The organism is Prevotella lacticifex (assembly GCF_019973375.1).
In the GTDB taxonomy this organism is placed as follows: Bacteria; Bacteroidota; Bacteroidia; order Bacteroidales; family Bacteroidaceae; genus Prevotella; species Prevotella lacticifex.
In genome coordinates this window covers 576,714-634,384 of sequence record NZ_BPTV01000001.1, presented here as the reverse complement: position 1 = coordinate 634,384, position 57,671 = coordinate 576,714, and the positions used below count along the sequence as shown (strand labels likewise).

General features: G+C 55.4%; 26 protein-coding genes and 1 pseudogene (2 of these 27 cut by a window edge). 4 read left to right on the top strand and 23 right to left on the bottom strand.

The features are described 5' to 3' along the window. A protein-coding gene (locus tag LDN30_RS02260) for a glycoside hydrolase family 88/105 protein (protein ID WP_223928615.1) crosses the window boundary here: on the bottom strand, positions 1-390 show its 5' portion. 720 nt of this gene lie to the left of the window's left edge; 390 of the gene's 1,110 nt are visible here — the first part of the coding sequence; the start codon lies at positions 388-390; its stop codon lies off the left edge, out of view. A gap of 295 nt (positions 391-685) precedes the next feature. On the opposite strand from LDN30_RS02260, the gene LDN30_RS02255 reads away from it, so the two are divergent. Together LDN30_RS02255 and rhaM are read left to right on the top strand one after the other, a co-directional pair. Next, entirely contained in the window at positions 686-2,008 is a 1,323-nt protein-coding gene (locus LDN30_RS02255; protein WP_438804762.1) for a rhamnogalacturonidase, read from the top strand. Between the two features lie 74 nt (positions 2,009-2,082). Further along, positions 2,083-2,403 carry an L-rhamnose mutarotase gene (gene rhaM / locus LDN30_RS02250; protein ID WP_223924990.1) on the top strand — a complete coding sequence of 107 codons (321 nt, stop codon included), beginning with the start codon at positions 2,083-2,085 and terminating at the stop codon, positions 2,401-2,403. Positions 2,404-2,511: 108 nt separating this feature from the next. Here rhaM and LDN30_RS02245 read toward each other — a convergent pair whose 3' ends face one another. Together LDN30_RS02245 and LDN30_RS02240 are read right to left on the bottom strand one after the other, a co-directional pair. Next, the gene (locus LDN30_RS02245; protein WP_223924989.1) at positions 2,512-2,664 is read right to left on the bottom strand and encodes a hypothetical protein; all 153 of its coding nucleotides are present in this window, start codon (positions 2,662-2,664) and stop codon (positions 2,512-2,514) included. A 51-nt stretch (positions 2,665-2,715) separates the two neighbouring features. Further along, positions 2,716-3,402, bottom strand: a complete 687-nt coding sequence (locus LDN30_RS02240; RefSeq protein WP_223928614.1) for a hypothetical protein — start codon at positions 3,400-3,402, stop codon at positions 2,716-2,718. A gap of 242 nt (positions 3,403-3,644) precedes the next feature. Here LDN30_RS02240 and LDN30_RS02235 point away from each other — a divergent pair, with 242 nt between their 5' ends. Continuing rightward, the gene (locus tag LDN30_RS02235) at positions 3,645-4,517 is read left to right on the top strand and encodes an Rpn family recombination-promoting nuclease/putative transposase (protein ID WP_223928613.1); all 873 of its coding nucleotides are present in this window, start codon (positions 3,645-3,647) and stop codon (positions 4,515-4,517) included. A 332-nt stretch (positions 4,518-4,849) separates the two neighbouring features. Here the strand turns inward: LDN30_RS02235 and LDN30_RS02230 are convergent, their stop codons facing one another. The 20 genes and pseudogenes from LDN30_RS02230 to LDN30_RS16605 form a co-directional block, all read right to left on the bottom strand. After that, a complete protein-coding gene (locus LDN30_RS02230; protein WP_223928612.1) occupies positions 4,850-8,086 on the bottom strand; it encodes a glycoside hydrolase family 2 TIM barrel-domain containing protein in 3,237 nt (1,078 codons plus the stop codon). Between the two features lie 74 nt (positions 8,087-8,160). Next, positions 8,161-12,102 carry a malectin domain-containing carbohydrate-binding protein gene (locus LDN30_RS02225; RefSeq protein WP_223929420.1) on the bottom strand — a complete coding sequence of 1,314 codons (3,942 nt, stop codon included), beginning with the start codon at positions 12,100-12,102 and terminating at the stop codon, positions 8,161-8,163. Positions 12,103-12,376: 274 nt separating this feature from the next. Then, a complete protein-coding gene (locus LDN30_RS02220) occupies positions 12,377-15,115 on the bottom strand; it encodes an alpha-d-galacturonidase (protein WP_223929419.1) in 2,739 nt (912 codons plus the stop codon). Further along, the gene (locus LDN30_RS02215) at positions 15,115-18,888 is read right to left on the bottom strand and encodes a family 78 glycoside hydrolase catalytic domain (protein ID WP_223928611.1); all 3,774 of its coding nucleotides are present in this window, start codon (positions 18,886-18,888) and stop codon (positions 15,115-15,117) included. Before LDN30_RS02215 ends, LDN30_RS02220 begins: the two co-directional genes overlap by 1 nt. 41 nt (positions 18,889-18,929) lie before the next feature. Beyond that, the gene (locus LDN30_RS02210; RefSeq protein WP_373316474.1) at positions 18,930-20,420 is read right to left on the bottom strand and encodes a glycoside hydrolase family 140 protein; all 1,491 of its coding nucleotides are present in this window, start codon (positions 20,418-20,420) and stop codon (positions 18,930-18,932) included. A gap of 43 nt (positions 20,421-20,463) precedes the next feature. Next, the gene (locus LDN30_RS02205; RefSeq protein WP_223928610.1) at positions 20,464-22,926 is read right to left on the bottom strand and encodes a glycoside hydrolase family 95 protein; all 2,463 of its coding nucleotides are present in this window, start codon (positions 22,924-22,926) and stop codon (positions 20,464-20,466) included. Positions 22,927-23,396: 470 nt separating this feature from the next. Further along, positions 23,397-24,953 carry a PD-(D/E)XK nuclease domain-containing ATP-binding protein gene (locus LDN30_RS02200; RefSeq protein ID WP_223924980.1) on the bottom strand — a complete coding sequence of 519 codons (1,557 nt, stop codon included), beginning with the start codon at positions 24,951-24,953 and terminating at the stop codon, positions 23,397-23,399. Between the two features lie 562 nt (positions 24,954-25,515). After that, positions 25,516-27,705, bottom strand: coding sequence for a RagB/SusD family nutrient uptake outer membrane protein (locus tag LDN30_RS02195; RefSeq protein ID WP_223928609.1), 2,190 nt, complete (start codon positions 27,703-27,705; stop codon positions 25,516-25,518). Between the two features lie 49 nt (positions 27,706-27,754). Beyond that, entirely contained in the window at positions 27,755-31,084 is a 3,330-nt protein-coding gene (locus LDN30_RS02190) for a SusC/RagA family TonB-linked outer membrane protein (RefSeq protein ID WP_223928608.1), read from the bottom strand. Positions 31,085-31,107: 23 nt separating this feature from the next. After that, a complete protein-coding gene (locus LDN30_RS02185) occupies positions 31,108-32,604 on the bottom strand; it encodes a DUF4992 family lipoprotein (RefSeq protein ID WP_223928607.1) in 1,497 nt (498 codons plus the stop codon). 60 nt (positions 32,605-32,664) lie between these two features. Further along, positions 32,665-33,549 carry a sugar phosphate isomerase/epimerase family protein gene (locus LDN30_RS02180; RefSeq protein WP_223924972.1) on the bottom strand — a complete coding sequence of 295 codons (885 nt, stop codon included), beginning with the start codon at positions 33,547-33,549 and terminating at the stop codon, positions 32,665-32,667. A 92-nt stretch (positions 33,550-33,641) separates the two neighbouring features. Continuing rightward, positions 33,642-36,617, bottom strand: coding sequence for a two-component regulator propeller domain-containing protein (locus LDN30_RS02175; protein WP_223924971.1), 2,976 nt, complete (start codon positions 36,615-36,617; stop codon positions 33,642-33,644). Positions 36,618-36,658: 41 nt separating this feature from the next. Further along, a complete protein-coding gene (locus LDN30_RS02170; protein WP_223924969.1) occupies positions 36,659-39,328 on the bottom strand; it encodes a glycoside hydrolase family 2 protein in 2,670 nt (889 codons plus the stop codon). Positions 39,329-39,779: 451 nt separating this feature from the next. Beyond that, complete coding sequence (locus tag LDN30_RS02165) at positions 39,780-41,204, bottom strand: sialate O-acetylesterase (protein WP_223924968.1); 1,425 nt, start codon at positions 41,202-41,204, stop codon at positions 39,780-39,782. Further along, a complete protein-coding gene (locus LDN30_RS02160; protein WP_223924966.1) occupies positions 41,191-44,508 on the bottom strand; it encodes a glycosyl hydrolase in 3,318 nt (1,105 codons plus the stop codon). The genes LDN30_RS02165 and LDN30_RS02160 overlap by 14 nt, the downstream gene beginning before the upstream one ends. Further along, positions 44,505-47,348, bottom strand: coding sequence for a glycoside hydrolase family 2 protein (locus LDN30_RS02155; protein ID WP_223924964.1), 2,844 nt, complete (start codon positions 47,346-47,348; stop codon positions 44,505-44,507). The genes LDN30_RS02160 and LDN30_RS02155 overlap by 4 nt, the downstream gene beginning before the upstream one ends. A gap of 540 nt (positions 47,349-47,888) precedes the next feature. Then, on the bottom strand, positions 47,889-49,253 hold the full coding sequence (locus LDN30_RS02150) for an acetylxylan esterase (RefSeq protein ID WP_223924962.1): 1,365 nt from the start codon (positions 49,251-49,253) through the stop codon (positions 47,889-47,891). Continuing rightward, positions 49,183-51,489 (bottom strand): alpha-L-rhamnosidase, encoded by a 2,307-nt coding sequence (locus LDN30_RS02145; protein ID WP_223928606.1) that lies wholly within the window; start codon positions 51,487-51,489, stop codon positions 49,183-49,185. The genes LDN30_RS02150 and LDN30_RS02145 overlap by 71 nt, the downstream gene beginning before the upstream one ends. 50 nt (positions 51,490-51,539) lie before the next feature. Next, positions 51,540-54,893 carry an MGH1-like glycoside hydrolase domain-containing protein gene (locus LDN30_RS02140; protein WP_223929417.1) on the bottom strand — a complete coding sequence of 1,118 codons (3,354 nt, stop codon included), beginning with the start codon at positions 54,891-54,893 and terminating at the stop codon, positions 51,540-51,542. Positions 54,894-54,926: 33 nt separating this feature from the next. Next, a pseudogene (locus LDN30_RS16605) lies at positions 54,927-55,841 on the bottom strand (glycoside hydrolase family 43 protein); the annotation flags it as partial. Between the two features lie 516 nt (positions 55,842-56,357). Here LDN30_RS16605 and LDN30_RS02135 point away from each other — a divergent pair. Then, positions 56,358-57,671: the 5' portion of a glycoside hydrolase family 28 protein gene (locus tag LDN30_RS02135; protein ID WP_223928605.1), read on the top strand. 57 nt of this gene lie beyond the right edge of the window; the window shows 1,314 of its 1,371 coding nt (coding positions 1-1,314); the start codon lies at positions 56,358-56,360; the stop codon falls past the right edge of the window.

Genomic DNA, 57,671 nt, shown 5'->3' with positions numbered 1-57,671 from the left:
TTCCGTCGTTGGAGCTATCATCACACTATCACCGGTAGCCGCAAAACGATCTATATAGGTCTGCTCGCAGCACTGATTGTCGGCATTGGTGTCATCGACGGAGCCGCGGGCGGTCCACTTATGGTATGTCGCCCAGCGGTCGGTATATTCAAGATACCTCTTATCGGGATCGACGGAGTAGAGGTCCATAAGACCTTCATAGTAGACGGCGCGCGTCCAGAGATTGCTTGTGCGTTTCTTCTTGACGAAAGTCGGTTGCGTAGGGTCGGGATTCTGAGCTACGAAATAGTCGTTCACACGGCGGGCAAGACTAAGAACACCAGCAGCATCCTGAGCCTGAATGGCCACTGCGACGGCAACAAAAAGAAGGGATAGTAGGATTCGTTTCATATCATTTAAGTTGTTTGTTGCCGCAAAGGTACTGCAATGATCCTTTCCAGCACTTCAATTTTTGCTTTTTCTTCTGCAAAAAATATGTCATCAGGAATTTTCGGTGTAAAAGGACAGTACTTAGCGACAGCGCTGTGAGGTCAGACAGAATTCTTGCCGAAAAGGAACGGTGTCCGGCGGAAAACCAAATTATAAAGTAATAAAATCATTTTACTAAGCCCGGACAACGAACTAATGCTTATCTTTGCATTCCGAAAACTAATGTAACGAAACAAAATCACTACCACTTTCTATCATGCACAATAACTTTTTCATCCGCACGCTCTTCGCGGCAGCAGTCTTTTTCTTCTCCATCAACGCCATGGCCGACAAATGGCCCGACGGCACAAAGATGGACTCCTGGTTCAGCAACACCACGAAAGTCGACCCAGCATCTCTCGGCCGCAGGTATGTCATCACCGATTATGGCGTTAAGAACGATTCCACCATTGTCCAGACCGATGCCATTCAGGCCGTCATCGACAGGGCAGCTGCCGATGGTGGCGGTGTGATTGTGGTACCGCAGGGCACATTCCTCAGCGGTTCGCTGTTCTTCAAGCCCGCCACCCATCTGCACATCGAGGAGGGCGGCAAGCTTAAAGGGTCGGACCGCATAGCCAATTTCAAGATTGTCGAGACACGCATCGAGGGCGAGACGTGCAAATACTTCGCCGCTCTCGTCAACGCCGACCACGTCGACGGCTTCACCATCACCGGAAAGGGGACTATCGACGGCAACGGATTCCACTACTGGAACGAGTTCTGGATAAGACGGCAGTGGAACCGCCAGTGCACCAACAAGGATGCTCAGCGCCCACGGCTGGTCTATATCTCCAATTCCAGCAACGTCACCGTGCAGGATGTCCGACTTATGAACAGTCCGTTCTGGACCAACCACATCTATAATAGCGACCACGTGCGCTACCTCGGCTGCTACATCTACGCTCCCACCTCCGGTGTCAAGGCACCGAGTTCCGATGCCATAGATATTGACAAATGCCATGACGTCCTCATCGACGGATGCTTTATGAATGTCAACGACGATGCCGTGGTCCTCAAGGGCGGCAAGGGCACCTACGCCGACACTATGGCCGTGAATGGTCCTGTCGAACGGGTGCTGATTCAGAACTGCACCTACGACACCGTCCACGGCATGCTCACCCTTGGCTCGGAGAGCCTCCACGACCGGAACATCATCCTCCGCAACTGCACAAGCCGCAACGCCAACCGCGTGCTGTGGCTGAAGATGCGTCCCGACACGCCACAGCAGTACGAGTATGTCACCGTGGAGAATGTTACCGGAAAGACCCGCAGTTTCCTCGTCGTGCGCCCATGGACACAGTTCTTCAAGCCGCAACAGCGCATGGATATGCCACAGTCGTTCTGCCGGAATATCACCGTGAAGAACATAACCATGGACTGCGAAAACTTCTTCGACGTGGGAACGAGTGACAAATATGAGCTTTGCGACTTCACTTTCGACCACATCAGGGTCAGCGACGTGAAGGATGCTTTCAGTGCAACGATGATTCCAGGAACAAAGGTCAACGACGTGATTATCAACGGGAAAAAGAGATAGACAGCGCGACAGCCGCAACCGGCTGCCGTCCGTCATGAGAACGATAACTTCAAACTTAAAAATACCATACAACTATGAAACGATTTGCTTTTAAAATGTATCTGAAACCGGGTTGCGAAAAGGAGTATGCCAAGCGGCATGCAGCCATCTGGCCCGAGCTGAAGAAGATGATTAGCGAGGACCAGGGCGTAAGCAACTACAGCATCTTCTGGGACAAGGAGACGAATCTTCTATTCGCCTATCAGGAGTGTTCCAAGGATACCAACAGCCAAGACACCACCGATGTAGACCCGATAACGCAGAAATGGTGGGACATGATGGCCGACATCATGGATACGAACAAGGACAACTCCCCCGTCAGCATACCGCTCGAGGAGCTCTTCCACATGGACTGAGCGGTTCCCTACGAATAATAATACAAGACCCAAAGGCACGGTGCGGCAACGCATCGTGCCTTTTTTCGTCCGTGGTCACGTGGTAACAATGCTCTATATCGTATTGCCTCACATTTCAGGATAAGGCTCATAGGGAACCGCGTGACCATTAACCTCATGGAGCCGTTGCGCATATGCAAACTCCTGCTTGTAACCTTTACCATGCGACGACACGAAGTAAACATTGTCATATTCCTTGTCGTCACTTGGTATAAACAACATAATCGGACCGGTCACTGAATTGCCCTTCACCTCCAGATGCGACTCTTTAAGTCATCCCCGCAAAGTGTAGTCAGGAACAGCCATCTTTCGGTATACCAACCAGTTGAACAGAAAGCAAAAATCGCTATAGTCTATATCGTATAAGACCAGCAAGGAATGGAATTCACGCCGGACAATTCTTGGTTTCAGAAGCTTTTTCTGACTATTTTGGAAATCGAATTTGTCGAACATCTCCATAATTTCCGTCTCATCGTTAGTATTGAAGCGGATAACGCCGTCTGTAATTGTCTCAACCTCACCAGCTTCATCTATCTCGTTTCTGCGTTCACGGTGAAATCTCAAATCCTTGTATAATGCAAACAAGCCGGCGGCACCACTCAACAAAGCACCGACAACACCCACAAATCTTACCGTCTCGGCACTATGGCGATAATCATCACGAGGCTCGATAGCCATCCATATACTCCCAACGGTGAAAACCAGACAGGCCGAATAGATTTTTACCCTTACCGGAATCCTGCGTCTGAAATAGACACACAGTCCGAAGGCTATCCCAAAAAGGGTTATGGCAACAGCTGCGAGCAAACGGCCCGTATCAATAGGAATATCACCTGCCTGATTATATACGCAGAAAAGTCCTGCTACAGTGATGAAAGCACTTGCAGCATATAATCCCAAGAGCGTCTTCTTGGTCAAAGGAGGAAAGTTGGATTCTATTCCAGAAAACGGATCTTTCATTATTCTTTGCGAGGTCAATTAGCAAGTGCAAATTTACGAAGTCTTTTTGATAACAACCCAACCCAGTGTAAGAAATTTCTATTTCCCTATTAGATTTGAGTCTATCTTCCGTGTCTCAACATACTTTTCCGGCAGACTCACACACCATAGTCAAGTAGCATGTTACCATTCTTAAAATTCTTCATCATTTTATTTCGATTCTCATTTATTTTTTGTAAGTTTGCCACAAAAAGCGAAACGATATGGACGACGACAACAATTTCATCCGTTTTGATTGGGCAGCTAAACGAATGCTGCGCGACAAAGCCAACTTTGGTGTCTTTGAGGGATTGATTACCGTTCTGCTCAATGAGCCAGTTCACATCATCGAGATTCTGGAAAGCGAGAGCAATCAAATAAAGGGTGATAGCACTTACGGATGCGTTGTCTTGATGGCTATTAATGACAGGAATGACAAAATCATCGTTGAACTACAAACAATTCGAGAGCTCCACTATCTTTGGAATTTAGTAACAAATGGCTATAAACCATTTCCTGAGCACATCTCCTTGGGTGACAAGTATGACAATGTAAAGAAAGTGTACTCTATTAGCATCCTCTATTTCGACTTGGGGCAGGGAGCCGACTATCTGTACCATGGTCAGACATCGCTTATTGGCGTGCACACCAAGGACAAACTAAAGATAAACAGCCGCGACAAGGGAATAATAACGATCAAAACTCCAGAGGAAATATTCCCCGAATACTTCATTATCCGCGTCAATGAATTCAACAAGGTAGCCAAGACTCCGTTAGAAGAATGGCTCGACTATCTCAAGAGTGGTCATATCAAGGAAGATACCAAAGCCCCAGGACTCCAGGAAGCCCGCGAGAAACTGCAATACCTGAAGATGAGCAAGGCCGAGCGTAAAGCCTACGACCGTCACATCGACAACATCATGGTACAGAACGACGTACTCGATACAGCCAAGATGGAAGGACGAGAAGAAGAACGAGAGGAAGGACGAAAGGAAGCTACAAGAGCGACCGCCAAGAACCTTAAAGCAATGGGGCTGGACGCAGAGATCATTTCCAAGGCGACAGGCCTCAGCAAAGAGGAGATTGCCGAGCTGTAGTTTCGGTGAGGGAGAACGGATATGAGCGGGAGATAATTCAGAAATATCTTTACAGCATTTCAATACATACCATTTTAGACTCTAAAAAGGGCCATTTCAGCTTGCAAAACCTATCCTTTTGCAAGCTGAAATGGCCCTTTTTGCAATGCAAAACGGCATGTATTGCTAAGTCGCACGTTATCAATCGGTTACAAAGCTGGTTAAAACGGCCACAATGTTTGAATTATTTTTACACTCAATATAGTCTTTTCCTGCCATCAACAAATATCCGAAGCGATGCCCAACCCGGGATTATTATGCTACGCAATAAGGTGCATCGCCTATCAAGAATGCTATCTGACAATGGTAACCTTCAGCCGCATGACCTGCGGTTTCGACGTATCGACAGTGTATTTCTTCAATACTCCCGGTCCGCAGGAGCTGTTGCCCAATCCCATCACTGCCGCGTCGATGTGCAAGTCGATGGCAACCGATGGCTTTAACTCATAGTCGTGGCGCGCCGCCCTAATATCCTCAACACTATAGGGGAGCGCACTGAAACTGAAAGGCTTACCGTCGGCGGTTGCAAAGGTCACACTCTGTCCTACGGCATTAGCCAACCGGACATACGAGCAGTCCTCATGGTTGCCGCAGTCCTGCGGACGCGGATAGTGAGTGTACTCCTCAGCCACGGTCGAAGTGTACCTGCCCACGAGAGCACTGGTCTTTCTGTCGGGATAGTTGTCCCACGGCCCGCGACCATAGTATTCCACCTTCGAGAACTCCCGTGGCATACTCAGCCGGATGCCGAGCCGCGGCAGTGGTGGCAGAGAGCCACGGCACTTGATGGCAACGGTCAGACTGTGCGTCGTCGTCCATGCATTCTCACTTACGGCCGGTCCTTTTGTCACGGTCAGGACGATGCTGCCATGTGCAAAATCGTACCGCGTCGAATCGGTCTCAGAGCCGTCAGCATTCGTCATGGTGCCCAATGGCGTTATCCTCGGCGAGTAAAGACTGTCGTTGTTCCATTCCTTTGCGAGCCAGTTGCCGAATCCCTTGTCGTTATCGGTGGCCGCGCGCGAGCACGAGAGGACAATAGATGGCAGACTGACAGGAGCCGACGACCGGCTGCGGGAAGGTTTATCCTTTGGTCCGACAAACATCAGCGCACTGCGGGAGGCGTTGACCTGCTGGGTCACCACAGTGTCGCCGGCAGGAGTGATGGCCGTGAGATTTATCCGGATGTCCCGGTCAGCAAGGCCTTTCCGACAGTCGTTCAGTGCCATCAGCGGCTGACGGTGACCAGGGAGGACGGCACCGAGGGTCAACTCCTTGCGGTCTTTCCTGCTGCCGTCGGCAAGTCGCTCCACAATCACCTTATACCCGCTCAGTGAGACATGCGAGTTGCGGTTGACAACAATAACCGAATCGGCGACCGTCTGGAACTGCACAGGCGACAGTACACTGCGCACCTCCCAGAATTTCGGTGTCAGCGAACGGTCGGCCATCACTATTCCGTTGATGCAGAAGGCTCCCGAATTAGGCTTGTCGCCGTAGTCGCCACCGAAATGATAGCGCACAGCTGCCGACAATGCGTGCCCTTTACCTGTTGCAGAGCTGCCGGTCGGCTCGCCAATGGCCTGGTCGACCCAGTCCCAGATGAATCCTCCGGCAAGTCGGCGATGGGCATAGAACTCATCCCAGTAGTCCTTGAAGTTGCCCAAGGCGTTGCCCATGCAGTGAGCATATTCGGCTGCGACGATGGGACGGTCGTCGTTCTGCCGGTTAGCGAGGTCGACGAGATGCTCCCAACGGGCATTCTCTGGCCGTTCCTCACCCCCATCGCCCTTCACGCCGAAGTTCAGATATTCCTGCTTTACGCGCGGATAGAAACGCTCCATAATATCGACACATGCAGGATCGGTATAGGGAAAATGGCTCTCGTCAGCCCCATCGGCGTTCCTGACGTAAGGAGTCTGGACACCCTCGTAGGCCACAGGACGCGTCGGGTCGAACGTATGAAGCCATCCTGCCATGGCCCCGTGGCTCGCGCCGAACCCGCTCTCGTTGCCCAAACTCCAGAATATCACCGCCGGATGGTTCTTGTGGCGCTCAGCCATGCGCTGCGTGCGCTCCAAGAACGCTGCCGTCCAGTCAGGCCATGTGGCGATGGTGCCACGCAGGCCGTGGGTCTCGGCGTTCGTCTCATCCATAACATAGATGCCGGCCGAGTCGCAGAGTTCGTACCACCGCGCACAATTGGGGTAGTGACTCGTCCTAACGGCATTGATATTGGCCTTTTTCATCAGTCGGATATCCTGCTGCATGCGGTTCTCCGTCATCACACGGCCCGTGAAGGGGTCGAACTCGTTGCGGTTGACGCCACGGATTTTTATCGGCTTACCATTGACAAGAATCTGTCCTCCGACAATTTTTATCCATCTGAACCCCACATGCTGCTGTGCCTGACAGACAATGCGGCCCGCCGGGTCGGCGACAGCCAGTCGGAGGGTATATAGATATGGTGTCTCGGCGGTCCACTCCCGTGGCGACGCTACGTTCATGACGATGCGTCCGAACTTCGTTATTCCGCGCTGCGGGAACCACTCGTTCATATTCCGGGCCTTATGGTTGAGGTCGAGAATGGTAGCGGCATCGGCCGTGGCTGTGGCCACCTGCCGTCCGTCGACATCGAGGAGGGTGGCCGTAACGCTACATCCGTCGCCGTTCTCCCGCCCATAGACGCTCAGCTTGGGGTTTATGAGCAGCCGGTAGTCGGGCGATTCAGTCACCGTCGACACCGGCTCCGTGCGTATGGCGATATCCGAGAGGGTGATGTCGGGGGTGTGGAAGAGGGTCACATCGCGCTGTATGCCACCGAAGCGCCAGAAGTCCTGGTCCTCGAGATAGCTGCCGTCGCTGTATTTATACACCTCTACGGCAACGAGATTTTTACCCGGTTTGAGATATGGGGTGATGTTGAATTCGGCTGCGTCGAACGAACTCTGACTGTAGCCGACGGTCTGACCGTTGACCCAGACGTGGAATGCCGACATCACACCGTCGAAGCGGAGGAAGGTCTGGCCCTTGGTCCACGTGGCTGGGAGGGTGAACCACCGGCGGTACTGACCCGTCGGCGACCGCTCAACGTATGTCGTCCAGGCCGATTTCGGCTCTGATGTCACCCGCGGCGGGTCGATCCGGAACGGGTATCCAGCCGAGATATATAATGGTGTTCCGTAGCCGTTGACCTCCCAGTTGGCAGGAACGGGGAACTCTTTCCACCTCCGGTCGTCGAAGGTCGTGGTGTAGAAGTCGGGTACGCGTTCCTCAAAGGTCTTAGTCCACGAGAACTTCCACTGTCCGTCGAGGGTCATCTGGCTGTCGCCGGGGTGTGCCGTGAAGGTGAAAAAATCACTGCGTGCCGGTTCACGATTGACGCAGAGGACATGCTCGTCCTCCCAGTCACGGTGCTCAGCAGCGGTATTCGCCGCAGCCGTACCGTTAAAGCGGAAGTCCGCCGGACCACCCGCGAGAGCCGCGAGAGGCAGCAGCGCAAAGACTGATATAATGAGAAAATTCTTCATTCTGTATTGTTGACGATTCTGCCGGCGACGGCTGCACGAGGCTTAGAGGCCGCCGGCGACGGAAGAAATTGTTTTTATTGAACTTCGAGATAGTCGAAAACGACATCTGACGCACCCTTTACCGCCACCTTGTAGTGGCCGGCATTAATCTGCGTGGCGGTGGTGGTGGCAATGGTCTTGAACTTATTCGGTGTCGGCGGGAACGTGATGTCGCGGTCGACGACGAGCGTTCCTTTACTGTCGGCAACCTGCAAACGTCCGGCTATGGCCGCAGCGGTAGTGTTCTTATAGCGGAACCGCAGCGCATACTCGCGGGCAACGCCGGGCGTGATGGTCCACAGCGCGGGACCGGAGGCCTTGTATCTCACGGCGGGAAAGGCCTCGCTGTCTTTCGGCAGCAGGGCTTTGGGATAGCGCGAAAGGGTGTCCGTGTCGAGATTCCGCCAATAATCGGCCGTCAGTGGCGACGATGGCAGAACCGCAGGAGCACCGCCGCTGCCTTTACGGGCTATGGCAATGGCACTGATGACGGCCTCACCGGCTTTCGCTTCGGGGAACCGTATGTCGATGGCTCCATTCCGGCCTCTGACGAAGAAGGTCTTCTTCAGGGCTCCGGCCCATCCCGCTTCGGCCCAAATGTCGAGGTCGCTGACAACCACGCTGTCGTTGATGGCTACGGAGAAGAGGCGCTCTCCCTCGCTGTCGTCGCCGACAAGATTGTCACGACCCAGCCAAGGCTCAGTGAAATAGAGTTCCACACGGTACACGCTGTCGCCGCCGACGCGGAACGAATAAGTCAGTCGGTCGCGCCCCCAACGGAAATAACGGAACAAGTCGGGGTCGGTAGTGCCGTGAATATTGTCGCTGATGTGGCCCTGCGAGGCCGTAAACGGACTTATCATCGCCGTTGCGGAGTCGGTGCTATGGCGGTCGGCGAAGGGCTCTGCCCACGAGTGCGACCACAGACGGGAGTCCTGCGCCCACACGTTGCCGTACTTATCGCGGTATGCGTCGCCCCCACAGTTGACACGATATATATAGGTGTAGCCGGCGGCGGGCTCCGTCGAGACTGGGTTCATGTCGGCGGCAGTACGCAGGAGCGTGTCTCCGTGGCATCCGTCGTGGCCGGAATGCGGTCCATAGAGGCGTTGGTACATATAGAATCCTTCCGTAGGCTGTTCCCACGGCGACAGAAGGCCTTTATAGTTGAACGGTCCCACCTTGTCAATCCGGCGCAAAGCCTCATCGGGTTGCACACGGCCGGGATTGTCGTGCGACACGAATATCCACTGGAAATGACCGCAGACGCTGTCGCGGGATGCATAGGCCAGCGTCGCTTTCTTATGCAGCAGTGACGCGAAGGCATCCTCCGAATACTTGGGAACGGTGGCCGTGGAGGCCACGCAGCCTCCGTCAGCCGTTGCCGCACGAAGTCCCAACGTGCGCCAAGCGCCGTATTCGCCGTTCAGCAGTTGGTCGTCGTGTTTCAGCTCCTGGCCGTAGTTGTCGGCCGACCCGCCGTAGGTGCCGCTCCAGTTCTGCACCACGTTCCAGTCGGTGCCATTTCCCCCATTGCATGTCGTGACCATCCGCTGGTCGCGGGAGGTAGGGTCGAGGTCACGGATGATGGCTGTGCACTCCTCAGCAAAGTCCTTAGGCAGCACGCTCTCGTTCTGCAATCCCCAGAGAATGATGCTCGGCGAGTTGCGGCGTTCCTTTATCCACTGACGCAGGAAAGCCTTGAAATTCTCACGAAACTGGGGAGTATCATACCATATATGTGCCGAGAACTGACTCCAGAAGAGCATTCCCTGCTCGTCGAGAAGTCGCTGATAGTAAAGGTTATGGGGCTGATGGGCTTCTCTGAAGGCATTGAATCCGGCCTTGCGCATCATCTTCACGCGTGACGCTATCTGCTCGTGGCTCCACGAATGGCTGTTGCCGAAGAGATGCTCGTAGTCGCACGTGCCGTTGATGAATACTGGATGACCGTTGAGGAGGAACTGGCCGTGGTGGTCGGAGGGTGACCGTCGCGCGGGCCAGGAGATGCTCCGGTAGCCGAATTCGGTCTCGGTAGCGTCGGTGGTGCGGCCGTCGCGCTTAATCATCGAGGCCAAGGTGTAGAGGTAAGGGTCGCCGATGTCCCAGCGATGGGCTCCTGACGTGGCCACCGACTGCCGGATGATGATGGACTGTCCCGCCCCGACGAGGGTGTCGACGGGCAGACGGAAGAAGGTTTTTCCGTCGCTCTGGTTCATCTTACTGACAAGTTGGATGGGTGCATCTGAGGTGCCATAATTGTGTATTTCGGTCTCTATGAAGGTACTGTCGCAGGCTGCGTTGCTCCACACGTGGACGCCGAAGGGCTCTATTCTCACCTCATCGGTCGCGACGAGGGTTACCGGACGGAAGATGCCAAAGGGCTGACTGCCCTCGGAGAAGCCCCATTCCGATGAGCATCCGCCGCACACCCACGGCATGTCGGTAATCATCTCGGGATGCTCGACAGTGATTTTCAGCCTGTTTTCGGTCTTCAGATAGGGTGTAATATCGAGAGTCAGCGTCGTCCGCCCCACCCCACGACGGTCGAAAGTGTGGCCGTTGACGGTCACGGTGGCATAGGTTCCGATGCCTTCAAAGTTCAGGAAATAGCGTTTCCCGGCCTTCGGCGCAGCGGTGAAAGTCTTTTCATATTCGGCTGTACCATGCAGATTGCCGTGGCGCAGCTGCCGGTAGCCATAGTAGCTGTCGAAGTTATGCGGTACCGCCACGTCGTGCCATTGGTCCTCGTGGTACGCAAGTGGCTGATTGGACGATGTCACCCGTGCTCTCCAGCCATTGTCGAGGTCGGTCGTCAGGCGCGGACCATGCTTTTCCAAGGGCGGGAAAGCGACGCTGCTGCGTCCCATCGGCTCACTCGTAGCTACGGCTATGCCGCGTTGTCCGCCCTTGTCGACGGCACAATAGAAATGGTATACAACTCCGTTATGCTTCACAACGTAACTTTTGTGAGCAAACATATCGTCGTAAGGCTTTCCGGGGACGATAAGATCGGGGCCGTTCCAGTCCTGCCAGTGGACGAGATCGCGGCTGACGGCGAAGGTATTATAGGCATTGTAGGGTCGGGCGGGATTGTAAGCAGCAAAGTAGAACATCACGTAAAGGGTGCTGTCGGCAGTAGAGAGTCCCAATTTTGCGATGTTCATCTTCACTATCTGCGCATCGCCGGTAATCATTCCGGCCTGTTCGTGGCTGTAGACGGGATTACCACCGAAGCGATGCCAGTGGCGCATATCGGAGCTGAGGGCGATGCCTATGCGCTCGGCCTTGAGGTGATTCTGCGGGTTTACGCCTCCGGCATTGTAGAACATGACAAACGGAGAGCCCAAGGTCCGCAGACTGTCGTAGTAAACCGTACTCTTATATTGGGTCAGTGTTTCCCACCACTGGGCCTTTTTGTCATTATATGAGAGCACCGGCTGCGGCTGGGTTTGCCATTCGTGGGCTTTCGTTACGTAGCCATCTGTCGATGCCATGCCTATGCTAAGCGGCTCACGCACAGCTTCATAGCCGGTACCGGCACCGCCAAAGTACGACATCCAATGCTTTCCTTTGTATTGTTTCATCGAGTAGGAGCCGTCCCACGCCCAGTCGATGAGTGCCGGATAGCCCGCCCGCTGGTTTCTGTCCCATCCTTTGGATTGATACGACAGCACCCTTCCGAGCGTCGTCCAGTGCAGGAGGTCGGTCGAGGTAGCCAGCCACGTCTCGTAGCCACGTCCGTTGAGACCGTCGCTGCCGTTGTAAACGACGTAGGTCATAAACCATTTGCCGTCCTCGTTGTATACCATCGGACAGTCGATCTTGTGGCTGTTGTCGGCGGGAGCAACCACAAGACCGTATTTAAACGGGGTTTTGACCTCGTTATATATTGCTTTCATGACCGTGTCGGGCACACTGGCTATCAGTCGGCAGGCCGTAAACAGCAGACAAAATATTATCGTTTCTCTCTTCATCGTATTCGTGTTGCGGTTCCACACAGTTGGCTCCGTCATCTCCGGCAGGGTTTCTTACACAACTGACAGTTCCGAATCATATTTCAATATTTTCCTTGCAGCGTATAGAAATAACACCTGCCGGACTGTTAAATTGTCTCTTCAGCGCATTATGACAGTAGTTTTAATGTTTCCAAATGACACATTTAGCGGCTGCAAATGATACATTCAGCACTCTCAAACGATACACTTAGCGTTCCCAAGGCGCCGTTTCCGCATTCCGATTGCAGCGGGGTTAGTGGAACAACCAGTCTATCGACTTGTCCGACCCCGACAGTCCGCAGTCACGCTGAGCGGGCTCGCTGTCGGCAAAACCGAGGATAAGGAGTATTCCTTTGGGCAGCGAGAGGGTGTGATGCCCGGCCCCGAAGTGATAGGGATGGACGTTCACCTGCGGCATACCATCAATCTGGATTGCCGATGTGAGCACAGCCTCAGCCTGACCGTAGTCGTTGGCCGATGCATCGGTTTCCAATTTTGGGGCCGGAGCGTACTTTATCTGGTCGTCGCGGAAGTATCCCACAAGCAGGGTAACGGGCTTTTTAGCCGTGAAATCAATCACGGTGGCCTCTTTTTTCATATTCCAATACGACAATGGCAGGGCCTTCAAGCCCTCCAATTCAGGGGCTACGGCCGTCACGATACTGTCAATATCGGTAAACAGACGGGTACCCTTGGCTATCTGCCGGAATTCGGCAGCGGTTCTCTTAGGCTCCTGCGATGCACTATTACCGTCAGGACGGGTGATGAGAACGACGTTCTGCACGTCGGCATTGCGCAGGGATTTTATCTCTTCGGCAGTCTCCTTGTACGTCCCCGCGGCCTTAGCCTTGAGCATGGAAATATTCTTTTTAAGGTTTTTAAGTTCCTTTTCATACTCCGGGAGCAACTCCGCCCACGTCTTCATCTTTCCGTTGTCGCCACCGATAGGAATACGCCTCTGTGCCGTCTGCATACTGTTGGCGTAGAGATAGTTATCCTTCGTCAGGGCGACGAGGCGGCGGTAGTGGTCCAGACTCTCCTCAAGCAGGGGGACGGCAGCATCGAGCTCGCCGATATCCTTGCCCCATTTATAGTTCAGGACGTGGAGGGCAGCCCTGACCTTCAGTCCGAACGAGTAGGCAAATTCGCGATAGCAGTGCATATCATTGCGCAGACGATCAAACTCAGCGACATTCCTCGTGACGTAAGGAGCCGCTGAATCGATGGCAGCCACGGCCTTCTCGCCGTGGGCAATGGTCTGATTAACGATATCGAGCGGCAGTTCTCCCTTGTGAGTTTGGTGTTTCCACTCCTTCTCGACATACTCTATCAGCTTCTCACCCTCCGGTCCGCAGCTCTCGTAAAAGCCCGGATAGATGGTGTATTTATATGGATTGACGAGCTGACTCATAAACATTCCGAGCAGCAGAGTCTGCCTGTTGCCCTCCGTAATGCCGAATCTGCGCAGCAGTTTTGGGGCTATCTCCCCACTCTCGTCGAGGGCTTTGCGTATGAGATCGGCCCCACGGGCATCATCTTTTTCACCCGTTCCGTAGAAATCGGCGAGTCTTCCATCCCAGTAACGGGCCTCATCGACGGTGTCGCGACGACAGTTCCATGCGTATCTTCCCCACACAGCATACCACATCCAGTCGCGGTCAAGCTGATACTCACGGCCGCCGCCGGGCAGTTTATCGGCACTGTAAGGCCAGTCCCAGTACGATGCCTGAGGATAGAGATGCAGGGCGTTGGCGTGATGGACATCGTGCATAGCCTGCACAGCCTTCTCGGTAAACCTCGGCGATGCCCACCGCCACGGTTCCAGATTGGCTAAGATATGCACATTTTCGATATGTGTCGTACCGAGAGAGGCCAGTTTCTGGTGTATTTCCGACCACGGCCCACGCGGCTGATAGGTCGTCAGCGACTCGCCATTGTACTTATGCATGGTGTACAAATTCCTGTAGATAGGCAGCGCCGCCTTCATAACTCTCTCGCAGTCAGTGTCGTGAGCACGGAGGAGGATAGGCGGTTCATCGGTTCGGCCGAGAGCTTTGAGACCGTCCTTTACTCCCGGAATGATTGTCTTGGTGAGCCATTCGACGTCATCATCGTATGTATCCATGGCCTCACCGAGACACACCAAAAGTCCCACATTGGGATATTTCTCGATGAAAGCGGCTATCGACTTCCGCGTATAGTCGCTTATCAGCGGCGTGATAGGGCGGTGGCGGTCCTGCGTCTTTATCCCATAGTGGTCGGCGAAGGGCTTGCTGACGATAATATTGTAGAACATCTGGATGACACAAATTCCCCGTCGCGCTGCCTCCTTGGTGAGAAAGGAGAACATTTCCTCGTTTTTCGCGAAGGTGGCGCTATCGACTTCGACAGCAAAAGGATAGTCTTTCAGTCGCACCAACGACGCAAACGGATGTCCGTTCCACAGATACAGCGAGTTCATCCGGTTGTCGACGAGCATGTCGAGGTACCGTATCCACAGCTGTTTATCGTAGAACCACGGGAAATTCTCGGGTGTATAAGGATACTCGTAGACCCCGTGCCCGGGCAGATAGGTTGTCTTCTGAAGTCCCACACAAGCCCCACGGAGCACCATTTCGGGTGCGTCGCTGACCACAGCGGGCATCTTCAGACTCCCCGTCCGGCGCGCTCTGTCGGCAATTTCGTTACAAGCGTAAATCACACCGCTGCCGTCGTTGCCCATGACGCGTATCGTCTTGCCGTGGCTTCTGATGGTAAATCCCTCACGTTTCAGGCCCGTTGTGTCCTTAGCCAGAACTAAGGAGACGCGGTAATCGGCACCGGACCCGACTATTGTATATCCCAGACCGCTGAGCTTTTTTTGCAGATATTCAGCGGCAAAGAGCTCCCGGTCCGACGCGTTCCGCTCCGTCGTGATACTCACTTTCTGTGCGTTGGCAGTGAGATTGGTGAGGAAAACAATCAGAATAAGTATTGCTTTGATTTTCTTCATCATTTCAGTTTTATTTCCTTATAGGCTATTCGCAGTCGCCGCCACGTGTAAACGACATGCAGATTGCCGTCGTTTCCCTGTATTACGGCGGGATAAGAATACTGATCGACAGGACTGTCCTCGAGTGTGACATAAGGGCGGAAGTGCTCCCCGTCGTCGCTGATAGCGAGGCGGAGCGGTGTCCGCGGCCCTTTCTTCGTTCCCATAACAGTCTCAAAATCATTGTAAACGAGCACATGACGGCCATCCTTCAGCGTCACCGCATCGGTTCCACTCTGGTTGTTGGGAATGTCGGTAAGCGTCACCGTCGACCACGTGTCGCCATTGTCGCGGCTGTACGACGTCGCCAACTTGCCGTTATGGGTACGCATGAGAACTTTCAGCCGACCGTCGCCGAGGCGTAGAATGCTTGGCTGAATGCACTTTATGGGGTGCATTTGGCCGTCGTCGGTGAGCAGGGCCGAATCTGCCGGCACCGGTCCGACATACTTCCACTGCTTCGTTTTCACGTCGTATATCTCCACATGGAACGTCCACCACTTCCCTTCTGTGCTCGACGGACATATCAGCCGGTCGCCGATGAGCTCCGGTTTGTTCTTCACCGGACCGATAAATCCTTTCGGCAGCATCTCCTTGCGGGTCCACGTCTTTCCGTTGTCGTACGATTTTACGACCCATCCCTGCCAGTCGGGGACATCCTTTCCTATTTTGAAGAAGAGCAGAATCTCACCGTCGGGCATGGTGAAGAGCACCGGATTCCAGCAGGCCTTACGCTCGGCAGCTCCGCTTTTCGTTCCTTCGGCAGTGCCGGAGAGTACTCCGTCGGCCACTTTCACGGGTGCATCCCAGTGGTCGGCGCCTTTTTTGCGGCGGCTGACCCATATCGAGCAGTCAGGATTCCGCTCCCACGTGCCACCGAAATAGGCCGCGAGGAGGTCGCCGTTCTTCAGTTCGGTGATGGTAGAGGCATGGGCCGAATAGAACGGGGCATACTCATAGAGAAACTCATCGCGCAAAATCTTAGCGTCCTTATGTGGAATAGAGCAGTCGAAAGTGTAGCTTCCGCTGCCCACGTTCTTCACTTTTCCGTCGGGGAGCCACACCTCCGCCGTCGTGTTTGCGGGTATTTCGACATCCCAGTGGAGGCGTTCGAGAGTCTTGTGCCATTGGCTTTTGACCGTTCCGTAGGGTGTCTCGTAGCTTGCATCGATACTGAAACAGTCCTCAATGCCGAACGACGGCCGCAGGACGATGTGCTTATAAGCCGTACTTTCGGCCGTCTGCCTTATTCCGGCGAGGTACTGATAGCACCATGTAAGGAGGTCGCCGAGGAGCATGACGTGGTTTCCGGAGTTCATCGACGGGTTTGCCTTATCGCCGTTCCACAGCTCCCATATAGTCGTGGCACCATTCTCGGTCATATATCCCCACGAAGGATACTTGCGCTGAGTGGCCAACATGTAGGCCACATCGGCAAAGCCATTGTCGCTCAAGCCTCTCATGAGCCAGCTGATGCCTATAACACCGCATGTCACATGGCCGTTACCGGTAACTATAATATTGCGTACAACGTTCCTGACGACATCATCTTTCACCGAGTCGGGGACTATCCCGAAAGCTAATGGCAACAGATTTGCCGTTGCCGTATTGTTGCCGTAGAACACGCTGTCGGGGTAAAGCACATGACCGGGGCGCACCGATGTGCCCCTTTTCACGGTCAGGAAACGACGGTTGAAAGCCTCCGTCATAACTTTCTGACGTTCAGAATATTCAGCTATATCGGCTTTAAGAACCACCTCTTCAGCCGCATTGCCGCAGCGGAGCTTAATCTCCGCAAACTTCTTCATGAGCTGCAGCACCCTTATGGCGTATGCCGTCGAGATGAGACTGCCGTCGGTCTGCCTCGCGGGGTCGTTCGAGTGAATCATCGTCAGTTTCTCCGGCGGCACGCACCAATCGCCATATTTATCCTTGATAATGATTCCGTCGTGCTCATATTCGGTAATCATGTGGTTCAGCCACTTCCTCATCGCCCCATAGCAGTCGATAATCGGCTGACTGTTGCCGTACTGTTCGTAGAGCATATCGCAAGCGAAGGGAAACACCGCCGGCCACGTCATATTATCCTCATAGTAGTTCCAGAAAGCCGGTGTGACATTGGATATGGCCCCATCCGACCTCACCCCCTCAGCAATATCGCGCATCCACTTGGTGTAGAGGCGCTCATTGTCGAACAGGAACGACTCGCCGAGGCAGCCCACGGTGCGGTCGCCGAGCCACGGCTGGCGCTCGTTGCGCTGCGGACAGTCGACGGGCATGCCCTTATAGTTGCTCAAAATGCCCCACCTGGCGTTGCGCAGCACCTTGTTAAGGATACTGTCGGCGGTGGCGATATGGCCCGTAGTCCGCATCCTGTCGGCTACGACGCAAGGCACGAAATCGTCGACAGAGGCATTGCGCAGACCCGTGACGTAGACGTATCTGAACCCGTGGTAGACGAACGAAGGGAACCATTCGCGGCTCTTTCCGTTGCAGATATAGACATCCTCAGCCTGGGCGTTGCGCAGATTTGCCGTGTAGAGGCCACCGGCAGAGTCGAGTTTCTCGGCATATTTGATGCGGATTGTATCGCCGGCATTGCCGCGGACACTCGTCAGAACCCATCCTGCCATATTCTGTCCGAAGTCGACAATCACCCCATTGCCCCACTTCCGCATCGACCGCTTGTCCACCGGACCATAGCCGACAACCATGTTCGGCGTCATCTGGGCACGCAGAGTGCCCTCCGGAATGGCAGCCCGCTGAGCCTGATACCATCCGCTGTCGTCGAAACCCACATCGTTCCAGCCCTCGTGTTCGAGCCGTGAGTCGTACACCTCACCGTCGTATTCGTTGGCCGAGAGGACGGGGCCGTCGGTCGAAATCTTCCATTTCTCATCCGTAGCCCATATCTCCCGCTTTCCGTTGGCGTACTCGACGATAACGTTGATGCGGCACTTCGGCAGTCCGAAGTAGGGCGTCTTGTATGGTTTCTCCTGCCTCGGTGGAAACGCCCTGCCAGCCTCAAGGACGATGGCAAGGGCATTCTTAGAACCCGACTGCAACTCCTCGGTAATGTCATAAGTGTTGTAATAGACCGTCCGACGGTAGTCCGACGGCACCGGCCGCAGCACCTCACGATCGCCAATGGACTGTCCGTTGACGTAGAACTCATAGAGTCCGAACCCGGCAACATAGGCCGTAGCCCTTACTATGGAGTCGCGGGCCGTGAATTCACGTCGTAAGTACCTCGCTTTCAAGCGCGTATGCAGGCCCACGGCATCGGCGTCGACAAGACTCTCGACTCCTATCCACCGCCCTTTCCAGTGGGTTTCGCCACGCAGTCCGATGCCAAACGTCTGAGCGTCGCTCCAGTCCGACTTCCCTTTATTCGTCGTTATGCGCACTTTCCACCACGCCCGCTGGTTGTCGGCGAGGCGAACGCCACCGTAGGGAATCCACAGTTGGGCATCCGACGCTACCAGTCCGGAGCGCCACAGGTCGCCTTCCCCGGCATCGAGCTTTTCCTTTGTCGATGCCACGAGAATCTCGTAACCCGTCTGGACGGTATTCTTCCGGTCCGATTTTGTCTTCCACGAGAACCTCGGCACGTCGACATCGATACCCAACGGACACGTAAGTCCCTCAACCCTAAGGTCGTAGAGCGATATTCCACTGGCAATGGTGCGCAGCGGAAGAATCATCAGAAGTAAGATGATAAGATTCTTTTTCATACTGACAGTCGTTATCTTATGGCAGCAGCCGTTGCCGCCGGTCATTCCTCAAGGTTCCTTTCGTCTCCGCAGGCGGTCCTCACGGCAATCGATTTCTGATTTTTTCCGATATAATTCTTGTCGGCATCGACGGCTATAAGCACCCCGTCGTTGGGCGTTCCCCTATGTGGATTCTGCTGGAAGAAAGTTTTCGTACCATTGTCGAAGGTGCCTATGAACGTCAGTGCGCCCGTAGCCGCATCCATCCACCACACATTTTTCTTCGCCCCACTAATCTTCCTCATGTCGACGGGCATAGGATCGCTGTTGTAGTCGTACACCATCAGATAGTCGTTGCCCCTCGTGGCGATGAGCCGGTCGTTGTGTTTGCCGTTGCGTCCGGCAATAATCGTCTGGTCGGGAACGCGCTCAAAATAGGGGAACGAGAGCATAAGGTCCTTCACGAACCGCATCTGGTTATAGCCAGGGTCGTTGAGAGCCGTATACCACGACTTCTCCATTCCGTTGCTGCCGTAACCGGTTATATATCCGGGCTTGAGCATCTGCATAATGGCGTTGTGGCCATAGGTGTGGCCAAAACTGCCGGCAAAGACACTCCAGTAGGCATAACGGCGCACGTCGTAGTCCTGCCACCGCTCCTCGTTGGGGTCGTGGAGGCCCTTCGGAATGTCCTCATAGCTCGGCTCATCGTCGATGACGGGTTTCACGGGCCCATGCGCCCATGTCGAGTCGACATACATCCAGTTGTCCTCCTCGGTACTGTCGGGGATGGGATAGTCGGCGTTGCCCATGCGCTGACCATACTTGCGATGGCCGCTCTGGAACATGTGGAAGTCCAACCACGGGGCCTTACTCCACCAGCGGGCCGACGTATAGCGGCCGCGGGGGTGGTAGCTCATGAGGTGGTTACGGTCGATGGCCTTGATGGCAGTGGCCATAGCGTTCCACACCTCAGGGTGGATGTCGCCCTTGATGTCGCCACCCATAATCCAGATGATGTTCGGACAGTCCTTATATCGCTTGGCGAGGAACTGCCCATAAGCCTTGGCCTGAGCCGCATTGATACGCCCATCCTGCACCTGAGTGCCCCAGATGGCCACCATTCCGACGTATATTCCGTTGTCGGCAGCAGTCTTGACGATATAGTCGAGGTGGTCCCAATAGGAATAGACACCGTCGGGATCGGCCTTCGTCATGTCCCATCCGTGGGGATTCGACACCTGTCCGTAGAGGTTTATCGAAGGCACATCGTTGAGCACCTGAACCTGAACCATATTATATCCGGCATCGTGGCACTTCTTGAGATAGTAGGCCACCTCGTTGCGGTCGAGGCGTTGTGGCAACAGCCAGCCCGTATCGCCGAGCCAGAAGAACGGCTTTCCGTTGGCAAACTGGAGGAAACGGTTATTCGGCGACACCATCAGCCGGCCGTTGTCCCATGGTTTCGGACTGCCGGCGAGGGCTGTTGTCGAGATTGCGGCAGCAGCGATGGCCGACAGAAGAACTCTCCTGAATATCTTTCTTTTTATCATAATTTATCTTTGTCTTAATACGTATGTCGTACGGTTTGTTGCGTTAGAGTATGCGAAGGGTCTGTCCCGGCACCGTCGGAATGTCGTAAGTCCATGACCGCGGGACACTTACCTCTGTCAGACTCGCGTCGGAATGGCTGACGACAGCCTTCGGTTGCGGGAGGGCGAAGAACGCATTGGGATTGTCGCCGTGGGCACGGCGGTAGCCTTTCAGGGCCTGGGGCAGGCGCAGCCGCAGGTTGCCGCCGAGGGCCGACCGGACCGTCAGCGCCGTTATCCTGCCGTTGGTCCACTTCATGTCGACGATTTCGAAACCGCCGCGGGCCTTCAATCCCTTCACCTCACCGGTGGCTTTCCATGCGTCGGGGAGCGCCGGCAGGACACTCACGCACCCATCGTGGCTCTGGAGGAGCATCTCGCTGATGCCCGCCGTACACCCGAAGTTGCCGTCAATCTGGAATGGCGGGTGGGCATCGAAGAGGTTACGGTAGGTGCCGCCCTTCTTCTTGTTCGTGCCGTAGGCCACATAGTGGTCGTCGGTGAGCGTCAGCTGATCGTGGATGAGCTTATAAGCGTGGTTGCCGTCGAGGAGGCGCGCCCACAGGCAAACCTTCCAACCCATCGACCATCCCGTGCTGGCGTCGCCACGGTGGACGAGCGACGTGCGGGCAGCCGAGCAGAGCTGCGGAGTGCGGTAGGGCGAAATCTGACTGCCGGGGAACAGTCCGTAGAGATGGCTGACATGGCGGTGATGGTCGGCGGGGTCGTCCCAGTCGTCGAGCCACTCCTGTAGCTGTCCCCAACGGCCTATCTGCATCGGCGGCATAAGGGCGAGACGTTGCGCGAGGTGAGTGCGTAGCGTGTCGTCGACACCGAGAATCCGGCTTGCAGCCGCGACGTTGTTGAACAGCTCATAGATGAGTTCGTTGTCCATCGTCGTACCATAGCTGAGCGGCACCTTGCCCTCGGACGAGGGATGGGTGTTCTCCGGCGACACCGACGGCGATATGACGAGCCATCCGTTGCGGGGTTCCCTGATGAGCATTTCGTCGAGAAAGCGGGCCGCACCCTTCATTATCGGGTAGGCACGGACCAGGAAATCGCGGTCGCCGGTGAAGAGATAGTGCTGCCAGAGGTGGGCCGAGAGCCACGCTCCACCGGTCATCCACATTCCGCTCGCGGCGTGGTCGATGCCTCCCGTGACCCTCCAGATGTCGGTATTGTGATGGAGCACCCATCCGTCCTTGCCGTACATCGTGCGCGCTGTGGCGGATCCTGTCGTACTGACCTCACGGATAAGCCGGAACAGAGGCTCGTTGAGAGCGCTGAGATTCGTCGGCTCGGAGGGCCAGTAGTTCATCTCGAGGTTGATATTCGTGGTGTATTTCGAGTCCCACGAAGGGAACATCTTGTCGTTCCATATACCCTGCAGGTTGGCGGCCTGACCACCGGGCTGCGACGAGCAGATAAGGAGATAGCGGCCGAAGGTGAAGTATGTGGCACAGAGCCAGTTGTCGTCGGCACTGCGGAAGGCGGCGAGACGCTCGTCGGTGGCCATCGACGGATGGCTGTCGGCACCGAGGAAGAGCGACGCACGCGTAAGCATCGATCGGTAGATGGCCACATGACGGCGGCGGGCAGAGGCGTAGTCGTGGGTCATGGCCGTGCGCAGCTGGTGCTCGGAGCGCGCTTTCTCGTCGCCGCTGATGTCCTTATAGTTCACGAAGTTGGTGGCAATGGCGATGTATATCGTGGCCTCGTCGGCACCCGTGACGGTCAGGATGCCGTCGCGCGACGACAGCTGTCCGCCCTTCGTCGAGGCCGTCATGCGCCCCATGAAGCGTACTTTCCCCTTGCAGCCCTCGAGTTTTGAGGTCACGCCCTGGAGCGTCACCTCGTCGCCGTCGCTACTGATGATAACATCGTCGTGGGGCGAGGCGAAGTTGGCGTTGAACGTTATCCGCCCCGGCCGGCTCGCCGTGAGGTGGATGGTGATAACGCTGTCGGCAAAGGATGTGATAACCTCGCGCTCGTAGTCGACACCATCGGCGGTATAACGCGTTAGGGCGCATGCCGAGTCGAGGCTGAGCTCGCGGTAGTAGCGGGAATAGTTGGTGGCACCGGGTGTGGAGATGTACACGTCGCCAAAGGTCTGATAGGCCATGCCCCAGTTTGTTGCCGACATCACCTTGGCCGAAGCCATCGCCTCGGCCTCACGGTAACGGCCCTCGAAGAGCAGCCGCTGGATGGCTGGTATGGCCTCGCGGGCCTCGCCGTTGGCGTTGGCGTTGGGCTGACCGGACCATATCGTCTCCTCGTTGAGACCAATTCTCTCGGTGGCCGGAATGCCATAGACCATCGCACCGAGTCGGCCGTTGCCTAAGGGGAGGGCATCGGTCCACACCTGCGCCGGCGACTTGTACCATAGTTTGTACTGTGCCGCCGACGGCAGTGATGAGATGAGTATGATAATAAAGGCTGTAAGGGCCAAGATAGATTTCTTCATAGGTTGCGTTTAATACTAAGACGAACGAGAAGGAGTTCCGTCGTCGGTCGAGGCCGGATATTTTCGTGACGGGAGGCAGATTGTTCGGCAGCAGCAATTACTCCATTTGAGGCTCACATCATATAAAATCCCCAACGAACTAATAACTGTTTAAGACCTAACAAGTTACATATAACCGGAAAAGATAGAAGTAACATAATGGTAACAATAATCCAATTCTGTTCCACATGTGTACTTTCGTTTCTTATACTTTGAAAAGATACGCTTGTTGTTTGGATTGCGCAAGATAAGCCATTGAAAATAGCTTCTACGAAATAAGAATATTTCGGATTTACATTTGGTGATTGTTTCGGAACAAGAGCTCGTAATGTGTGGTGATGCTTATGGGCAAGAAATGAGAAGCAAAAAATACAATTCTTTTCATCATTTTGACAATATAATTTATAGCCTCATATTTGCCTCACATCATTTCATTTCACAATCCAATCCTTGACCGTATGCGTGCTACTGTCGAAATTGACGGCAACCTTAGTGACGGGATAACCCGATAGCGAAAAACGCGACGGATAATCCTTAAGATTGATTTGCCGCATTGCTGCCTCTGCAGTGGAATCAAGCTTGAGTTCGAAAATATACAGATGCCGGTGGAATATCATGGCAACATCTATACGCCCCTTTGCCGTGTGGACTTCTACATCTGCCCAAGCCCCCATAAGCGTGAAGATGATATATAACACCTGCTGATAGTGCCCTTCGTAGTTAGTATTGTCGGTATAGGGTATTGTCAGAAGAAACTTCTTCAGGAGTCCCATCATCCCGTCAATATCGTTGTTATACAGGGCACGACCCATGTTGACAATGGTGTTGTTCGTAGTAAGTGTATCAGGCGTTATATAGTAAGGTATCAGCGACCTCATCAGTCCAAGTTCTACCTCATGATTGGGGATGTCAAGCTTATAACTGTCAAACATCTCGTCATAGCCCTTGATGGTGATATATCCGCTCTGATAGAGCAAGGGCGTGAGCGAGGTCATCCTTTCTGTCGGCGCATCAAAATCCTGGCTTTGGGCATCCATGGGACCCAAGGCCGTGGGGAGGACATTGAACTTCCGCATCATGTTGATGAGGTAGGTGGGTGTACCGGAACTGAACCAGTAATCGGTTATCTTCCCGTCAGAAAAGCAATTGAGCAGGCTGTACGGATTGAAAATGTCGGGCGATGGCCATGTGAAATGATAACCGTCATAATTGTATGCCAGGGCATCGAGGACTTCCTGATGTGACTTCTTCATCCGTACAGCAAGGCTGTCTATATCCGGCGACATCTTGGTGAGAAGCTCCTCCTTGGTGATGCCACAGAGAGCAGCATACTTCTCATCCATGCTGATGTTCTTGATGTTATTGAATTCAGAGAAGATACTCAACTGAGAAAACTTTGTAATTCCGGTAAGGAACACAAATCGAAGCATGGGCTCACTCTTCTTTAGCGGACTGTAGAAGTCGCGCATCACCTGTCGAAGGTCGTTCAAGTTTTCTTCTTCGTGGACGACGTCGAGCAAGGGCGCGTCGTACTCATCAATGAGGACGACAACCTGCTGTCCTGTCTTCTTATATACCTTCTCAATAAGATTCGACATGCGGTCACTGACATCTTCCGGATGGTCAACAACACCGAAGTCCTCTTCTTGTGCACTAAGCAAGAAGTCCAAATGACGCAATAGCCGGTCTTTACCCATGTGCTTGGCACCGCTCAGGTCAAAATGAAGCACTGGATATTCATTCCATTCCTTTTCCAAATTCGCTATAGCGAGATTCTTGAACAGGTCTTTTCTACCCGCAAAGTAGCTGTGCAAGGTGGATACAAGCAAAGATTTGCCAAACCGACGAGGCCGGCTGAGGAAATAGAATTTTCCGTCCTGATGGGTCAACTGGTAAATCAAGCCGGTCTTGTCGATATAGACATAATTCTCCTTTCGGACAGTCTCGAAAGTCTGTATCCCAATCGGATATCGCCTTGCTGTTGCCATAGTTTTGTTTTTTCTGCAAATATAGTCCAAATCGAATGAAATACAAAATAAAATGCGTTTTATTTTTATTTCCGAGGTGTAAGACAGCAACAAAAATACCAATGATTCGTAATATTGAAGGTAACAGGACGGAGACAAAGACAACTTTGCGCAGCATCAAGACTGACACAAACGTAAAGATTATTCAAATCAAATTCTCGAAATGGCCACTCGTGTTATCCATTGATACTCAACGACATACAAGAACATGCCGTTTTGGGTTGCAAAACGGACCGTTTTAGCTTGCAAAACGGACCATTTCAGGCGATGAAACGGACCGTTTCGCAAGCCCAAACGGCATGTATTGGAACGCAGTAAAGATTTTTCATATAAATCAGATGATTGGTTTTGTGGAGGTATGATGACTGAGATGGGATTGGATGTGAGGCAGGACGTGCGGTTTTCCGACTGGAGAAGAATTTAGTCAGGCAGAGAGAAGGCAACAAAAAAGGTTCCGCAGAAAATCCACGGAACCTTTTCCAATATTAAATATCACTTTTCTTACTACCCCGAAGGGAGGTCGTCATTCGGCCAGCGGGTCGAAAGTACCGAGCGAGCCGGTATTGTAGTCGACCCATCCACATGTCTGCGGCAGACGTGTGTTGGCGTTGCTGACAGCCTGATTGAAGCCGAGGAAGTAGTATTTCGGTCGGAAGTTGATGAACTCAGTGATGTGATTCTGGTCGTAGGAGTCGCCCTTCTTCATCTGACGGACGAGGTGCGTGCGGTACCAGTCGGCGAGATCATTCATCTGCTTTGTCAGTTCCTCACCCGAGAGTCGCAGATCGACACCGGCAGGACGAGCCTCGTTCTTCAGCGGGTCGGTGTCGGCGGTGACACCACCAGTGCCGAAGCTGTCGGCCACACGGAAGACCATATTCTCACGGCGCTGTCCGTTGAGCGGCTTGACACCGAGCCATGTGCAGGTGTTGCCGCCCCATCCGGTCAGTGTCCAGTCGGCCGGTGCGCCCTCAGGCTGATGAGCTCCGCCATCGTAGAGCATCCAGCGGCGCATGTCGTCCATACGTTTGCCCTCGTAGGCGAATTCAATCTGACGCTCATAGAGGATGGCACTCATGCACGCTGCCTGGTCGCCGGTGAGATTGTCGGGCAGTCCGTAGTTGTTATCGGCGGTGTAGCCTGCACGCTCACGAATCTGCTGGAGCAGGCTGACAGCCTCACCCATCTGTCCGGCACCGCAAGCAGCCTCGGCGAGGTTGAGCAGTACCTCGGCATAGCGCAGCTCGATGAGCTGTGCGCCGCTGTAGGCAAAGCCGCCGTTGGAGGCTGTGGCCTGCCACTGATAGAGCGGTGAGCCGTTGACATCGAGGTCGTCGCTCTTCTTTCGGACATATACTCCCGACTTGCCGGAGTTGAGCAGTCCGTCGGCAAAGTAGTTGTTGGTGTTCTCAGGATCGGTGTTGCCGTCAGCATTGAGATACCAGCAATAGTTCCACAGCACATAGTTGGGACCATCGTTAGGATACAGCGAGTTGGCCGCGGAGGCATCGCCCTGATAAGCCCAACGGAATCCGGGGAAGGCGAAGGTGCGGTAGAAACGCGGGTCGCGGTTGAGGAACGGCAGACTGCTGTCGTAGCTCACGCTGGAGGTCTGGAGCTTTGTGTAGGTGCCGGTGCCTGCCGGAATCTTTCCATCCGACATCGGGAACATGTCGACGAGCATTGCCGAGGCGTTGAAACCGGAGCCGGTGGTGTTGTGAGGACGTATCCAGCGCTCCCAGGAGTTGTTCTTCTGGTTGTCGAGACCGTCGCCAGCCACATTATTATATAGGGTCACGAACACGGCCTCAGGGTTTACACCGGTCTGGAGGAACATAGCCGCGAAGTCGGAACCGTTAACATTCTTGCCACTCTTATAGAGGTGGTAGCCGCAGGCATCGATGGAGTCTTTCTCGGCTTTCATAGTGTTGTAGGCCGATGTCCAGCGCTCCTGATCGTTGGCGCGGTTGAAGAGCGGACTCGCCCAGAGCAGGAGCACACGGCCCTTGAGGGCGAGTGCGGTGCCGGTGGTGATGCGCCCGAAGTTGCCGCTGTCCCATCCGCCGTTCATAGTGTATGGTGCGAGCAGCTTAGCCGACATATTCAGATCGGAGATGATGAAGTCCTTAGTGGCACGGGCCGACGAACGTTCGGTGAAACTCGACTCGACAGGGTCCTGAACGTCAGTCACCAATGGCACTCCGCCGTACCACTTCATGAGCATATAGTAGCACCACGCACGGAAGAAGTAGGCCTGACCGAGGGCCTTGGCCTTCACGTCGTCGGCGGCACTGTGGCTCTTCACGTTGGTGATGAAGTCGTTGATGTTGCGGATGCGGCCGTAGACGCTGGCCTGGATGTTACCCTTGTCGCCCATGAACAGGTCGGGCACCTGGTCTGTTCCCACCGAGGAGGTGAGCTCCTTCTGCGGATCGAGGAAGACGGAGAAGCCTGAATACTCCTCTGTCGACTTGCCGGACATATCGTTGGTACCCTCCGACGGCGACTTCCAGCGCTGCACATCCTGCACGTTAACGTCGGGCAGCGACCACGAGTAGAGGTCGTTGAGGCGTCCGTTGATACCGCTCTCGTAGTTGTAAATGTCGGTATTGACGTTGTCGAAGTTTTTCTTTTCGTCGATGAACTTATCGCTGCACGACGCGAGAGCCATCATGCCGGCGAGTCCAAGGACTGCATATCGTATTACTTTCATTGCCTAAATAGTTTTTGAGTTATGTATAAATAATACCCTTCACGACTCATCAGAAGCTGACATTCACACCGAGAGTCCACTTACGCAGGTTCGGATAGTTGCCGTAAGTGCCTGCATACGGACTGTAGAAGTTGTCGGGATAAGGATTGTAGAAGTTGATGAGGTTCTGTCCCGTGAGGTTCAGACGTACGTTCTGGATACCTATTCCGAGGGCCTTGAGCCAAGCCTTCGGCAGCGAGTAGGCCAGGGTGAGGCGGTTCAGAGTGACCTGAGCGGCGCTGATGCGCCAGAAACTCGATGCCACGGTGTTGATGCTGTAGCCCGGATTAGGCAGGCATGCATTGCGGTTGGCAGCCTGGATGAGGTTGCCCTGGCCGTCGTAGACGTTCTGATAGACAAAGACATTGTCGGGATTCCAGAACGATGGCATGTTGGTGTACTCGATAGCGCTGGCCGTCAGGGCCTGGGCCGGAACGGTGGTGTAGCCACCCCAGTGGGCACCGAACTGCAACTGGAACGACAGTCCCTTCCATGAGCCGCCGGCATTGAGGGTGAATCCGTAGATATTGCCGCGGTGGCCGAGCTGCACCTGGTCGTTGTCGCGGTCGACAATGCCGTCGGGGCCGTCATAATATATATTACCGTTGGCATCGGTATGCTGCGAGCCGCGGACATCCTTGTATATAAGCATTCCCGGGCGGACCTGATCCTTGCTCATGCCCATGTAGGAAGTGATGTGGTACTTGGTGAAGTACTCGTCGATGTCCTGGAACGAACGGAACATGCCAATGCACTGCATACCCCACGTTCCGATGTCGGTGCGGCCGTTGCGCTGTATCTGGCGATAGTAGAAATTCTGGTCGAAGTCCATACGGAGCACCTTATTGTCGGAGTAACCGGTATTGATTCCGATATTGTACTTGAAGTCCTTGCCAATCTTATCGCGCCATCCGAGAGAGAGCTCCCATCCCCAGTTGTCGATCTCACCGTTGTTCGACGCTGCCGACTGTGTACCCACCGTCGACGGAACGGCCTGCAGGATATTGATAAGCATGTCGCGGTTCCACTCACGATAGAAGTCGAGGCCGACGCTCAAGCGGTTGTTAAGGAAGCGGTTATCGATACCGAAGTTGAACTTATACGACTTATCCCACGTGATGTCGCGGTTGACAGCCGAGTTGTTCTTGTTGATGGTGATGCGGTTGCCGGTGTCCTTGGTGTAGTCGCCGAAGAGCACTCCGCGGTTCTTATCCTGCGCGTAGACCTGCATCCACTGCCATGCCGTGGTGTTGTCACGACCTGTCAGACCGAAGCTGGCACGGAATTTGAGGAAGTTCCACCACGGCATTGCCTTCTTGAACCATTTCTCCTCAGAAGCTATCCAGCCGATAGATGTTGCCGGGAAGTAGCCCCAGCGGTTTTCGGGACTGAACTTCTGCGATGCGTCGGCACGCATGAGGAACTCGAAGAGGTAACGGCCTGCGTAGCTGTAGTTTACGCGTCCGATGTACGAGAGGGAGCCACTCTCCGACCGTGTGAAGACACCGGTCTGCGTTCCGTCGGCAGAATTCGACTGACCGGTGGTGAACTCATAAGGATTCGTGACCGAGCTGCGCTGGTATTCGCTCTCGGCCTCGCTCTTCTCTATGGAGAACAGGGCCTGGACATTGTGCAGGCCGAAGTCGCGGGCGTAGTTGACGGTGAAGTTCATCTGGTAGTTGTCGGTGCGTACGTCGGTGCGGGCGAGGTAGTTGCCGTTGTCGTACTTATGGGCTACGAGGTTCGTCAGATCCCATAATGAGTAGTCGTCGCTGCCGTCAAGAGGGCTGTAGAGGTGTGAGCCTGAGCCGTAGCGCTTCTGCATATTATATATGGTGAAGTTGGAACCGTACTCGTTGCCCTTGTTGGTGTTGATACTCTTGCTGTACTGGAACGACACTTTCAGGCCTTTGAGGGCCTTGCTCCATCCAAAATCGTAGTTGATATTGGCACCGATATTGAGGTTCGATGTCATCGACTTCGAATAGTCGCCGTCGTTGATGAGGAGGTCGTAGTTGTAGCGCTGGTTCTGATTGGCCTCGCTGTTTGTCGGTCCGTAGTTGAGAATTGGGTACTCGTCGTTCTCACCGATGTACTCCGGCAGATAGTAAGGACGCATCAGCAGCAGGTTATACTGCTTCTGGTCGGAGCTACCGCCAACCTTCACGTTGCCCGTATTGCGCTTGCCGTAGTCACCGCTGATAGTCACTCCGGCTCCAAGCCACTTCGAAATTTTCACGTCGACGCCCGCACGGTAGTTCCAGCGGTTATAGTCGAGGCGTCCGAGGTTACCGTCCTGGTCGAAATATCCTATTCCGGCGAAGTAGTTGACGCGGTCGGAGGCACCGCTGATGTTTACGCTGTGCTTCTGAGTGAAACCGGTTTTCCAGTATTTGTCGAGCAAGTCGTTGTTCATTCCCTTCATCGCCTCAAGCTCATCGGCCTGGAAGAGGCCGGTAGTATGGTCGAGGGTGGTGTTCAGAGGGTCGCGGGCGGCAATCTCATTGTACAGCCGTCCGTAGTTGTAAGCCGACAACATCTTAGGTGTTGCCACTGCATCGGTCCAGCCGTACTGTCCGCTATAGCTGATGACGGGCTTTCCCATTTTTCCCTTCTTCGTAGTAACGAGGATAACACCGTTGGCGGCGCGGGCTCCATAGACGGCTGCCGAGGCATCCTTCAGGACGGAGATGCTCTCAATCTCGGCAGGGTCGAGGTTGTTGAAGGCCTCTGCGCCGAGGTTCTGCTGGACGTTGCCGACCTTCACATCGTTAGGATAGATATATCCGTCGATGACGAACAGCGGCTGCTGAACGGTCGATCCGATATCGCCAAGGGTGTTGGCAGTACGGATGGTTATACGCGCTGCCTCTCCCGGCTGCGACTCTCCGCCCGACACGCTGAGGCCGTTGACGAGGCCGGAGAGCGTCGAGGCGAGGTTGCCGGAGGAGATATCCTGTATCTCGTCGACCGGAATGCTCTCGACAGATCCCGTGAGGTGAGCCCTCTTCTGGGTGCCGTAACCGACGACGACAACCTCGTCGAGGTCGGTGTCGCCCTCTTTCAGCATTATACGGCCGCCTTTAGTGGAGATTTGCTTGTAGCCAACGTATGTCACGGTCAACGTCGTTCCCTTAGGCGCGCTTATCGAATAGTTACCGTCGAGGTCGGTAACGGTGGCTTGTCTTGTCCCAGGCACGTGAATGGTGGCTCCGATGACGGGATCGCCATTCTCGTCGACGACGGTTCCCTTTATCGTTGTCGTATTCTGTGCCATTGCCGGAATGGCACATGTCAGTGCCAGTCCGAACGCTAATGTCTTGATATTGTTTGTCTTCATGACCTATAGTCTTAAGTAGTTTGTTACTGAGCCGACGGCAACCACCGCGGATCGCCGTTGCGACTTGCTATTTGGTTGGCACCGCTGACGGTGAAATCGCCATTGGCAGCGTCCTTGAAGCCAGGATCGCCGGCAACGATTGTACCCGTCTGATCATACTGAGCCTCACCCGTCCACGTCGTTGGGTCGGCGGCATCGGGCATCGTCCAGGCATCCTCACCGTCCATAACATAGGTATTGGAGGTGAAATTCTTTATTCCGGCATCGCTCCATGAGCCTCCGGCAATGAACCTGCGGACGAACTGTTTGTTGCCCGTGTCGGCGATGATGTTATGGTCGAGGGTGAAGGTAGCGAGGTCGGTGCGGCGCAGACCGTCGTAGTTGGCCACCTGACTCTTCTTTACGACATTATAGAATGTGCACTGGCGCAGTGTCACAGTAGCCTTTGAATAACCCGTACGCTTAGGACCGCCGGAGTTGTTGTAACGGATGAAGTACTTCATCTCGTTGTCGGAGGTGTTGTAGAACGTAGAGTTCGATGCGGTGAAATCGTTGATGCAGGCTCCGTTATTGTACATATTGAAGTATGAACCCGACCCGTGGCCGCTTGCAGTGTTAAAGTGGAACACGCTGTTATCGACAAGGAAGGTATGAATACAGTACTGAGTCTTGTTGTTGTTAATCACTTCGTCGGTGAGATTGCTGACAAGGCAGTTTACAATCTTGACCGGGTCCTCAATATAATAGAATCCCTTGTCCGACACGGTGTTCTTCGTTGCAGGGTTAGGCTCGGCATTCATGAGTATCAGAGGGTTAGAACAGTTCGACCCATCGATAACAACGTTCTTCAGACTGAAGCCTCCCTTAATCACGAAACTGGCATCGGCACCCACGGTGATGGTCGCACGGTTGCTGCTGGTGGTCCTGATAGTCACAGGAGCGTTGCCGAATGTGGCATTGGCATTGAGCGTATAGTGACCGTTTTCGACGAGGTCGAGGGCCACTTCGCCCTTATCCTCGGGCAGGGCGTTCTGCGATAGCCACTCGGCGATGTCGGAACCGTCGGGTATTGTGGCGTATCCGGGGAGATAGGACGAAAAGAACGCCGTTGTCGTCTCAGCCGCATCGCTGTTGCCGAGTTCCTCATTGCCCACCGTTCTGATGGAGAACGAATAGTTGACGTCCTCCGTTCGCGGCACGACAAGGGTCGTACCGTCGACGACGGTGTCGCCCACCACGACGACAGGATGGCTCTCGTCGCTGACGTTAAGAACCGAGCAACAGTATCCACCGGCCCCGTAGACAACAGGCCAGGAGATGGTTGTCTTCGTACCATCGGCATTTGCCGTGAAGACAATGGAGTCGGCAGCCGGCGACGACAGTGTCTGTCCTGTCACACCACCGCTGAACGTCTCATCGTCATAGCCGTCGACAGCACACGATGCCAATGCCATTGCAACGAAAGCTGTTGCGATAACGGCGCCGAAAGCGTGTCGCTGATAGAGATGTTTCATTTTCATAATCTATTGGTTTTGAGTTTATTAGTCAATATAATTGGTTTTTGGATTGATTCACTATCATCATTTTAAGGTCGTAGGAGCAGGCTCCGACTGGAAGATTCGTTTCAGATAAGCGATATTTTCGCCAAAATTGTACTTCACGTCGCGCACTCTTTTCACATCCCGACTGCGCTCCACGACGAGCCATCCCGACCACCTCAGCTTGTCGAGGGTCCGCTTTATGGCTACGAGGTCGACCGCCGGATCGTCCTTGAGCAGCACTCCGTCGGTGTTGGAAGCGTGGATCTGCACTATTCGCCGACGTCCGAGGCACCGCAATTCCTTACAGATGTCACGGCCATTATCGATGGCATCCTGGAAGCTATAGTATATTTTTATGCCGTCGCTGCCTATCTCCTTGAGCAGACGGCGGGCGGCCTTAGCATCGAGGGCCGTCCTTATTCCGACGATGACCCCATTCTTCTGGGCCATACTACCGATGACACGGAGCCGCCGGACGAGCTCATCATGCTCGCTGCCGGGGCGTTTCCATCCTTCGCCACAACCTCCGAGGGGCAGAAAAGCCACCTTACAGCCGAACATCCGCATCGTTCTGAGGCAGTCGGCGAAGAGGTCCTGATAGTTGTCGCGGGCTATAAGACTCTGGGCGAAGAACCCGCTCATCGCCACCGAGGCCACCGCGACATGCAGACTGTCGGCAAGATGGCGGAATTTGGCGGCCTGAACTCTGTCGCGAAGCTGGTTATCAAAGAGTACGCGCTTACCGAGCGGTCCCATATCCATCTCCACACCATCGGCCCCGAGCTCACGAGCCAGCGCAAACTCACCAATCTTCTGTCGCTTGAGCATCATCCAGTCGCAAGCCGCAATATGGTATTGCTGCGCGAAAGAGGGCAGTGACAAGAATGTCACAAGTAGGGAAATGGCTATATTTTTGACCGTCATTCAGGTAGAAATAGTTTTATGTCGTAAAAAAGTTAACTTTCATCAAAAGGACGGACACGGTCTAATACTGTAACACTTAAATTTTTATTTTTTTAATTTTCTTTCCTATTCTTATAGTCACGTGGGCTCATGCCATACTTTTTCCGGAAACATTTGCCGAAATAACCGACGTCGCTGAAGCCTGAGGCGTATGCCACATCAGTGATACTGCGGTCGGAATGCGTCAGCAGATCAACGGCCTTGGTCAGTTTGTAGTTTCTGACAAATTCCGACGGCGACTCTCCCGTAAGTGCCTTAATGCGCTTGAAGAGGGCACTGCGGCTCATCCCGAGCTCTCCGGCAAGGGCATCCATGTCGAAATCGGCCTTGTCGATGTTAGCCTCAACGGCATCCTTGACCCTCTGCATGAAGGCCTTATCCTCCTGCTCCATGGTGAACTGACGCTTGAATTCGGCCACCTTCGACTGCACATAGAGGTCGTTCTTCAGTCGGATCTGATACCTTACATACCGGAACAGAGCCACGGCCGCAGCCATAGCGAGCAGAAAATATATGGCATAAGCCCACCACGTAGCCCACCACGGCGGCAGAATGACGATATGGAGCCGTCTGACCGCCGGATGACCGGGGTTGGCAGCATCGGCAGCCTCGACCACAAACGTGTACTCGCCCCATGGCACCTGTGAATAGGAAGCCATGCGGTTGCGCCCGTCATAGTGCCAGTCGGTGTCGAAACCCTCAAGGCGATGACGGCAGATGATATTGTTCTGACTACCGTAGTCGAGCACGGCAAACGTCAGGGTGAGCATGTTCTGGTCGTGACTGAGCCTCATCTCGTCCGAGTAAGTTATAGAACCGTCGGTGACAGAGTGGTCTAAATGTCTTATATCCTGATTGTTAACGGTACAGCCGACAATATAAACGGGGAAAGAATCCTTAGGCTGCATGAGTCCGTCGGGACGGAAAACGAGTATTCCCTCCTTACTTCCCATCCACAGTTCGCCATTGGTATTGCGCATGGCCGCACCCTCCTCGAATACTATCGGCGGCAGACCATCGGAACGTCCGAACGTCCGAACGCGTCTCGCAGCCTCATCGTAGCACGACAAACGGTCGGAACCGGCGAGCCAGAGCTGCCGCCGCGAGTCCTCGACGACGGAGAGAACGACATCGTTCTCCATCCCTTCGCGCAGTCCCACATTATTAAATATAGGTACCTTAGCAGCCGAATCATATCCCGTCATGCGACTCAATCCGCCACCGAAGGCACATACCCACACATTCTTCCGGCTGTCGCGAAAGAGTGTGTAGATATCGGAGTTGACGAAAGGACTGGCCTGACGGTCGCGGAAAGTATCGAAACGGATGTCGGCCGGCGACCGAAACTGCGTGTTGACAGCCATCAGACCGTCGATGGTCCCGACCCACAGCCGTCCCGACCCGTCCTCCACCATGTTGCGGACCTCCATATACAGTCCGTAGCCGGGGTAGTGGGTCATGCCGTTAAGCTTATTATAAAAGGTGATGCTGTCACCATTTTCCGTCAGCAGATTGAGTCCGCCGTCGAGTGTTCCCACCCATATATTATGCTGCGAGTCCTCATAAGTGACGTAGACATTGTTACCACCGATGCTTGCGGGGTTGTTGCGGTCGTGACGGAAGTGGCGGAACCGCCATCCGCAGGGCTGCGACGCGTCGGCCGTGGCGAGCACGAGGCCGTCGCCCTTCGTCGACAGCCACAGCCGTCCCCGACTGTCAGCCATGATATTATATACCGAGCCGATGCCGTAATCGGTGTAGCGGAGCGTCTGTTTGAGTCGCCCGGAGCTGTCGAAGATATATAAATTCTTGTTGCGCGAGCCCGCCCACACATCGCCATCGGCCAGTTGGAATATCGACCTTATGCCGTTGTTGCCCGAATCGGGTACGGTGATGAGGCGGAACTGCGACAACGGGAATGTCACCTTGTATATTCCGCGTCCCGCCGTCGTCAGCCACAGGTCGCCGGAGGGGTCGGCGAGCATGCCGATATACCTCACCGTGGGCTTGCCCTGAGTCATTCCCTCAGCGGCATTCACCGGCATCACCCTCATCGTCAAGGTATTGACGCACAGAGCCTCGCCGGCTTCGGTGAGCACAAAGAGGCGGTTTCCCGACCGGCAGAATACCGGACTCGTAATCTTTCCCGACAGCGCAAGGGTATAATCGGCTTGCTGATGAGTCTTTGGGTTATATCCATAGAGATGTCCGTCGGCAAGGGCCCACACCGTCCCCTTGGCGTCGGTGCAGCGGTGCGAGGCCTCATCAAGCCCGCGGAACCGCTGGCGGTAGAAATCCAAATTATGGTATGCGGCACTCCTACCCGTTGCTATCGGCATGGCGAAAATGCTGTAGTCGCGTCCCACCCAGGCCGCATAGCCGTTGCGGATGTCGACAAGGTCGGTGCGCAACTGCATACTGCTCTTGTCGATGGCACCGTGCGAATTAGCAATGAGGCGCAGTTCGACACGTCCGTCGGCAGTGGTGGAACCGAGAAGGAGATTCTTATCCTTCGTAAGGAGGAGCACATGACCGCGCGAGTCGGACTGTATCTTAATAATTTGCAGGTTGTTAGTATAGCGTTTCAGTTCGTTCTCGACATTCTTGAACCTGTCCTCACGTTTGAAGAGCACCGACAGCCGCCAGTCGAGGGTCTTGACCCAGATATTGCCCTGACCGTCCTCGACCATCGTCTCGACCTTCCTCGGCGGCTGGTCTGATTTCGACGAGAAGAGTCCCGTGTAGTTTTGGAAGTGCAATCCGTCGAAACGGCTGACGCCATACCACGTGCCGAACCACATGAATCCGTCGCCGGTGCGTATCACACTGCTCACGATGCCATAGGGAAGTCCGTCTTCGACGGTATAGTTCTCCACGATGGCATTGCCGGTGGCGACCGGTGCGGGAGTACCGTCGACGACGTTCCTTCCCCTGTTTACGGCAAACAGAGGAAGGACGGCGAGCATTATCAGCAGTGGTTTTAGCAGATTTGTCCTCACCGTTGCGCCCTCACAGAAAAATTCCGACATTCCATTGGCATTCCCTCATCACTCGCAGAATATTGTATTGTCTACTTAATACCGAAATCGGCCTGCTGCTGTTCGACCTCTTTAAGGATGTCAGCCTTCTGCTTATCGGTCAGACGGGCTGTCGGCACCGGCGTTACAGCAGCGGTGGCAGCCGCAGACATCACTGCGGGAGCGGTGTTCTCGTCACCGGCCTTCACCCCGTTGTTCAGCACGAACGGCATCTCGGCAGGCACCGACTCTATGTCCAAATCGACTGGCTGGGGCGCATGAGCACCGGGGAACTGCACCTCGGCATGAATATGAATGCGTCCGGCGCGGCGCGTCGACTGCACAAGGATTGGCGCCGAGCCCCACTCCACGGCCCGCGGATTGGCGTTAATGCCGGCATTGTCGCCGACGATACGGCCTTCGCCGGTCACCGTGAACCGGATATTCTCCTTCGCTAAGCGCCGCACATTGCCGTTGTCGTCGGTGACCTCACACACTACGACGACGAAGTCGGAACCGTCAGCGACGAGCTTACGGCCCATCTCGTCGACCGAGAGGCGCAGTTTCGTGCTGCGGCGCGACGGCATCCTCACATCGGAGCATACCACGCGGCCGCCGATGATGCCCTCGGCAACCATCTTAACCTTCTGCCAGGCCTTATGTTTATAGCTGTGATCGCGGGCCTCCCAGAAGTTCCAGGCATCGTGGAAGATGACAGGAGCCGAGAACTGGGTGTTCAGCTCAGCATCGCTGCATCCCTCCGGGGTGTGGCGGACGGGCAGCGTCCAGCTCTTCTCGCCGTCGTAAGTGGTCAGACGGACACTGTCGCAGTTGGAGAACACCACCACATCGCTGTCGGAGAATGGTGTCATCTCGTGGGCTATATGTACCATCGGCCGGTTGAGACGGGCCAGCACGCTGTCGGCACCAACCTCGTTTCGGTCCGTAACAGCCTTATTCTGAGCGGCATAGAACCAGTAGACGGTCTTCGGCTGCCGGAACGCGTCGTAGTCGCCACCCCAGTAAGGATCGGGATGATATCCACGCTGATGGTCGAAGGGATGCCACTGCGCACCACCGATGAACTGTCCGCCGGTGCGGTACATCTCCTCCGTGGTCTTTGCCAACGAGAGAGCCTGCACGAGCATGGGGCGCTCACCCCACGACCGGCTTGCGCGGTTGATGCAGTTATGGGCATACCAGTCGTCGACATACTCACCGAACTCACGCGTGAAGATACACTGCTTGGGGCGGTTGGCCTTGGCATCGTCGCCGGGCCATCCGTAAACGACATCATAATTGTCGCGGACACCGGCCGAATTGACGTCGGCAGCGGCAGCCGGACGGTAGGGATAGGGATATTCGTCCTTCGTTATCTGTAGCGACTTCAGGGCGAAATCCTTCGGGAAACGGGTCTCGTTGAGTATCGGTTCCCACATCAGCACACATGGATGATTGCGGTCGCGGCGGATGATGTCGCGCGTATTCTTATATACTCTCTGCTCAAACCGCGGGTCGGAGGAGTTCCAGAACTGCCATCCCGGGGTAGCCACGATGATGAAAAGTCCAAGCTCATCGCAGGCATCCATGAACGAAGGGTCCTGCGGATAGTGCGCCGTGCGGATGATATTGAACCCTAAGCTCTTCAGCCGGAGGGCGTCGCGCCACTGCTGACTGTTCGGAACAGCATTGCCCACATAGGCAAAATCCTGATGGCGGTTGCCGCCGATGAACTGGCGGTAGTGCTTGCCGTTGAGCCAGAAACCGTCGGCACCACGGAACTCCACACTCCTGATGCCGATGCGTGTGGCCCCACCGTCGAGGGTGCGCGAGCCCTGCTTGACGCGTGTGACGAGCGTGTAGAGATAGGGCGACTCAGGCGACCACAGGCTGGGGCGTGCGACATGCATGCTGACAACGGCCGTAACGGTGTCGCCGGCCATGACGGTCAGCGTATTGCTCTTGCGGGCAACGGTGCGCCCGTTCTTGTCGACAAGACTGTTCTCGACAACGATTTTCGATGCCGATGCCGACAGATTGCACACGTCGGTGTTGACATGGACGTCGGCAGCCTTCGCGGTGATGTCGGAATAGTGGACGAACACTCCCCCACCCGCCTTGCGACCGGCCTCCAAGGGGTCGGTGATGTGGATGGGATTGCGCGACAGAAGCCACACGTCGCGGTAGATGCCGCCATGATAGCAGAAGTCGAGACCAGCCTGAGGCTTTCCCGGCGGGAACGACTTGTCGTCGCTGTTGTCGGCCTTGACGGCCACGACGCAACGGTCGCCTTTCCTTATTTTCTCCTTGTCGAGGTCGACGATAACCGGCAGATAGCCGCCGAGATGCGTGGCGGCGAGCTTGCCGTTGACGTAGATGTCCTGCTTGCCCATGATGGCCTCGAAGTAAAGGGTCAGGTGGTCGGCAGGAGCCGTGAACACCTTGCGGTACCACGCCACACCCTGGTAGTTGCGGCCGCCGGAGCTTTCGGCCGGTTCGAGTTTCACGCAGTGAGGAGTGCTCACCACCTCCCAGCCGGAATCATCGTAGTCGGCGCGCCAGGCACCGTCGGCATCGCCCAAATGGAAACGCCACTGAGGATTGAAATCCCATACCATCCTCCCCTGATTGCTTATCGGGAAGAATCCGGCTACGGAGGGCTTCTCGGCAGCACCGAGAGCGATAGTCACGAAGAGCAGTAGTAATACTGTAAGATGTCTCATATAATATTTTCTTTCATTTGTCGGACAATTGCCGCATTAGTTAGATTAGTGATTGCAAAGTTACACATTTTTTGTCGCTTTCCCATTTTTTCAGCCAAGAAAATGCAATACGACAGCATACCCAACGGAGATGAATATAGATTCGGGTGCGGAGGCGGACAGCCGATGCCATCAACCGGAGAATACGGTCTTAACCCGCGGAATGGGCGGACGGTCACAAGGAGCAGTGCTCTGCAACGGGTCAGTCAGGCTTGCCGAAAGAGTAAAAATATTTCAAAACGGCAAAAGAACCGATTCGCCTTTGCAACTCACTGATATTCAATTAGTTTCAAAAGAGGCCCATTTGGCGTTGCAAAACGGCCCATTTCAGCTTGCAAAACGGACCGTTTCGCATTCTAAAACGGACCGTTTCAGAACGCGAAATGGCATGTTTTGAAAAGTGTAAAGATATTTACCAATTATCACTCCGGAAACTGCTCACCGGCAGTCCGTCGTGCATGAGGTCGCCGTCGGCCCAGTCGTGGAAGGCATAACGCACGGCCACAGGCTGTCGGACACTGTCGGAGCGGAGGTAGAGGCGGTTGCGCGTGATCCAAGCCTGAGCCTTATGGAAAACATGGTCGCTGCCCGCAATCTCGTAATTGTCGGCTGGTGTTCCGTTATCGAAGTATATCCACTCACGGCTGTTGTCGAAGGCCACAACGGCAGTATCACCATGAAACTCGACGTTCTTATACTTGGCATAGTCGGGGAGACGCGCCATGCCGTAGGTGTTTCCTAAGGCGAGTAGTGCCAGACGGTCGCCGGCCTGCCGCTTCTTGCGGGGGTGGATACCCCGTTTGAGTCCGGCATCCATGAGCACAGCCATCCTGCTGTTCGGCACGAGAGCCTCTACGCGGCTCTGCTGCTCACGGAGGAAGGCACTGTTGTAGTTCCAGCCTATCAGCGAATAGTCGTAAGGTGCTATCTGACAGTAGTAGAACGGGAAGTCGCCCTGGCCCCACTCTCGGCGCCATCCTTGAATCATCGTCGACAGCTGGTCGGCATAGGTCGACGCACGACTGACGTTCTCCTCACCCTGATACCAGATGACGCCACGCATCGACAGTCCTACGAGGGGATGGAGCATGCCGTTGTAGAGTGCTGTCGGACAGCGTTGGTGGAGGCGTTTGACGTCGGCCGTCGTCACACTGTCACCACCACACTTGAAGGGATCGAGCCACGCGGGGTCCATCCGCTTGCGGTTCATCCACGCCTCGCACGCACTGCCGCCCCACGACACGACGATGAGGCCGACGGGAACGTCGAGACTCTGGCGCAGGGCCTTGCCGAAGTAGTAGGCCGTGGCACTGAACTGGCGCACGGTAGCGGCCGTAGCCTCATCCCATTGTCCGACAACGGTGTCGACAGGCTGGGCAGTGGCGTTGCGACTGACGGTGAAAAGGCGCAGCCGCGGGTCGCGGCAGCTGAGCAGGTCGGCATCGGCACCCTCGACGGGCTGGGCTTTGAAGCCCTTCATCGGCATCTCCATATTCGACTGTCCGCTGCATATCCACACCTCACCGATAAGGACGTTGCGGATGGTGAGGCGGTCGCCGTCGCTGAGGGTGATGTCGTAAGGGCCTCCGGCCGACGGGGTCGGCACCTCAAGTGTCCACCGGCCGCCGGCATCGACCTTGGTAGTGTAGCCGTGGCCGTTCCACGATGGTCGGACGATAAGGGTCTTTCCGGCCGCAGCCGTGCCCCAGAGGCGGCAGCGGGTGTTCTGCTGGAGCACCATTCCGTCACCGAAGAAGCGGGGCATGACGACCTTGGCCTGTGCCATTATGGCGACAAGCAATGCTGAGAGAAGGGTAAGTAGTCTATTCATTTTCATATTTCCAGAATTTCAATTCTACGGGAGAGAGCAGTCCGGCGGGCAACAGACGGTCCGACTTCGTACGGTAGCGTCCGTTGGTCCAGATGCCGCCGAAGGGCGCGTGGCCCTTGTCGGCGCCGAGGAGGGCGTTGTGCCACGTGTTGACGACTATGATACGAACATTGTTGCGGCCCCGGTGCAGGGCCGGAGTGATGTCGACAGCGTAGGGAGGCGTCCATGCAATGCCGCAGTCGGTGCCGTTGACGAAGACGTGGGCAACGTCGCGGACATCGACGAGCATCAGTGTGCAACCGTCGAAGTGTTCGCTGACGTCCACCGTTGTCTCTATAGTGGCATGTTCGCTATAATAGGCAATGCTGTCGTCGGGGCTCACCGACCAGTCGATACGAAGGGGCTCGCCGACGGGAAGGGGCCGGCTGATGCCCGATTCGTCGAAGACAATCCTGCTGCCGCGACCACATCTCATCACGACGGTGTGCTCTTTCTTCGGCCGGAGGGGAGCCACGACGGCACTGTCGCTACTGAGCCGGATGATGGCGGAGCCATAAGCTGACAGCGAAAGGCGAGCTGCGGTGCGGCCGTCAGGAGCTGCCAAGAGGCGGAGAGGCTCCGACCGTCCGTCGACGGGATTCATAATGGTGGCCGAAGTGTACGTACCGCGGAACGAGACCGTGACGGTCCGGGGCCGCGGAGCCTGGTTGCTGATGAAGAAAATCTCACCGCTGTCGGTGTGGCGGTGGGCATAGTCCATACTGTCGGGGAGCACGATGTCGGGCTGCAGGCCGTATTCGGAGAAGTCGCGACCGGCGTATGGTTCGGTGATGACGATCATCCCACTGCGCCGCAAGCTGTCGATGCGTGCGCTGACGGCAGCCGACAGTGGCGCGGCTTTGACACCGGGAGCATACTGACGGGGCACAACGAGGACCTTATATGCCGGACAGCGACCGCTGCGGAAGGCCGGCGAGAGCAGCGCATCGGGTCCTACGCAGTCGTATTTGTAGCCACCGAGGGCGTTGCTCCAGCCGTCGAGCGAGAAGATATTGGCCGAATGGGTCACGCCGACGGGCGATTCCTCGAGGGGCTGGCCTACGTTGGCGAGACGGATGCGCTCGCTTTCGACACGCCGCGGACCGAAAAGTGCGGGGAGCATCGGTACGAGACGGTCGGGGGTTACGGACCGCGATGGTATCTCCTCGCCCGTAAACACAGCCACATCAACGACGGGTGTGCCCTTCTGGAGCTCTGTCTGACAGCGCCGGATGTAGTCGACGAGGGCTTTCGACTCCCCATACCACGTGTTGCCGCGCTGGAAGAAGAGGCCTATTCCGTCGAGGGTCATCCCCGGACGACGGTCGGGATAGGGTTCGTGGGCATCGACATGGAAGAACAGCCGGTTCATGCCGAGACAGAAATTGCGGTCGAGGAGGGGTTTAATCATGGCGGGAGTCTCGTCCCAAGTGCCTCGGACCTCAGTGAAACCTTCAGCCTGGACGATATTCTTGCCGTAAACATGGGCACCGCTAACGGCATCAAGCATGTCGCAAGGCTTATCGTGCGTCGGTGAGCGGAGCCAGAACTCGCCCATCGGAATGTCGGAAAGCCGGTAGTGCTCTATACCGTCTGCGGGGAAGGTTGGGGCTATACTCTCGTGCGAAACGAGCATACCGTGGTCGTGGGCCACGGCCGAAACGGTGGCAAAAAACTTGTCGTTGACAAGGTCGTTGATAGTCCGGCGGACATCGCGGAGCACCTGTTCGCTCTTCGCCGGCGACTCTACCGCATAGCCGCAAAGTACTGGCAGATAGGGTGTAAGGTCGTAGCCGCGGTGCTGCCGGAACTCGTCGGCGAAATTCTCGCCCCAGTTCTGAGCACCACACTCCCACGAGTCGACATGCAAGTACTTCACTACCGAGGCGTGGGGACGGGCTGCGAACCGCAGGAACCATCCGTCGAGGAGTTTCTTTGTGGCACCGACGGAGAACTTGTCGACCTCCAATCCCTTGCCACCACCGGCAGTAGCGTTCATCTGTCCGGTCGAGGTGTGGCCGATGCGGAGTATTCTGACGTACGGCGAACGGTCGGTCGGCACGTCCGAAGCATCGATGGCAGCGGGCGGAAGGAGCGAGTCGGAAGGCACACGCCATACGATTCCGCTCTTGGCCTCGTAGTTGTCGATGCGCGATTCGTTCGAGAGGACTATATTGCGGAGCTTCAAGAGGGGTTTCCATTTGGCCGCATCGAGGTCCTCACAGCCCGGTTCGGTACCCGCGGGAGTCCACGAGAAACGGAAGAAACGGGCCTTGGTAGGTGGCAGGGCGAAGGTATAGGCACTGCCAGTGTTCTGCCATCCCTGTCGTGGGGGGACGAGCTGGCGTACGCGGTGGTAGCTGATGCCGTCGGCAGAAGCCTCAACAAGGAGGCGCTCCGACTGCACATTGTTGCCTTCGGGCTCCACAATCATACTGCGGACGGTCACCGGTGAGGCAAACGAATAGGTAATACTGGCGGGGCGCGAGGCCAGCCAATAGCCTTTCTTTGAGGAAATTTCGGGCGAGAGGATGATGCTGTCGGGGGTCCACCGGCGCGGAATCTCATTGCAGGGAATGGCTATCCGGGCAATATCCTCATAGTAGCCGCGGTAGGATTCGGGCTTATCGACGGGATAATCGGCAATGGTCTTATGGCTACGGAGGTATCGGCGGTAGTCGCGGCGGGTGATGACGGTGTCGGTCCAGACCACCTTCTGCATGCTCTCGGCGGGGGTAATGGTGGGGAATCCGGCCAGGGCAAAACCGTCGCTGACATGGATGCCCATATTCAGACCGAGGGAGTCGGCCTGCGCGAAAGCGTAGTCGACCATCGACCAGAACGTCGGCGAGAGCTGGGTAGCGGTACCATGGAACTCGGGTTTATCCTTTGGCGACCTGATGAACATCAGATAGCAGCCGCCAAGACCGATGTCCTTCATTCCGCAGAGGTCGGCATGAATACCTGCTTTCGACACCGCGCCGTACATCCAATACCAGAATGTCCACGGGCGGGCGGCCTCTTCAGCCGACGTTTTTGGGGCGATGGTGGCGGCAGCAGGATTATCACAAGCCGAAATATGGGGAAGATTAGCTACTGCTGCGGCATTAGCCGTGAGGGGCGAGAGGCTTTCAGCAGCTGCTCCGAAGCCCGATGAAATGGGTGATTTTGACGACGAAATCCCGTTTCCGAGGCAATAGTTCAAGGCTTTGGAACCCAACGGCGTCGCCACAAGGACTGCGGCAAGGAGTATGGCTTTCCGTATCGTCATGGCTTTTCAAACTTTAGGCTGAACTGTATCGTACCGTTGCCACTGAGCCAGCGTGGTTGTGCCGACGGACCATTGAGGTCGGTGCAGTTGACTTTGTTGCGGACGGCAGGGATAACGCCAAGGATGGAGATGCCGGTATGAGGAAGTTCATAGAGCAGATGGTCGCGCCCGTCGCGCGGTTCGTAGACTCCTATATAATAATGTGGGTCATTGCCGATGGTGATATCGCCTTCCGTGGTATGCAGACGCATCCAGTCGACACCGGCAAAGTAGCCTTTGAACTCGGGATAATCCCAACTCTCGCCGGGAATAGGGTCGTTGTAGCTGTTCGACCAGTAGCCATACTGAGGGCCCTGCAGCCGGTTCTGCCACACGCGGTAGGGTCCGTTGCCGACCCACGACTTCGAAAGGACGTCCGTTTCGGGGTAATCGAAACTGACACCCATAAGGTCGACAACTCCACCGAAGTGGTAACCGACGTTAATAATGGCGGTTCCATCGGCGCCGAAGGTCCACACGACGCTGTCGACGGTGCCGTTGTCGTAGTGCGCGACGAGCTTATTGCCGTCATGGCTGAACCCAGCAAAGGTGGCATAGTCCTTGTACAGCGTGTATTGCGTTTTCTTTTTCTCCGCGTCGGGGTCGTCGTGGTTGTAGAACTGGTCATAACTGCGGTCGCTGCGACGTGCCGCCACGAAGCGCGGACCGTTGGCAAGATGGATTGTCCGACCGCCGACGGCAGCGGCATTGAGGTGCCCCGTCGACTGAGAAAAGGTGTAAACGGTATTTCCGGCGGTAACGGTGAGACTGTCGCCACGGTCGGAGAATACCGGCAGAAACGATGAATTCGATGTTTTTGGCGATTTTACCGTACTGCGAGGCCAGCTCCATGTCATGATATCCTTGCCGAAAGCATCGGTGCAGGTGACCTCTATGCAGTCGGCATTGCGGGGTGCGTCGGTGATGGTGAGGAGGGTTTTCTGTCCCGGTCGGACATCTATGGGGTTCAGCCGACCGCTCTTCAGTGTCACGACACGGTCGCTGCCGGGTTCCGGCATGAACAGATAGCGGTAGCGGAAGGTGCACTGGCGGAGGTTAGTGAAGTTGTAGTGGTTTGTGACTTCCATACTGTCTGCAGCGGCAAAAGCTGCCGACGGATGATTTATCCGGCGCAGCTGAACGGGGCTCCACACCTCACGGATGGTGTAGTAGGAGCCTTCTTTCTCGAAGTGCGGACCCACAATGCCGTCGGCTCCGAAGTTACCCATACAGTCGATGATTCCGCCCTTATCGGTGCGGACGACGCCCTCATCGGCCAAATCCCACAGGAAGCCACCGGCGCAACGGGGATTCGACATCATCATTGCCCAGTAGTCGGCAAGTCCGGCACCGTGTCCGCCGTCGTAAAGACCATGGAGAAACTCCGTCGGCATGAAGATTTCGGGCTCGCGCATGTACTCCTCGGTCTCGCCATAAGACCGATAGTGCTTGGTTTCGAAGCCGTTGCGGTTGGCCCAGGGGTAGAGGACAACGCGGTTCTGAATATCATATTTATGGAAGAAAGGCTCCAGATCGTAGTTGAAGCCTCCCTCATTACCGTTCGTCCAGAACAGTATAGAAGGGTGATTGACATCGCGGGTGACCATTTCCTCAACGAGCTTGGAACCCACAACGGTCTCGTGAGCCCAATGCCAGCCGCTCAACTCGCAGTCGACATAGAGTCCGAGGGAGTCGCAGGCATCGAGAAATTCGGGGTCGGCAGGATAATGTGAGAGTCGGACGGCGTTCATATTCATCGACTTGATGAGCTCTACGTCCTCCACACACTTAGCCGGACTGAGTGTGCGACCGCTCTCCGGACGGAAGGAATGGCGGTTGACACCCTTGAGAATAATCTTCGTGCCGTTGACGTAGATGCCGTCCGACTTGCGGTATTCGATGGTGCGGAAGCCGAATTTCTGGCTCTCGCGGTGCAGAACATGACCGTCGCGGCCGATGAGTTCGAACGTAGCGGCATAGCGGTTGGGGGTCTCGGCGGTCCACAGCCGTGGATTGCGGACAACGAAATCGACATGGGCGACATCGCTGTTGCGGCAGTCGGTGACACAAGAGCCTACCGTTCTTCCGGCAAGATCCTTGACCGTGGTGTGCACTTTGGCCCCTTCGACGGCACGGTTGAGGAAGCAGTCGGCACGGAAACGGCCGTCCATACCTGCGTCGATGGCCACCCTACGGATGTTCAACACGGGCTTGGAGACGATGAATACGGGCCGGATGATACCGCCGAAGTTCCAATAGTCGGCACGGCGCTCAGCCATATTGACCTGTCCGTTGGCACTCTCCTTGCTCACTTCCACCTCGAGGAGATTCTTCTTTTTACCGAAATTGACGCGGTCGCTGACGTCGAAAGCGAAACGATAGAAACCTCCCTGATGAGTGCCGGAGCCGGCCTTACGACCGTTGATGGTCACCTTGGCATCGGTCATGACGGCTTCGAAGACAATCTCTGTCTGCCGGTTGCGCCACGATTCGGGCAGCGTGAACTCGTATTTGTACAGTCCTTTCTCGTTGGCGATACCCGGCGGATTCTTGATACCGTAGAACCGCATGCCATACTGGTAGGTGCCGAAGCCCTGAAGTTCCCAGCACGACGGTACGCCGATGGTAGTCCAACAGCCCGAATTCTGTCCGTCGGTACAGTAGAACTGCCACTTGACCATGTCGTCACAGCCGTGGCCGGAGAGATAAAGACGGTGTGTGGCAACATCGTCCTGACCCGACAGCGGCAGGACTGCAAGACTTATGAGCAATAGAAGGATGGTCTTTCGTAGGACTTTCATAGATATCTCGATATAGTTTCTTCTTTTGGGAATCGTGGTTTCGTCGCAGTCACGATATATTCAGGTAATCACGGGGTCGTCGACCAATGGAAATCAGACCGCCGGATGATGGAATGCTAAGTGCAAACCGGTTGTGACAGAGCCACTGAACAGTGGTGTTTGAGCGTCAGTCACCATCTTATTAAATGACGGAAGAACCGCTGTTTTGTAATCAGAAAGCCCAGGCATCGGTCCTTGCAGCATAATAATTCTATTTTGAAATATATTTACACCATTCCAAAATATACCGTTTCGGCTTGCGAAACGGCCCGTTTCAGCTTGCGAAATGGACCGTTTCGCGTCCTAAAACGGACCGTTTTAGAACGTCAAATGGCATGTATTGATAACCCATTGAAAATCAACAATATACAAGGACGGTCCAAAACGGATATTAATATGAATTACTTTTACATATTATTACAAGTTACCAGATTTCCGTTTCATGCTCCGATGCTATATAATATAATGTAGGCTGATGAATGAATCAAGCCATTGGACAAGTCATTTGAGCGTTACCTTATGGATGGCGATGCGGCTTTGGAGCACTTCCGGAGCCACAACTGTCACCTTACTCTCGTCGCAAAGACTCTTGTCGAGACCGAAGACGCGGACGAAGAAGTCGTAGTTGGCCTGTCGTTTGTTCGGTCCGTAGTCGTGGCGCTCACCCGGCAGATGGACGTTCTCCACCTTATCGCGGGCTCCATAGAATCCATAGACATACTGAAGGAAAGGATATTCGAGTGTGGGAACGGATGCCGTCCAGTCGCCTCCGTCGCTGACAATCTGCAAAGGACGCGGCGCAAAGAACGAGATCAGCTCGGCATTGCATGTTCCGCCGCCCGCAAGCTGGATGGGTTTGCCGCTCTCGCAGGGACAGCCGCCGTCAAAATGGCTTGCGAGGTTGACCGTCGGAGCCGCAGCCTTGATGCGGTCGTCGAGGACGGTAAGGAGCACAGTGTGGGTGCCACCGCCCGACCCGCCGTTGACACCGATGCGGTTATGGTCGATGTCCTTGCGGTTATTCCACATATAATCGAGCAGGACCTCAGCGTTGAGAGCCTGGATGACGTGGGCGCGGTCTGTGCGATGACTGTCCTTGCCATACTCTTCCTCACTCTGTCCCCATCCGTAGAGGTCGAAATCGACGCACACGGCACCCATCCTTGCGAACGTAGCCAGCCGCAGCTGCTCATCTTTGCGATAGCGACCACCGGCAAAATGGCCGTCAGGACAGATGATCAGCGCATATTTTCCGGTGCCGTTGGCTGCACGCCAGCGCCGTTGTGTGGCCTTGTCGGGATGGGGCGTGTAGATGGTTCCGAAGAGATGCTCGCCGGGAAGGGTCTCGATGCAGATGTTCTGGGTGGTATATCCGTCGCGCACAAGGACCTTCCCCAATACCGGTCTGGCATGGACGAGACAGCGCTTGTAGTCGTCGATGCCCAACAAACGGCGTACCTGAAGGCGCACACTGTCGCGACGGACCTCGAACTGCTGGCGGTTTGAGTAGAGACCCCGGAGGTAATCGAGCATCCGCGCACCCTCGTCGGTGTGACGGCGGGGATACTCGTAAGGCTTAATCTTGTACAGACCGTCGTTCTGTTTCCACCAGTTGAAATCGAAATACTTACAGATATTCGTCAGCGTTTCCTCCAACGAGTAGGGCCGGACGCGGAAATCGGCATACGGCAGACGCAGTCCGACGGTGTCGACATTATACTTAAAGCGCACATTCCAGCGGTTGCCGACGGTCGTCATGATGTCGTGGAAACTGCGGGTGTACTGTCCGCCGTAGTTATTCTGAGCGTTTAAATTTGTAGTGCAGGCGAAGATGACGCTTAGCACACATAGAGTTAATCTTCTCATAGTCTATAATGATGATATTCTTTTCGGGAGACTCCACGCTGAGGTCGAAGACTCCGTTGTCAATTTTCCAACTTACGGCCACGCGCCGTGAGCCCACGTACGCCGTTGCGCGGACCCACCGGAGGTCGCCCATCGGCACCGGTGCTATGCTGGCGCGGCCGTTCTCGATATGTATTCCTGCCACGTCGGGCACAAGATGATTGTTGATGTGACCGAGCATGAAATGGTTTCGCGACGCACCACGGTCGGGGTCCCACTGCTCCGAGAGTGTTGTCAGACCCTTACGGAGCTGCGCTCCATAGCCGGGGACGTCGTAATGATTGAGCATCTTGTAGAGAAGGTCCTCCTGACCGGACCTGATGAGGGTTCGGAAGAGATAGGGCGTGCCGATATCACCGGTCGTCAGACGGTCACCATGACGGTGGATGTCGGCCACAAGACTATCGACGAGTGCCTGACGCTGGCCGTCGCGGTAGAGTCCGAGATCCAGCATTATGGCAATGGCAGCCTGCGACGAGGGTCGGAAACCGGCCCCGAGGAACGCCTGTCTGATGCTGTCGGCACGTGCGGAGAGGCCTGCGAGCCGCGTCCAGAGATAGTAATGGGCCGTACTGACGAGGGCTAACGACGTATTGCGGGAGAAGCCGGCGCGCCACGGTCCGTAGTCGTACCAGTCGCCAAGTCCCATCTTCAGTATTCCGGCGGAGTCGCGTTTGGCAAGGTAGTCAACATAACGGCGCATCTGAGGCAGGTACTTCTCCACCAGTCGGTCGTCGCCATAGACCTGCTTGTAGAGGAAAGGCAGGGCCACAAGAGCGCCTCCCCATTCCGGCGACTCGCGGAAAGGCGGGGCCCACGAGCCCTCGAAGCGGATGTACTCGGGGGCTATCTCCGGCATGGAACCGTCGGCATGCTGGGCGTCGGCGATAACAATCATCTCCTGCTCAATCATCTTCCGGCAGTCGAAATCGGTCATCAGCCCCGGTCCGTTGAGCCAGTCCTGCTCGAGCCACCCGAGCTTTTCACGAGCTGGGCAGTCGGTCCACACCGTCATCCAGTTGCTTTTCACTGCGTTGTTGACAAGGTCGAAGGTCTTATTGAAGAGCGGATTGGAACACGAGAACGATGCCATGCGGGAGGCGGCTGCATTATATATGAAATCGGAATGGAGCGAGATGATGACAGAATCGGACGGCAAATCGACTCCGTCGCTACCGCAGTCGTAATCAATCTGCACATATCTGAAGCTGTAATAAGTGAATCTCGGATGCCAACTTTCGCTTTCCTGACCGCCACAAGTATATATATAATAATGTGGTTTGCCCGTCTGCTTCTGACTGACGAGACCGTCCGGACGCAGCGTTTCGCCAACGGTCAGCGTAAATTGCATCCCGCGACGACTGCGGACGGTAATTTCGGGGAATCCGGCAAGATTCTGTCCCATATCGTAGACGACGGTATGGTGCCCCGTCGAGTCCGCTCTGTCGAGGAGCTTAGCCATGACCGGGAACCTCTCCATGATGCGGACGGGATCACAAATCTGCTTGCGGAGAACGCCACGGGGAGCCGTCTGCACCACGGCATGGGCATCGGCGGGCAGCGACGGACGCCAAAGTCGGGCATCATAGTCCTCACCGCCGTAGATGCTATTGTAGGTTACAGGGCTCAGCCGCCACTGCCACGAGCCGTCACTCATGACATTCTCGACACTGCCGTCGGCATATTCGATGCGCAAACGGAAGAGAAGGGTCAGCGGACCATAGTTGGTTGTGAGCTTATGATAGCGTCGTCCGTTCTCATGATAGAACCCGTTGCCGAGCCAAACTTCCACGTTATGTTCGATGGAATCGGCCATTTTGGAGGATAGCGCCTTCTTGTTACCACCACGGGACTGACCTTGCCGGATATCATTAATACAGTCGGTGACATCGAGAACATTATAGAATACCGTCTTGTTATAATCGCTCCATGCCGGCGAAAGGACATCGTCGGGACTGACGCGGTGCCCGTCGATGTACAGTTCGTAAGCCCCGAGACCGCAGACGAACGCTTCCGCCTTTCTAACTTTACGCTCACTGCTGTGGAAAGTCTTCGAAAGGATAATACTGCGGTCGGCCGACGAGTCGTTGGCATCGGCTGTAGCACCAATCCAAAGGGCACCGCCAAAGTCGTCACGGCCTTCGGCAAGCACCGCCAAAGGCATGAGAGCAAACAGTATAATCAGTATCTTCTTCATTCCATTCAATTGAAACGGCAATCCGCTCCGATTATTTTAGCATCATCCCATCATTCATGCAGCACCGCTTTCAGTTCACCAATATCCTTTCGCGAGGCCATCCGCCGACCGTCGACGAGCAGGGTCAGTCCCACACCCACATGGTAACGGCTGCCGTCTTTATCCCAAACGATGGTGACATCATGACCGTGGTATCTGACCTTATCGAGGCAGAAATAATCCCATTTGCCCGCGGGCAGCAACGGATTGACCACAATCGTGTCGCCGGCGGAGGGCCTCAGACCGCACAGTCCGGTGATAATCAAATCGTTGAACGTAGAGTGATTGTAATAGCGGGAGCGCTCCCTGTCACCCATCAGCCACGCTCCGGTGGTCTCGTCGAGATACTCTCCGATGTAAGGCCGACCCCTATGGCTCTGACTTTCGACATATTTCTTCATATTGTCGAAGTAAACCTCACGCCAGAACTGTTCCCCTCTATCCATCATTTTGGCCGATTCCATCGGTCGGACACGATAGTCGTTGAGCCAGTTAGCCATAGCCGTGAGAGTCTGTGAGGACGCAAAGGGCCACACAGCCCCATCCCATTCGCACTTCCCCACGCCGTGGGAGCGGAACCGCGGGTGCCGTTGCTCAGCGGTGGTAATGCCGTAGGGAGCACAGAAGCCGCTGTCGCTGACGAGCTGGAGCCACGCCGCGGCGTCGCGTCCGTTGTCGGCGGCAGCACCGAAATACCACGGCAGGAATCCAATCTCCTCCCGCACATGCGCCGACGAGTCGCCGACGACAACGCCACCGGCCCCGCCGACGGGCTTACGGACCTCATAGAAACGGGCATCGGCATCCCAAAGACGGGTGCGGATGAGGGTGCGGAGAGTGTCGGCGAGACAGGAGTAGCGTTGGGCCGCGTCGTTGTCGCCGGCCAGACGGGCTGCGGCAGCAATGGCCTCAGCATTGCCGTACATGTAGCTGTTGATGCTCGGACGCGCGTTTTTCTCCCGTCGTCCGCCACTGATCGTCTCCTCCATAGCATCGCGGACGTCGTACTGCCAGTACAATCCCTTCCCCGAAGGAGTGGTCCAGCGATGGTTGTCCCAGTCGGAGAACTGCCTTTCCATTCGCGGCAGCAAGCTGACGAGTGAGTCCTTACGGCCGTCGACCATATAGCGCTGGACGATGGCGTAGGGTGTCCACTGGCTGTAGAAGTTCAGTTTCCGCATCGGCTCGCCACCGTTACCATAGTACCACGTGTGGATAATGCCGTCGAGGAACTCGGGATTGCGAATCCACCGGCTCTCCATAATATGGTGACCTAAGGCCGACGAGATGAGATTGTACTTGTCGGCATAGCTCCTCGGCACGAGAAACTCGGTCATGGCGTAGCCCACGGGCGTTTTCTCGATGTGCTTGCGGAGGGTCCACCAGCGGTAGTACCACATCGTCTCAAACTGCTTGTCGGGACATTCAAAGAGCGGAATGTTGCTTTTCATCCATTTCCAGGAGTCGTTGTTGGGTATCGCCTGAGCTATATTCTCATCCTCCATAGCATTGAAAAAGTCGACATAATGGGCGAATTCATCGGTTCTGAGCACCGCAGCCCCAGCGTCATCCGACATGTCGCGGGTCACGAAATTGGCTATCCGGTACACCGCCACGGTATCGCTGTCGCCCGCTCCGGCCAAATTGCCATACCAGTCGGCGGGAGTATCGACAGTGGGCGAATAGCGGTCGGCACCGGTCCGGAACGTTATCCGCTCCACATCGTGAACGGGATTGAAGAACATCCGCTGCACACGCTTGTCGCCGACGGCTATTGTCAGCTGCCGCTTGGCAGTGTTCAGCGTGATGTCGAGGTGGTAAGTATTGTCGGGCTTGTAGCTCATAACATTGGCATAGCGGGCTCCGTCCTTAACACGGATGCGGCCGTCGGCGGTGAATTCGATTCGCGAGCATGCCGTTCCCTGTTCGTCCTTGAACTCGATCTGGAGCTGTCCGTTGTGGTTCTGGGCCGGTTTGAGGTCGAAAGCCACATTCAACAGCTTCGTCGGCGGCACCTTTCTCTCGGCCACGGCATAGTCGAAAGGATCGGCATCGGCAAGCTTCAGCCACTTCCCGTCGAGCGTTACGGGAGCCATCAGGGGTGAATAGATATTCCACGACCGCAGGTCCTCCATCGACTTATAGGCGCTGAAGTCGTCGTGAGCCTGCTCCGTGGCCGTCGTCAGGACGGGCACCGGGACATGCGCCACCCATATATCTTCCTTGTTCATCGAGTAAGCGACCCACAGATCGCTGTCGGCCGGTACCCCGTTGCCCTCCTGGATGCCACGCACATACTGCGGTCCGCGACTCTTGTAGTTGCCGCCATAGCGCATCGGGGGCACCTCACCGCAGACGAGATTCAGCGTCGTGTAGTCGAGACCGTCGCTGCTCAGCGATATTCCCAAGGGCCACCGGAACTCCGCCGGGTTGTAAACGGTGGCATAGGTGCCGTCAGTCAGCCGTTGCCCCCATATCTTCGCGTTGCTGTTGACGAACCCCGGCGCACGTTGCGTCAGCGACCACGACCGTCCGCCGTCGCGGCTGACAGAGGTCAGGGCGTGTTTCCACAGAGCCACAAGGGTGCCGTCGCGGAGGGTATAGTCGTTGTAAGCCTTATAGCCGTTGGGCACGGGGATAAGGGAATCGTTGCGGTCGGCCTCCTCCACCCACTGCATACGGTAGCGGGGATTGGCCAAAATCTCCTCACAGGCCTTGCGCACCCGCCGTGGCGCATGGCGGTAGTTGGGATAGGCGGTGTTGCGTTCGTTGAAGCCGTGGTTATAATATATGAAGTAGATGGGGCCGAGACTGCCGTCCTTCCTCACCTCGCGGACGACACGTCCGATGCCGTTGCCGTCGTTGGGATCGTCCTTTCTGTCGAGGGCAACACCATAATTGCCCATGGCGAGGAGTATGCCGTCGGTGGAGACATACCACCCCACGCGCTGGTGCATGATGGCTTTCAGCGGCCGCTGCTTGTAGGCATCGGGGTACTGGAGCGATGGATTGGGCTTATAATTAGGTTTCGAGAACCATTCCGGCACGTCGTAGGTGGGGAAGAGCTCTACGGGATTGGTCCAGTGATAGCCGTCAGTGGAGGTCTGCATCATCGTATGCGATGGCGGCACATGCTCCTCGGCGGGGTCGGAAAGGTAGTGGACGTAGAACCTACCGTTCCAATATGCCATCATCGGCTGGTGGTTGTAGGTCCACCCATTGCCGTTGGCAGCGGTGGGATGTTCGCGGTTGGCACGCAGGATTTGGATGTTGTGGACACCGACGACGGGCGACAGCCGACCGTCATGGCGTGTGGCATCGGCGATGGTCGAGCCCGAATAGTGAACACGGTAGGGCTCGAGCATCAGTCTAAGGGCATGCTCCGGCACCCGGAAGATGGTGCCGTGCTTATGTCCTACGGGCACATCAACGGCATCGGACACATCCTTAAACTCGATGAAATCGCGGGTAAAGGCGGCTCCGAAGCGCTTTTTGCCATAATCATCGTAGTAGACGAGCCATCCGTTACCGATGGGATTGCCGTCGGGGAGGGCTGTCACCGTAGGTCCTTCGGTGAACTTGGCGGTGAAAGGTGCCGACGCCGACGACCACGGACCGAGCGGATCACGGGCGAAGGCCACACGGAGGTCGCGCTCGGGACGGGTGTTATCCTTGAAGACCATGACATAATCGTCGTCGCCACGCTGCATAATTGTGGCATCGATGCTACTGAAACCGGGGTCGTAGAGGAGCTTGCCGGGGGTGAAGGAGCGGAAATCCTTCGTCGTAGAGTAGTAAAGGCGCTGGTTGTTGTCGTGCTTTTCCTGTCCGTCGGGGAACCGTCCGGGCACACACGAGCTCCACACGACCATGGCCTGCTGCCGCTTGGAGTCCCAGAAGAGCTCGGGAGCCCAGACGTTGACAGTCGTGGTGTCGGGCATGACGCTGACGAATTTCACATCGGTCCAGTGCATGAGATCGCGGCTTTCGGCATAGCCAAAGCCACGGTCACCACGCCACGAGCAGGTCCACACGAGGCGATAGATGCCGTCGGGGGTGCGGATGATGGAGGGATCGCGCAGCACTTTCTGCTTGCCGACACGTGGTTCGAGGAAGATATCGGGCATCGACTTCCAGTGGATGGCATCATCGCTGTAGATAAAACGGAGGCCGTCGGTGGCCGGTTCGTTGAACGATGTCGACACGTAATACTCCTTCTCCTTCACAGTCGCATGCTTTCCGGTGGCTGGTCCGGCCACGGATGTCAGCGACAAGAGCAGACAAATAACTGTTATTAGCGGTTTCCTATACATTATATATAATTACTCCATCTTTATAAATGGACGAAAGAGAAGCGGAATTGTAACAGACGAACGGAGCCGAATAGTCTCTCCGGACCATCTTCCGGCCATATTGGCGGGACCGGAAGCCGGCTCTGGGACAACGGAACCAGCATAATCTGATGCGCTTTTGCCCACGGTAATTTAGTAAAAATAATTCAAACAGAGCATCGCAAAGACCCGTCCTCGCAACGGATTGTGTTTCAACGGCTTACAATACATGCCATTTTGCGTTGCGAAACGGGCCGTTTTAGAAGCCAAAACGGACCGTTTCAGGAGACGAAACGGCCCGTTTCGCAACGCAAAATGGCATGTATTGGATTGCTGTAAATATATTTCGCATTTTTAACCGGGAAAAAACAGAGTCATCGGGAAACAAATCGGCGAAAACGTTTTGTCATTTAATTCGTTTAGATTAACTTTGTAGGCCGACAAACTCTTACCGAATTAATCCGAAAACTATATAGAACATAACTAAAACAAAATCAGATGCGAAAAGTCTTTATACTCCTTTCATTATTGGTCGTGGGCATATTCGCCGCCAAGGCTGATGCTCCCGAATGGCAGACAACGTACAAACAGGTGGAATCGTCGATGAAATCGCCGGTTTTTAACGGTCGGACCTATATCATAACAAAGTTCGGGGCGAGCACCAAAGCCTCCGCGGCACAAAACCAGAAAGCCATAAACAAGGCCATAGCCACATGCTCACGGAAAGGCGGAGGGCGCGTGGTGGTGCCCGCGGGAACATGGAACACGGGGGCACTGACGCTGAAGAGTGGTGTCAACTTGGTGGTGGAGAAGGACGCACGGCTTGTCTTCGCATTCGACACAAGTCTGTATCCGCTGGTCCGCACCCGCTGGGAGGGTATGGACTGCTACAACTACCAGCCATGCATCTACGGCAATAATGTCAGCAACGTGGGCATCACGGGCGAAGGAACCATCGACGGCGGAGCATCGAACGACGCATGGTGGTTCATGACGGGTGTGGAGCGATTCGGCTATAAGGACGGTCGGGAGAACTGCAAGTACACCGGCGCGAGAAACAAACTGCTGAAAATGGTTGCCTACGGGGTGCCACTCAAGGAGCGGATCTTCGGGAAAGGCTATGGACTGCGGCCGCAACTGATAAACATTATAGACGGTCAGAACATCATCATCGAGGGAGTCACGCTGCTCCGGTCACCGTTCTGGGTCATCCATCCGGTATTCTGTAAGAATCTGACCGTAAGGAACGTACACGTATGGAACGAGGGACCTAACGGCGACGGCTGCGATCCGGAGAGCTGCGACGGCGTACTCATCGAGGGCTGCCGGTTCCACACCGGCGACGACTGCATAGCCATCAAGAGCGGACGCAACCAGGACGGACGCTCCGACGGACGGCCATCGCAGAACATTATAGTCAGAAACTGCGACATGGAGGACGGTCACGGCGGTGTCGTCGTGGGCTCGGAGATTGCCGCAGGGGTGAGAAATGTATTCGTGGAGAACTGCCGCATGGACTCGAAAAACCTCGAAAGGGTTATCAGGATAAAGTCGAACCCCTGCCGCGGTGGTACGACGGAGAATATCTTCGTGAGGAACGTAAAGGTAGGAAGGTGCAAGGAGGCTGTGCTGAAGATTAACCTCGACTACGACCCTAAGGAGCAGTGCTGCCGCGATTTTCCGCCAACGGTACATAATGTCTGGGTGGAGAACAGCACCTGCGAGGAGAGCGAAAATGGCGTTTTCATCGTGGGATTGGCCGATAATGACAATGTTTACGACATACACGTGAGGAACTGCAAATTCGACGGG

Bases quoted from the DNA above. Each gene is read 5' to 3' on its own strand.
- LDN30_RS02255 (WP_438804762.1), top strand. From the start codon at position 686: ATGCACAATAACTTTTTCATCCGCACGCTCTTCGCGGCAGCAGTCTTT.
- rhaM (WP_223924990.1), top strand. From the start codon at position 2,083: ATGAAACGATTTGCTTTTAAAATGTATCTGAAACCGGGTTGCGAAAAG.
- LDN30_RS02245 (WP_223924989.1), bottom strand. From the start codon at position 2,664: ATGTTGTTTATACCAAGTGACGACAAGGAATATGACAATGTTTACTTC.
- LDN30_RS02240 (WP_223928614.1), bottom strand. From the start codon at position 3,402: ATGAAAGATCCGTTTTCTGGAATAGAATCCAACTTTCCTCCTTTGACC.
- LDN30_RS02235 (WP_223928613.1), top strand. From the start codon at position 3,645: ATGGACGACGACAACAATTTCATCCGTTTTGATTGGGCAGCTAAACGA.
- LDN30_RS02230 (WP_223928612.1), bottom strand. From the start codon at position 8,086: ATGAAGAATTTTCTCATTATATCAGTCTTTGCGCTGCTGCCTCTCGCG.
- LDN30_RS02225 (WP_223929420.1), bottom strand. From the start codon at position 12,102: ATGAAGAGAGAAACGATAATATTTTGTCTGCTGTTTACGGCCTGCCGA.
- LDN30_RS02220 (WP_223929419.1), bottom strand. From the start codon at position 15,115: ATGAAGAAAATCAAAGCAATACTTATTCTGATTGTTTTCCTCACCAAT.
- LDN30_RS02215 (WP_223928611.1), bottom strand. From the start codon at position 18,888: ATGAAAAAGAATCTTATCATCTTACTTCTGATGATTCTTCCGCTGCGC.
- LDN30_RS02210 (WP_373316474.1), bottom strand. From the start codon at position 20,420: ATGATAAAAAGAAAGATATTCAGGAGAGTTCTTCTGTCGGCCATCGCT.
- LDN30_RS02205 (WP_223928610.1), bottom strand. From the start codon at position 22,926: ATGAAGAAATCTATCTTGGCCCTTACAGCCTTTATTATCATACTCATC.
- LDN30_RS02200 (WP_223924980.1), bottom strand. From the start codon at position 24,953: ATGGCAACAGCAAGGCGATATCCGATTGGGATACAGACTTTCGAGACT.
- LDN30_RS02195 (WP_223928609.1), bottom strand. From the start codon at position 27,705: ATGAAAGTAATACGATATGCAGTCCTTGGACTCGCCGGCATGATGGCT.
- LDN30_RS02190 (WP_223928608.1), bottom strand. From the start codon at position 31,084: ATGAAGACAAACAATATCAAGACATTAGCGTTCGGACTGGCACTGACA.
- LDN30_RS02185 (WP_223928607.1), bottom strand. From the start codon at position 32,604: ATGAAAATGAAACATCTCTATCAGCGACACGCTTTCGGCGCCGTTATC.
- LDN30_RS02180 (WP_223924972.1), bottom strand. From the start codon at position 33,549: ATGACGGTCAAAAATATAGCCATTTCCCTACTTGTGACATTCTTGTCA.
- LDN30_RS02175 (WP_223924971.1), bottom strand. From the start codon at position 36,617: ATGTCGGAATTTTTCTGTGAGGGCGCAACGGTGAGGACAAATCTGCTA.
- LDN30_RS02170 (WP_223924969.1), bottom strand. From the start codon at position 39,328: ATGAGACATCTTACAGTATTACTACTGCTCTTCGTGACTATCGCTCTC.
- LDN30_RS02165 (WP_223924968.1), bottom strand. From the start codon at position 41,204: ATGAAAATGAATAGACTACTTACCCTTCTCTCAGCATTGCTTGTCGCC.
- LDN30_RS02160 (WP_223924966.1), bottom strand. From the start codon at position 44,508: ATGACGATACGGAAAGCCATACTCCTTGCCGCAGTCCTTGTGGCGACG.
- LDN30_RS02155 (WP_223924964.1), bottom strand. From the start codon at position 47,348: ATGAAAGTCCTACGAAAGACCATCCTTCTATTGCTCATAAGTCTTGCA.
- LDN30_RS02150 (WP_223924962.1), bottom strand. From the start codon at position 49,253: ATGAGAAGATTAACTCTATGTGTGCTAAGCGTCATCTTCGCCTGCACT.
- LDN30_RS02145 (WP_223928606.1), bottom strand. From the start codon at position 51,489: ATGAAGAAGATACTGATTATACTGTTTGCTCTCATGCCTTTGGCGGTG.
- LDN30_RS02140 (WP_223929417.1), bottom strand. From the start codon at position 54,893: ATGCTCGAGCCCTACCGTGTTCACTATTCGGGCTCGACCATCGCCGAT.